The sequence below is a fragment of the Deltaproteobacteria bacterium genome (assembly GCA_016875225.1).
GTDB lineage: Bacteria > Myxococcota_A > UBA9160 > SZUA-336 > SZUA-336 > VGRW01.
On sequence record VGRW01000002.1, the window covers coordinates 57,672 to 113,117 of the forward strand.

Consider the following 55,446-nt stretch of genomic DNA (forward strand, 5'->3'; position numbering starts at 1 on the left):
CGCGATCGAGCAGGACGCGGACATCGTCATGTTCGTGTATCGCGACGAGGTCTACGATTCCGAGAGCCCCGACGCCGGCAAGGCCGAGCTGATCATCTCGAAGCAGCGCAACGGTCCGACCGGAATGGTGAAGCTGCACTTCGACAAGGAGCACGGGCGTTTCCGTTCGCTCTCGCACCGAACCGATTCGCCGCCGCCGTCGGCGGGCTTCGACTCCGGATCGGCCGACGTCTGGGGGCCGTCCGCGGGCCGCGGAGAAGTGGAGCCGCCGTTCTGACGCGCGGCCGCGCTCCGCTCCGGCTGGTGAAACCTCGGGCGCTGCGGCCCGGCGCCGCGATCGGCGTCTGCGCGCCGGCCGGACCCGTGAATCCCGAAGTCCTCGACGCCTGTCTCGCCTGGCTCTCCGAGCAGGGGCATCCGATCGTGCTCGGCAAGCACCTGCGCGCGCGCGCCGGCTATCTCGCCGGGGGCGATGCCGAGCGCCTGGAGGATCTGCTCGCGCTGGTCCGGGACCCGAACGTCGCGGTGATCCTCTGCGCGCGCGGCGGGTACGGCGTCGGCCGCATCCTGCGCGGCGTTCCGCCGCTCGAGCTTCGCGAGGCGCGCAAGCTCGTGGTCGGCTACAGCGACGCGACGCTTCTGCTCTCGTTCCTGCACCGCTGCGCCGGGCTCGCCTCTCTGCACGGCCCCATGCTCGAGCGCGAAGACGTCACGCCTGCGGCGCGCGCGCGCGAGCTCGCGCTGATGCGAGGCGAGCCCGCGGGCCTGGCCGCGCTCACCGGCCGACCCGTTCGCGAGGGCGTGGTCGAGGCCCCGCTCGTCGGTGGGAACCTGAAGCTCCTGCAGGCGAGCATCGGCACGGAGTGGCAGGTCGACCTTCGCGGCGCGGTGCTCTTCCTCGAAGAGGTCTCCGAGGCGCCGTACTCGCTCGACCGCGCGCTGGTTCACCTGCGCGAGGCGGGCGTGCTCGACGGCGTGCGCGGCGTCGCGCTGGGTCAGCTCGTGCGCTGCGAATCGGAGCGTTACCCTGGCGCGTCGGCGGGCGAGACCGTGCGCGAGATCCTGTCGAGCAGCATCGACGGCCCGATCGTCGAGGATCTTCCGTTCGGCCACGTCGCGGACAACCACGCGCTCGGCGTGGGAGTGCGCTGTCGCCTGGACGGAGCTCGCGGCGAGCTCGCGCTCCTGGAACCCGTGGTGGAGGTCGATTCTTGAAGCTCGCCGAGGTGAAGCGGCGGCTCGGCAGGGTCGAGCGCGCGATCGAGAAGGCGATCGAGGCCGGCGAGCTGCCGGGCGCGGTCGTGATGGCACAGATGGGCGAGGAGCTCTCGTTCCACCACGCCACGGGCGCGGCAACGCTCGCGCCGGAGCGCATCGAGGCGCGCCTCGCCACCATCTACGACCTGGCGTCGCTCACCAAGGTCATGGCGACGACGGCGGCCATGATGCTGCACGTCGCGGAGCGCAAGGTCGACCTGGACGCCCCCGTCGCGAGCTACCTGCCGTCGTTCGCCGAGCGCGACAAGGAGAAGATCAGCGTCCGCCACCTGCTCACGCACAGCTCCGGTCTGCGGCCCTGGCGCGCGTACCACGCGGACCTGCGCGAGCGCGACCTGCGGCGCGGCGAGCACGTGGTCGGCACGCAGGCCGGCAAGGCCGAGATCACCAATCGCGTCCTGCGCAGCGCACCCGTGCACGAGCCGGGCGAGGCGTCGGTCTACGGTGATCTCGACTTCATTGCGCTCGGCGCGCTCGTCGAAGCGCTCGCGGGCGAGGCGCTCGACGCCTTCTGCCAGCGCCGCATCTACGGCCCGCTGGGGCTTTCCGACACGCACTTCAACCGGCTTCCCTTCACGGGCGAGCGCGCGCGCTACGCCGCCACCGAGCAGTGTAGCTTCCGCGAGCGCGTGCTCTGGGGGGAGGTGCACGATCCGAACGCCTGGGCGATGGGCGGCGTGGCTGGCCACGCGGGGCTCTTCTCCAGCGCCGGCGAGGTGCTGCGCTTCGGCCAGGAGATGCTCGCGGCCGACCGCGGCGAGAGCGCGATCTTCCCCGCCGAGGTCGCGCGCGAGTTCTTCCGCCGCCAGGAGATCGCGCCGGGTAGCGACTGGGCGCTCGGCTGGGATACCCCGACGCGCGGTCACTCGACCTCGGGCGAGCACTTCTCCTCTCGCTCGATCGGGCACACCGGATTCACCGGCACGAGCCTGTGGATCGACCTCGAGCGCGGGATGGTGATCGTGTTCCTGTCCAACCGCATCCACCTGGTCGCCAAGCGCAGCCGCTTCGAGCTGCGCCCGCAGGTGCACGACCTGATCTGGGAGGCGTTCCTTGCGGCCTGAGATCCCCTCGATCGAGAGCATCCGGCACGTGCATCTGGTCGCGATCTGCGGCACGGCGATGGGGTCGCTCGCCTGCATGCTGGTCGACCGGGGCTTTCGCGTCACCGGAAGCGACACCGACGCGTACCCGCCGATGAGCGATCAGCTGCGCGCGGCCGGGATCGAAGTGCAGAAGGGCTTCGCGCCCGAGCACGTGCTCTCGGACCGCCCGGACCTGGTGGTGATCGGCAACGCCGTGCGGCGCGAGAACCCCGAGGCGCGCGCCGCGATCGACTCTGGCCTTCCGTACGTCTCGTTCTGCGACGCGATCCACCACTTCTTCCTGCGCGGCAAGCACAGCGTGGTGATCACGGGCACGCACGGGAAGACCACGACCACGAGCATCGTGGCCTGGATGCTGACCCACGCGGGGCGCGACCCCTCGGCGCTGATCGGCGGCGTGTTCGCGAATTTCGGCGGCAGCTTCCGGCTCGGCGAGGGGCGCGAGTTCGTGATCGAGGGCGACGAGTACGACACGGCGTTCTTCGACAAGACGCCGAAGTTCCTGCACTACGACGCGCGCACGTTGCTCGTGACATCGGTCGAGTTCGACCACGCCGACATCTACGCGTCGCTCGAGCAGATCCAGGACGCCTTCCGCGCGCTGGTCGCGCAGGTTCCCTCCGACGGCGTGATCATCGCCGCGAGCGACGCCGACTCCGTCCGCGAGGTGCTCGCCGGCGCAAGAGCGAGAGTCGAGAGCTACGGATTCCGCGACGGCGCCGTCTGGCGCGTCTCGGACGTCGCGTTCGATCCCGAGGGCACGCAGTTCACCGTCTGGCGCCGCGACGAGCGCGTCGCGCGCGTGCGAATGCCGATGCACGGCCGCCACAACGTCGAGAACGTGCTCGGCGCGATCGCGGTCTGCGCGAATCTGGGCCTCGAGCCGGAGCTCGCCGCGCGCGCGATGACCGAGTTCCGCGGCGTGAAGCGCCGGCAGGAGCTCCGCGGCGAGGCCGCCGGAATGGCCGTGATCGACGACTTCGCGCACCACCCGACGGCGGTTCGCGAGACGATCGCGGCGATCCGCTCGCGCTATCCCGACCGCAAGCTCTGGGCGATCCTCGAGCCGCGCACGAACACGAGCCGCCGCCGCTTCTTCGAGAGCGACTTCGCCGACGCGCTCGCGACCGCCGACGAGGTGATCCTCGCCGGCGTGTTCCGCTCCGACGCGCTCGCCGAGGACGAGCGCATGCGCCCCGAGAAGGTGATCGAGCGCATCCGCGCCGCCGGCAAGCCCGCCAGCTACCAGGCCGAGGTCGACGAGATCATCGAGCACCTGGTCCGGAAGCGGACCGGCCGTGACGTCGCGCTCGTGATGTCCAACGGCGGCTTCGGCGGAATCTGGGAGCGACTGCTCGCGCGGCTGCGGCAGGGCTAGCGCGAGCGCGCGGCTACTCGGCGACGGTCTCGCCCGAGCCGCCGAAGTCCTTCGGGAAGTCCCGGAATTTTGGCAGGCCGTCGCGGACCGCGAGCACCTTCTCGCCGTAGTGGACGTGCAGCGTTGGCTTGAACGCGAATCCGCCGATCGTGCCGGCGGGGACGTCCACCATGCCGATCGCGGGGTGCCGGACCAGGACCGGGCTGCCGCAGCTCTTGCAGAACTGGCGGTGACTCGCCTCGGTGCGCTTGATCAGGCCCAGGTCGTCCGCGCCCTTCACGACGCGGACGCTCGCCGCGGGCCAGAGCGTCGCGGCGTGGATCGGCGCGCCGAGCCAGCCCCGACACGAGCTGCAGTGGCAGAACGCCTGGACCGCGGGCTCGCCGTCGAGCTCGAGCTGAACCGCGCCGCAGAAGCAGACGGTCTTGCGTGCCTGATTCGCCATCGATGCTCCTCCTCGGGTCGATGGCCCGGATTCTCCGTCGCGGCCCCTCGCGGGCGCAAGCCCGCCGGCTATCCTCCCGCCCCACGACGGGGGACGAGCCGGAGATGCAAGCCAACGAGCTGCGCCGCGGGATGAACGTGATGATCGACGGCCGGCCGTTCCGCGTGCTGGAGAGCGAGATACGCTCGCCGGGAAAGGGCCGCGCGTTCATCCAGGTGAAGCTGCGCAGCATCCTCGACGGCACCCAGCGCGAGATCAAGTTCTCGACCGCGGACCAGGTCGACGAGGCCGCGATCGAGTCGCGAGAGATGGACTATCTGTACTCCGACGCCGACGGCGCGATCTTCATGGACACCGAGAGCTACGAGCAGACGAGCCTGTCGGACGAGGTGCTCGGCGAAGCGAAGCCGTGGCTCGCCGAGGGAATGAAGTGCTGGGTCGAGACGCTCGACGGGCGCCCGATCGGAATCACGCTGCCGAAATCGATCGAGATCACCGTGCGCGAGGCCGAGGCCACCGTGAAGGGGCAGACCGCGGCGAAGTCGAGCAAGCCGGCGGTGCTCGAGAACGGCGTCGCGATCCAGGTCCCGTCGTTCGTCGAGTCCGGCCAGCGCATCCGCGTCGACCCGGCCGAGAAGCGCTACATCGAGCGGGTGAAGTAGCCCTCCGCGACGGCCAGACGCAGGATCGGCGCGCCCTTGCCGAGCGGCTGCGCGCCCGCGATCGCGCGCGCGACGAAGGCCTTCGCTCCGCGCACGGCGTCGAGAAGCGGCTCGCCGTGCGCGAGACGCGCCGCGATCGCGGCGGAGAGCGCGCAGCCGGTGCCGTGCACCGGGGCGCCCGCGATGCGCTCGCCGCGAAGCCAGGTGACTCCCTCGCGGGTCGCGAGCAGGTCGTCGGCCGGGCCCTCACCGTGGCCGGCCTTCACCAGCACCGCCTGCGCGCCTGCGTCCAGGAACGCCTGCGCCGCGCGGAGAGGATCGCTCTCTCCAGTCAGTGTCTCGGCCTCCGGAAGGTTCGGAGTCACCAGCCGCGCGCCGGCGATCAGCCGCTCGACCAGGCTCCTCCACGCGCGTCGCTCGAGCAGGTACGAGCCGTCGCTCGCGCGAAGCACCGGATCGACCACGCGCGGGATGTCGTCGTGGCCGTCGAGCACGTTCGCCACGCGCAGCAGCACGTCGTCCGACGCCAGCATTCCGAGCTTGATCGCCGCGGGCCGGATGTCGCCGAGCAGCGCTGTCAGCTGCTCGCCCACGATGTTCGGAAACACCGGCAGCGTGCGCTGCACCCCGCGCGTGGTCTGCACCGTGAGCGCAGTCGGGACCGCCATTCCGTGCACGCCGTGGAGCGCGAAGACCTGCAGATCCATCTGCAGCCCGGCGCCACCCGTCGGGTCGGAGCCCGCGATCGCTAGCGCGGTCGCCGCCGCGAGCTGCGTCGTCAGAACGCCTCCGACCCGGTCGGGAAGACCGGGATCTGTGCCGACCGCGCGAGCTCGAAGGAGTCGATCGAGCTGCCGGAAAGATCGTAGGCGTTCCAGACCAGCCTGCCGGGCGAGACGTCCATGATCGCGAAGTGGTGAACGGGTCGCGCGACCTCGATGAAGCTCCAGCCTGGAGGGATGAAGACGGTGTCGAGCGCGCCGCCCGCACCGCCCACGACGGTGTAGGTCACTCCGTTTCGCGCGCCGCGCTGGTAGCAGTGGGCATGTCCGCTGATCACCAGGTCGACGCCGAACTCCTCGAAGATCGGGACCCAGACGTCGCGGACGTAAGGCTCGCCGTCCCATCCGGGCTGGTCCCACAGATTCGTGTAGGGCGGGTGATGAGAGACCACTACGAGGAACTCGGCGTTCTGGGCGGCGGGCGAAGCGAGCTCGGCGCGCAGGTACTCGTCCTGCGCGGGAAGAACGACGTTCGACTCCATGAAGACGAACCGCACTCGGCCGATCGTCTCGGCGTACCAGTGCCCGTTCTCGGGCAGCCAGTGGTAGGCGAGCGCAGGGGGCGAGCCGCCGTCGTGGTTCCCGCGCGCGACCAGGACCGGGGTGCGCTGCCCCAGAGCCGACGCCGAAGCGAGCGGGTCGAAGTACTGCGTCTGCCACTCGGAGAGCACCGGACCGTTCTGAACGGTGTCGTCCGCGTGGCCGATCACGTCGGGCGCGAAGGGGACGATCTGCTCGAGCACCGAGAGGAAGGACGTGCCGGCCTGGTTCTGGTTGTCGGCGATCCACGCCATGCGGAAGCTCGAGTCGGCGAGCGGCGCCGTGCGCACCGGGTAGGTCGCGCTCGATGTCGCGCCGCTGCGCACGCGGTACACGTACGATGTCTCGGGGGCGAGCCCGGTCGCGACCGCGCGGTGGACGAAGCGATCGGCCGCGAGCGCGATCGTCTGCTGCGCGAGCACCGAGCGTTCCGCCGGGCTCGAGAGCCCGAGGTCCAGCGCGTTCACCGTCCCGACCGGGTTCGCGTCCGTCTCCCACTGCACGCGCAGCTCGTTCGCGCGGAAGCTCTGCGGCATCGGCAGCTTGGTCAGCGTCTGTGCGAGGGCCGAACCCGCGAGCGGCAGCAGGACGACGAGCGGCAACAGTCTGGAGACGACCGCGGGCACGCCCCGATCTTACGCGCTCTTTCCCGGCGGCGGGGCCATCAGCACCAGCAGGACCGCGCGCTCGCCGGAGTCGTTCGCGACCCCGTGCGACTCGCCCGACGGAGCGATCGCCGCCTCGCCGGCGGAGAGCGTTCGCTCCTCTTCGCCCACGCGCACTCGCGCCCGGCCCTCGGTCACGAGATAGACCTTGTCGCTGCCGGCGTGCGCGTGCGGGGTCTGGGACTGGCCGGGCTCCAGGCAGTACAGGTCGAGGAAGAACCGCTCCGACGCGAACAGCCCGACCTTCTTCAGCTTCTCGCTCGAGAAGGACCAGGCCGGCGCGTCCCAGCGCAAAACCTTCATCGGGGCGTGTTCACCCACTCGAGGTTCCCGCCGAGCACCGGCGGCGCCTCTGCGGCGAGCATCGCGAGCTTGCGCGCGACGATCCCGGCGATCGAGTGGAACTCGAGCGCGGCCGGCGAGTCGGGCGAGGAGATCACCGTCGGCCTGCCCGCGTCGCCCGCAGCGACCACGTCGGGCTGGAGCGGCAGCCGGCCGATCACCTCGGTGTCGAGCTCGTTTGCGGCGCGGTCCGCGCCGCCTTCACCGAAGAGTGTATGGCGCTTCGAGCAGCCGTCGCAGACGAAGAAGCTCATGTTCTCGACGATCCCGAGCACCGGCACGTTCACGCGCCGGAACATCTGCAGACCCTTGCGCGCGTCGATCAGCGACATCTCCTGCGGCGTGGTCACGATCACCGCGCCCGCGAGCGGCGCCGTCTGGCAGATCGTGAGCGCCGCGTCGCCCGTGCCCGGCGGAAGGTCGAGGATCAGGTAGTCGAGCTCGCCCCACTTCACGTCCGCGAGGAACTGCCGGATCACGCCGTGCACCATCGGCCCGCGCCAGATCACCGGCGCGTCCTCGCCAGCCAGGAATCCGATCGACATCAGCCGCAGGCCCTGGCTCTGCAGCGGCACGATCTTCTTGTCCGGCGTCACCTGCGGGCGCCCGCTGATCCCGAGCATGAGCGGGATCGACGGCCCGTAGATGTCGCAGTCGAGCAGGCCCACCGTCGCCCCGGTCCGGGCGAGCGCCGCGGCGAGATTCACGGAGACCGTCGACTTGCCGACGCCGCCCTTTCCGCTCGCCACCGCGACCACGTTCTTCACCTTGTCGAGGCCCTCGGGCCGCGCGGTGTTCGCCGATCCGCGCGTCTGCGCGGTCATCTTCACCTCGACCTCGCGCACGCCGGGGAGCCGGGCGACCGCCTCGCGCGCGTCCTTCTGGAAGCGCTCCTTCACCGGGCACGCGGGGGTGGTGAGCTCGATGTCGAACGAGACGCGCCCGTCGACGACGCGCACGTTCTTCACGAAGCCCAGGTCGACGATCGAACGTTTGAAATCCGGATCCAGGATCGGGCGAAGCGCGTCGAGGATCTCGCTCTCGGAGGGGCTGGCCATGTCTGTTCTCCCTGACGGGCTGCAGGGGTACCAAAGCATACTCCTACGTCAAGATTCCCGACGACGGCCCGATACGGCTAGAATCGCGCGCGGGGGAAACGGCTTGGGCGACGGCTCGTACCAGCGGATCTGGTCGGTGGTGCGACGCATCCCGCGCGGCCGGGTGGCGACCTACGGGCAGGTCGCGCGCGTCGCGGGGCTGCCCCGGCAGGCGCGAATGGTCGGCTACGCGCTACACGCGCTGCCCGAGCAGGTCGCGGGCTCGGTCCCCTGGCAGCGCGTGATCAACGCGCAGGGGCGAATCTCGGCGCGCGCGTTCCCGGGCAGCGAGGCGGTTCAGCGCCGCCTGCTCGAACGCGAGGGCGTCGCCTTCGATCGACGCGACCGCGTCGATCTCGACCGCTTCGGCTGGCGCGTCCGCACGCGCTCGCGGAGGGCCTAGACGTGGCCGAGCTCGCGGAGAGCGAGAGTCGTCTGCTCGGACGCCTCTTGCGCAGCCAGCGGCCGATGGCGATCGCCGGCGCGCTTCTCGCGCTGCTCGGGGCCGCGTATCTGGTCTGGGGCGTGGCGCGCTTCGACCCGATGGCAGATCCGCGCGAGAGCCCGGGCTTCGATTGGCCGGTCGCGCGGCTCGCGTTCCTGTTCGAGAGGGGGATGTCCAGCATCGAGGTCGCGGTGCCCGAGACGAAGGCCGAGGCGCGGCTGCTGCGGGCGCTCGCGCGGAACATGAACTTCTCTTCCGGCGTGATGGTGCTGCTGCTGCGCATCTTCTTCGGCACCATCGCGCTGGTGATGGGCTTCGCGATGGTCACCGTCGTGGTCGAGCGCGCGCGGCTGCTCGCGATGATCCGCCAGCTCAGGGAGTGAGAATGCCGCGACGTCTGCGCTTCGGGCTCTGGTACGACTTCCGCAACCCGCCGCGCTGGCATCAGGACCCGACGCGGCTCTACCGAGGGATCGTCGAGCAGTGCGTGCGCGCCGAGGCGCTGGGCTGGGACGACGTCTGGCTGAGCGAGCACCACTTCATCGACGACGGCTACACCCCGTCGATGCTTCCGCTCGCCTGCGCGATCGCCGCTCGCACGCGCACGATCCAGATCGGCACGAGCGTCCTGCTGCTGCCGCTCCACGATCCGCTGCGCGTCGCCGAGGACGCCGCCACCGTCGACGTGATGAGCGGCGGGCGCTTCCAGCTCGGCGTCGCGGGCGGGTACCGGAAGGGCGAGTTCACCGGCTTCGGGATCCCGTCGAGCGAGCGCGCCGCGCGAATGAACGAGGCGCTGCCGATCCTGCGCCAGCTCCTCGCGGGAGAGCGCGTCACCACCTCCGACGCGCGCTTCTACCGCTACACCGACGCGGATCTGCGCCCGCTTCCGGTGCAGAAGCCGATGAAGCTCTGGGTCGGCGGGTTCTCGGAGCCGGCGGTGCGACGCGCGGCGCGGCTCGGCGACGCGTACATCTCCACCGGCCCGATCGCGCCGCTCGCTGCGATCTACCGCGACGAGCTGCGCCGGCTCGGCAAGGACCCCGACGCGCACGAGATCGCATCGGGCATCACGTGGCTGCTGGTCTCGCGCGATCCCGAGCGGCGCTGGCGCGAGGCCGAGGCGCACTTCCTGTACCAGATCAATCTGTACGCGCAGTGGTTCGGAGAGGCCGGAATGCAGATCGCCGCGGTCGCGAAGAGCCGCGCGGACCTCGCCAGCCGCGGCGCGATGATCGTCTCGCCCGAGCAGGCGATCGAGGCGATCCGAAGCTATGCGGCCGCGCAGCCGATCACGCGCTTCTACGGCTGGACGCTCCCGCCCGGGCTGCCGCCCGAGTGGGTGGACGAGCATCTCGAGCTCTTCGCGCGCGAGGTGATCCCGCAGGTCCGCACGGTTTCCTGAGCCGGGCTACGGCACCTCGGAGCGGAAGAATGCGGAGAGGTCCTGCCCCGACACCTGCTGCGCCAGCTCCTGGACGCGCGCGGTGCTGACCGTGCCGCCCTCGCGGACCAGGAGCCGCGCGACGTCGTCCAGGCTCCGGGTCCGGTCGGTGGCCTCGCGGATGCGCTGGTCGAGCGCGCGCAGCACCGTCACCGCGCGCGCCGTGCCCGCGCCCGAGACGGTGCCGCTGCGCAGGTGAGCGGCCTCGGAACCGCGCTTCGCGAGCGACTGGTAGGCCTCTTCCATCCGCTCGGGTGACACCGTTCCGGATCGGCCGAGCGCCTGCAGCGAGTAGTACTCGGCCAATCCCTCGATCGCCCAGTCGCCGTCGGTGCCCGGCTGCAGGCGAAGCGCGGCGTGCACGACCTCGTGCAGGATCGGGCTGGTGCCGTCCTCGCTGATCAGCGGCCGGTGCGCGTGCAGGAAGAGCGAGCCGGGGCCCGAGAGCCCGCCGCGCCACATCGGGTCGCCGGCCGAGACGATCAGCACCCGGTCCGGAAGCGAGCCGAGCGCCTCGCGCAGCGTCGGAAGCGTCCAGCGCAGAAGCGCGAGCATGTCCTGGCGCCGGACCGACGCTCCGCGCGGACCGGCGATCGACATCTTCACGCCGGCGACCTCCTCGCGCACCACGCCGAGCAGCCCGGCGATCATCCAGCCGGTCGGCCGATCGAAGCGGCGCCGCGGGTGCTCGACGCGGTACTCGCCGCCGCGAAGCTTCGGGTACGGCGTCGCGATTCCCCAGCCCTCGGGAAGGCGCACGCGGAGCCGCGTGCGCGAGCGCGCCTCGTCCTCGGTGCTGGGGCGCGCGGGCGGCACCAGATCCTCTCCGCGAAAGATCGCCCAGGTCTTCGCGCAGCGCGCGTCGTAGCGGCGCGCGTCGCGCAGGTGGTCGATCCTGAACACGTAGTGCAGCTTTCCGCCGGCGCGCGGCGGGGTCCAGGTCAGGTGCGCGCCATCGGCGACGATCTGGCCGTCGCCGCGAAACAGCAGATGGCGCTGGGGATCGATGCGGAAGCGGATCCAGTCGACGTGATTCGCGCCGCGACCGAGCTCGAGCGTCACGTGCGCGGCGCGCTCGGTCGGCACGATCCGCGCGCTCACGTCGAAGTCGAAGGTCATCTGCTTCGCCGCTGCGGGCGGAGCGGCCGCCGGCTCTTTCGTCTGGGCGCGCGCGGACGCGACCAGAAGCTGTGCGGCCGCGCAGAAGACCGCGACCCACGGGGCAGGCTTGCTCAAGCTTTCCGTCCCTCGCGCGCCTCGCGCGCGATCTCGGCGCCGAGCGCGATCCGCTCGGGCCAGTTCATGGCCGGACGGACCCGCGCGTCGACCGCCTCGAGCCGCGGCAGGAGTCCCATCCGATTCGCGACCTGGATCGCGAGTCCGGGCCGGGCGTTCAGCTCCAGGATCAGCGGTCCGTGGTTCGCGTCGATCACCACGTCCGCCCCGACGTAGCCAAGCCCGGTCTGATCGCTCGCGCGCACCGCGATCTCGAGCGCCCGCGTCCACTCCGGAATCGCGCGTCCGATCACCGGCTCCTGCGTGTCCGGGTGCACCGGCACGGGCTTACCGCCGAGCACGGCGTGATTGGTGCAACCGGTGTCGATCTCGATCCCCGCGCCGACGGCGCCCTGGTGCAGGTTCGCGCGTCCGCGCGATCGCTGCGTCGGCAGGCGCGTCATCGACATCACCGGCACGCCGCGATAGACGATCACGCGGACGTCGGGAACGCCTTCGCTCGTGATCGCGACCAGCTCCGGGTGGACCTCGAGGCGCTCCTCGGCGAAGGCGACGTCGGGCTGTCCGCCGAGTGCGTACGCTCCCGAGATGATGCTCGCGGAGTGGTAGAAGAGCGCGCGCCGGTCGATCCACTTGCCGCCGGGTCGCCGGTACCACTCGCCGTCGCGCTCGAGCACCACGAGGATTCCGTTTCCCATCGCGCCGTGCGCGGGCTTCAGCACGAACGACGGGTAGGCGTCGAGCTCGGCCAGCATCTTGCGCACCTCGGAGTGCACGCGCGCGACCGCGAGCACGCGCGCCGTCGGAATGCCAGCGTCGCGGAGCAGACGCTTGGTCTCGAGCTTGTCGTCCACGCGCGGGTAGAAGCGCCGCGGGTTCCAGCGCATCGTGAACACGGAGTTGCGGCGGTTCATGCCGAGCACGCCCGCCTCGCGCAGCTTCGCGGCGATCGTCAAGGCACGCCCTCGTCGAGCTGGCGCGTGAACGAGCGGAAGCGCCAGAGCTCGGCCAGGCGGTAGCCGGTGTAGCCGCCGATCGCGACCAGCGCCCCCATCGCCGAGATCACGAGCTCGGGGAAGCCGAACATCAGATGCTCCAGCGCCTGGAGCCGGAAGGCCGGATAGATGCAGATCGCGATCAGCGTCGACGACGCGAGTCTTCGCACCGCCGCTCCGGGGCCCTCCTCGGCTGAGGTGATCGAGAAGCGCTCGATCAGCATCGTCAGGATCACGACCGGGAACAGGATGCTCGCGAACAGGTCCCGCACCTCGTAGCTGCGGCCGACCAGGGACTGCGCGGTGATCGCGAGCACGACGACGCAGAGCAGCACGCCCAGCCGCGGCACGAGCAGGAGCTGCAGCCGATCGAGGAAGAGCCGCGAGACGATGCCGAGCGCGATCACCGAGCCCACCAGCGACAGGCCCAGCGAGAGCGAGAGCTCGCGCAGCGCGAGCGCGATCAGGAGCGGCATGAAGGTTCCGAAGGTGCGAAGCCCGACCAGGTTCCGGAAGAACGAGATGATCAGCGCGCCGATCGGCAGGATCAGCAGGATTCGCAGCGCCTCCTGCGACCGGACCGGCAGCCGGTACAGCGAGACGGCGGCGAGCAGCGGATTGGTCGGCACCATGAACGACGCGACTTCCTTCGCGTCGAGCGACTCGCGCAGCACGCGGTAGCGAGAAGAGATCGCCTCGAGCCCGGTCTCCTCGATCAGCGCAGCGCTTCCCGATCGCAGCAGCAGCATGTTCGCGGGCCGCGCGCCGAAGAATCCCAGCGTCGGTGAGAGCGGAATCCAACGCCCGCCCACCCAGGCCTCGACCCAGACGGTCTCGCGCGCGTCGCGCTGGGCGTGGAGCCGCAGGCCGGCCGCCAGTCTGGCCGGGAATCCGGCTGCGCGAAGCATCGCGACGAGCAGCCGCGACTTTCCCAGCTGGCTGCCCTCGCCCGCCGAGAGCGTGAGCAGAGCGTCGGTGCTGCCAGTCGTGGCGGTCAGGATCTCGTCCGTCACGTAGCCCAGAAGCGTTCGCATCTGGCCGAGCGGGTCGTTCGGCGCCGGCGGCGCGATGTTCGCGACCAGCTCGCGGATCTCCGGGGCGTCGGCCGGAAAGCGCGACGACGAGCGGCTGAAGGCCGCGACGATCTCCTTGGGCGGCTTCTGCGCCAGGTCGGTCGGCAGCGGCGGGGGCACTTCCGCCAGCTGCACGCGAAACGCCTGCGAGATGCTGTGCACGCCGTCGAACGTTCCGCTCCAGACGCCGGTGCGCTGGCCGTCCTCGGTGCGGATCGTGAACACCAGCCGGTCGGAGGTCTGGCGCTCGTCGAAGATCTCCTGCTCGCCGTCCGAGCCCGGCAGCGCGACGCGCACGCTGCCGCGCGCGCCCGAACCGCGCGCCTCGATCTCGAGCTCGACGCGCCACAGGTTCTCGACGTTCGAGGGCAGGATCGGGAGCTGCAGGACCAGCGTCTTCCAAGCGAAGATCGACAGCCCCAGCGCCACGAGCACGCTCCCGGTGATGGCGGCTGCGCGGTTCACGCGCTGCGTTCCGTGCTAATCGGGTCGCTCCTCGAACTCCGTGCGCCCGACGCTCGCGCCCTCGTCCACGGTCGGCAGCATGGCGGCCGGCGGGTTCGCGCTGCCGTCCATCGGCTCGTCCGTCGCGATGTGGAACGCGGCGAAGCCAGGCATCACGAGCTGGTCGAGCGCGATGCCGATCACCCGTCCCTGGTGCGACGCGCGGATCGTGGACTTCTCGTTCGAGATCGGATCGAAGACGGTGCCCAGCACCTGATTCGCCTTCACCACGTCGCCGAGCTTGGCGCGCGACGCGAGAATCCCACCATCGTCCACGCGAATCCAGCGCGCGCGGTAGTACAGCGCGGGCTCCGGCGCCTCGCCGGACTTCGCCACCCGCATCCCGAGCTGCCCGAGCATGCGCTCGACGCCGCGCACGCCGCGCTCGATCTCGTCGGTCTGGAAGCGCATCGGCTCGCCGGCCTCGTAGGTGATCGCGGGAATTCCGGCTTCGCTCGCCGCGCGCCGCAGGGTGCCAAAGCGCCCCTCGTTGTGGATCGCGATCTCGCTGCCGAAGGCGCGCGCGAGCTTCAGGACCTCGGGCCGGCGCAGGTCGCCGCGAACCTGGGGAAGATTCGTGCGGTGGAACGATCCCGAGTGCACGTCGACCAGCGCGTCACAGCTTCGGATCACCCGCTCGAAGACCGAATGGGCGAGCCTCGCGGCGCTGGAGCCGCGGGGTCGTCCGGGGAAGAACCGGTTCAGGTCGCGCCGGTCCGGCATGTAGCGAGTGCTGCGCCGGAACGCGGCGAGGTTCACGATCGGAATCCCGATCAGCGTGCCCTTCAGCTCGTCGGGCTTGGAGCGGTCCAGCGAGCGCCGCACGACCTCGATCCCGTTCAGCTCGTCGCCGTGGATTCCGGCGGTGAGGCAGAGGACCGGACCGGGAAGCGTCCCCGCCACCACGATCACCGGCGTCGAGGCCTCCTCGCCCACGAACGTCTCCGAGACCGGGAGCGGCAGCCGCCGCTGGTCGCCCGGCGCGATCGGCTGACCGAGAAACTCGAGCCCCTGCGCACGAGCGGTCCCCGCCCAGAGGGTCAGGCCCGCGAGCGCGAGAAGCGCGAGGCGTTGGCTCCGATTCGCGTCCATTCGAAGGGCGGATTCCAGCCCACTTTCGCGGCCGCCGCCAGATCCCTCGCGCGCTCCGTCAGGGCTCGAGCAGGCGGAGGATTCCCTCTTTCAGCTCGGCTTCGCCCATGCTGACGCCCGTGTCCGCGAGGGACAGCGCCCCGATTCCGATCGCGATCAGAAGCGAGGCGGTCTGCCCGGGCTCGAGATCCCGCCGCACCCGGCCGTTCGCCACCAGGCCCGCGAGCCGCGAAGCCGCCCCGCGCATCAGCTCGGCGAAGCGTTGCTTCAGCTTGTCGGATCGGGCGATCGACTCGAGAACCCGGTGCGTGGCGACCGGAACGCTGCCGACCAGCGGCAGGTCGCGCTGGACGACGAAAGCGGTGAAGCGGCCGAGGGCCGTCTCGAGATCGCCCCCGACCGCCACTCCGACCATCCGGTCGAGAACTCCCGAGAGGACCCAGTCGGTGACCTCGACCATGAAGTCGTCGCGGTCCTTGAAGTGCACGTAGAACGCGCCGCGGGTGAATCCGGCTCGGGCGCAGATCCTGTCCAGACTCGGGGTGTCGAGGCCGTGCTCGATCAGCTCGAGAAGCCCCGCGTAGAGCAGCGCCTTGCGCGTCGCCTCCTTCGACTCGGCGCGGCTGCGGCGCGGCTCGACAGCCGCGTTCTCCTGCATCTGGTCGTCCCCTCGCAAGAATTCGCGGGATCTCGATCTAACACGCTTCGCCCGGAGCTGGAACGCAAGCGAGCTTGCACCGCGTCGCGAGTCAGCCCGCGAAGTCGCGCGGCTCGCTGAGCCGCAGGGCCACGAGCGCCGCGGCCGCGAGCTTGAACGCGATCGCGGCGAAGAACACCGACGGAAAGTCCAGCGCGGTCGCGAGCACGCCCCCTGCCAGCGGGGCCACCACGCCCATCGCCTCGGTCGCCGCGTTGATCACGGCGATTCGCAGCGGCAGGTCCGCGCGCGTTCCGAACTCCAGCACCAGGTTCTGCTGTCCCATCATGAACCCGCCCGAGCCCGCGCCGAGCGCCACGAAGACGGCGATCAGCGCGCCGAAGCCGTCCGCGCCGAGCAGCACGAACGTGCCCGCGATCCAGATCGCGAGCGACCCCAGGAACACGGCGCGGAAGCCCACGCGATCCGCGATCACCCCCCAGAGCAGGTTCAAGGTGGTGGCCGCGAGCAGGAAGGCGGCCGTGAGCAGGCCGAGCTCCTGCCCGCCGATCGAGAGCGCCTGGTTCGCGTACAGCACGTAGTACGGCATCGCGATCCGCCCGAGCGCGCCGAGCACGCAGGCGAGCAGGAACACGCCGAAGTTCCGATCCGCGCGAAGCAGCCCCGGAAGGTCGGCGAGCCGCGCCGCCACGCCGCTTCGCTCGCGCACGGCGGGCGCGTCGGGCTCGCGGATGAACAGCAGCATGAGCAGCCCCGCCTCGGTCAGCACGAACGCGACCAGGAACGTGGCCGCGTAGCCGTTGCCCAGCGCATTCGTCTCGACCAGCCAGGTCCCGCCGAGATACGCGACGCCCGCCGCGGTCACGCCCGCGAGCGCGTTGCGCAGACCGGAGAGGCGCCCGCGGTACTCGACCGGGATCACCTTCGCGAGCAGAACGTTGAAGATCACGCCCTGCATCCCCATGAAGAAGCCGAACAGGCCCAGGAAGACGCAGACCACGGCCAGGTTCGACTGAACCGGCAGGAAGAACCCCGCCAGCGCGATGCCGAGCACCTGCAGGCGCAGCAGCGATCCGGTCCGCATGCCCATCGGCAGCACCTTGCGGCGGTGCTCGATCAGCGTGGCCGAGAACAGCGGCGACAGGCACTGGCCGAGCGCCTGCGCCGCGCGCGCGAGCCCGACCACGAGCTCCGAGCCCGAGAGCGAGTAGATGTAGGCGGGCACGAAGGTCGGCGCCTGGATCAGCCGGAACCCGGTCTGGCCGAAGATGCCGTGGCCCAGGTGCGCGGCGTAGTTCCGGCGCAGGTTCTGGCGCACGAGCTCGTCGAAGTCGGCTTCGGCGCGCGCCTCGATCTCTTCCGCGGCCGCCACCTATGCCCCCAGCAGCGCCGCGCCGAGCTCGAGCGCGCGCTCCGCGCGGGCGGTCGTCCCCAGGCAGGCGAGCCGTGCCGCGCCGATCGCGCGGCGCAGGATCTCGACGCCCGCGAAGCCCCGGGCGCTTGCGGCGAAGTCGCGGTCGGGGCGATCCCCGCGCGTGTATCCCTCGAGCAGCGCCTGCTCGCACGCGGCGAGCCTCGCCTCGTCCCGCGAATGCGCTCGGTGCAGGTGCACGTGCGCGAAGGCCTGTCCGAGATCGAAGGCCGGGTCGCCGACGTGCGAGATCTCGGCGTCGATCAGCCGCGGGCGCACACCCTGCACCAGCACGTTCGCGGCCTGCGGATCGCCGTGGACCAGCGCCTCCGCCGTGCCGTAGTACCGCTCGCGAAGCTCGGCGATCCGCCCGCGCAGGCCCGGCCGAGCCAGCACGTCGGCGGCGAGAGCGCGAAGCCGCGGCTCGATCGGGAAATCGTTGGGCTCGTAGGGCAGCGTGAAGATGTGCTCGCCGTGGAGCCTGCGCATCTCGTCGTTCGCGAAGCGCGTCGCAAGCCCGGCCGCGTCCGCGCGCGTCGCGCGGTGGACCTCGGCGAGGAACTCGCCGAGAAGCGCGAGCGTCGTCGGCTCGGCGCGGCCCTCGGCGAGGAGCGCGTCGAGGCGCTCGGCGCGGTCGATGTCCTCCATCACGAGCACGCGTTCGGCCTCGTCGAAGAAGACCAGCCTCGGGGGAACGTCCGCGCGCTGCGGAACGCGCTCGCGCACGATCTCGAAGTAGCGCGCCTCGAAGACCATTCGCACCGGGTCGACGCGGTAGTCGGGGAAGCGCTCCAGAGCGCCGCGCGCCTGCTTCACCACGAACGACCGCCCGTCGGGCGCGCGAGCCCGGCGCACCCAGTTGATGTTCCCGTCGCCCGCGGGCTCGACCGACACCCCGCGCGCGTCCGCGAGCACGCCGACGCCCGCCAGGTAGTCCGGCAGCGTCGCGTCGCTCAGAGACAGGTGGACGAGCCCCCGTCGACGGGAACGATCGTCCCGGTCACGTACGCCGAGGCGCGCGACGCCAGGTAGATCGCGGTTCCCGCCACGTCCTCCGGCTCGCCGATGCGCCCGCGCGGATTCGACTTGCGGATCATCTCGCCGAAACGCGCAAGCGTCGCCTTCATCATCTGGCTCTCGAACGGGCCGGGAGCGATCGCGTTCACGTTCACGTTCTCGCCCGCGAGCCGCCGCGCGAGCACGCGCGTCAGGTGGTGCAGCCCCGCCTTCGCCGCGGAGTAGGCGTAGGTGTCGAGGATCGGCACGTGCAGGCCGTCGATCGAGCCGATGTTGATCACGCGCGCGGGGTCCGCCGCGCGTCCCGCCTTGCGCAAGAGCGGCAGCAGGTCGCGGGTCAGGAAGAAGATCGACTTCAAGTTCAGGTCCATGACCTTGTCCCAGCCGGACTCCGGGAACTCGTCGAGCGGCGCGCCCCAGTTCGCGCCCGCGTTGTTCACCAGGATGTGCAGCCCGGGCTCGCGCGACGCGAGCTCGGACACGAGCCCGGCCACCCCCTCCATCGTGCCGAGGTCGGCGGGGATTCCTATGCAGGTCCCGACGCGAGAGAGCTCGGCGGCGGCCCGCTCGCAGGCGTCGGCCTTTCGCGAGCAGACGTAGGTGCGCACGCCGTTCTCGACGAAGCCGCGCGCGATCATCAGGCCGATGCCGCGCGTACCGCCCGTGACCAGCGCCACCTTGCCATCGACGGAGAAGAGCTCGCCCAGCTTCACGCGCCGCATCGTACCCGATGCACCCTGTACAATGCCGTCCCGAAGTAGCGGAGGGGCAAATGGCGGAGTTCTGCAAGGTCGAGCGCGAGGGGCACGTCTGGACCGTGACCATCGACCGCCCGGAGGTCATGAACTCCCTGCACCCGCCGGCAAATCGCGAGCTCGCGGCGGTCTGGGACGAGTTCGAGGCCGACCCCGAGGCCTGGGTGGGCATCATCACCGGCGCGGGCGAGCGCGCATTCTCGGCGGGAAACGATCTGAAGTACCAGGCGATGGGCGGCGACATGCGCGGCCAACCCGCGAGCGGCTTTGCCGGCCTCACCTCGCGCTTCGGCCTGTCGAAGCCGCTGATCGCCGCGGTGAACGGCGTGGCGATGGGCGGCGGCTTCGAGATCGCGCTCGCCTGCGACCTGATCATCGCGTCGGAGAACGCGCTCTTCGCGCTGCCCGAGCCGCGGGTCGGGCTCGCGGCGCTCGCGGGCGGGCTGCAGCGCCTGCCGCGGATGATCCCGCTGAAGCAGGCCATGGGCATGATCCTGACCGGCCGCCGCGTCGGCGCGCAGGAGGGCAAGCAGCTCGGCTTCGTCACCGACGTCGCGAAGCACGACGCGCTGCTCGCGACCGCGCGCGGCTGGGCGGAGCAGATCCTCGAGTGCTCGCCGCTCTCGATCCGGGCTAGCAAGCAGACCGCGCTGCAGAGCTTGTCGATCCCGGACCTGCAGGACGCGATGCGCAACTCGCTCTACCCGGCGATCGCCGACATGGCGCGGAGCCAGGACTTCGTCGAGGGGCCGAAGGCTTTCGCCGAGAAGCGCAAGCCGCGCTGGACGGGTCGCTAGAAGCCAGCGACATGACGAGCCCCGCTGCACGAACCGACCAACGTCGAGAGCGCATCGTCGCCGCGCTGGGCGCGTGCATGCTCGCGCGCGGCTTCGCGGCGACGAGTCTCTCGGACATCGCTCGCGAAGCGGGCATGTCACCGAGTCACCTGCTCTACTACTTCAAGGGCAAGAACGCGATCCTGCACTGCTACTGGGAGGCGGTGGCCGCAGGGCTGCTCGAACGCCTGCGCGAGATCGAGCCCGCGCCGCTGGAGCGGCGCCTCGATCTGCTAGCGGAGGTGTTCTTCTCCGGGGTCGTCGCGACCCAGACCGAGGTCGGCATCGTGCTCGAGATCTTCGGCCTCGCGGTCCACGACAAAGAGCTCTACCGCACGAAGGCCGAATTCGACCGCGAGATCAAGACCTGGATCGTCAGGCTTCTCGAGCAGTGTCCGCGACCGCTGGACTCGGCGATCCACGCCGCGGCCGAGGCGGTGTACTCGCTGCTCATGGGCCTGTGCACCGCGGCCTACTTCGACGAGCGGCTCGGCTTTCCGGAGGCGCGCCGGATCTTCCTGATGTCGCTGCGTCAGGTCGCGGGCTTCGAGGAGCCGCTGCGCGCCCGCTAGCGCGGCCCCGCTCGTTTCCTTACAACGAGGCGGGGTGACGAGTCCGTCCGAGAGCGATCTGTACGTCGGGCGTGCGCCCGTCAGCGTCGAAGATCTGCTCGCGCTCGCGCGTTTCGAGCGAGCGCCACGGCTCTGGGCCGACCCGGCGTACCGCGCCCGGCTCGACGCCGCGCGGCGAGCCGTCGAGCGGCGGCTCGACGACGGGCTGCCCGTGTACGGCGTGACCACCGGCGTGGGCTCCGCGGTCATGACCGCGGTCCCGGCGCACGAGCGATCGGGGATTTCGCGCTTTCTCGTCGAGTCCCTGGGTGTGGGAACCGGTCGGATCCTCGATGAACGCGAGGCCGCGGCGGTCGTCGCGGCGCGGCTGATCTCGCTCGCGTCGGGCCACTCGGGCGTGCGTCCGCTCGTGCTGGAACGGCTGTGCGACTTCCTGAACGCGAGGCTGCTGCCGCGGATTCCGGAGCAGGGCTCCGTCGGCGCGAGCGGCGACCTCGCGCCGCTCTCGTATCTTGCCGCCGCGCTCGCGGGCGAGCGCGAGGTCACGCTCGCGGGACGCGTGAGATCCGCCGCCGAGGCGCATGCGGAGCTCGCGCTCGCGCCGCTCGAACTCTCGCCGCGGGAGGCGCTCTCGCTCGTGAACGGGACCAGCGTGATGACGGCGCTCGGCTGCCTCGCGCTCGACGACGCGCTCCGCCTGGCGCGCCTCGCCTGCGCGCTCACCGCGGTCGCGAGCCGCTGCGTGCACGGCAACGCTTCCCACTTCGACGCGCGCCTGGCCGCCTGGAAGCCGCACGCCGGTCAGGTGCGCGCGGCGGCCTGGATCGCGGAGGACCTCGAGTACGATCCGGCGCGGCCCATGCCCGAGCCGGCCCGGCTGCAGGACCGCTACTCGATCCGCTGCGCGCCGCACGTGATCGGCGTGCTGCTCGACGCGGCCACGCTCACCCGCGGAGTTCTCGAGGTCGAGCTGAACTCGGCCAACGACAATCCTCTCGTCGATCCGGACACGGGCGACGTGCTCCACGGCGGGAACTTCTACGGCGGCCACGTCTGCTTCGCGCTCGACGCGCTGAAAGGGGCGCTGGCGAGCGTCGCGGATCTGCTCGACCGCCAGCTCTCGCTGCTCTGCACGCCCGAGGCCACCGACGGGCTGCCCGCGAATCTGATCGCGCCCGAAGGCCCGGCGCGCGCGGTCCAGAGCGGCTTCAAGGCGATGCAGGTCGCCGCGTCCGCGCTCACCGCCGAGGCGCAGAAGCTCTGCGCGCCGGCCGCGGCGTTCAGCCGCAGCACCGAGTCGCACAACCAGGACAAGGTGAGCCTTGGCACGATCGCCGCGCGCGACACGCGCCGCGTGGTCGAGCTCGTGGAGACCGTCGCCGCGATCGCGCTCCTCGCCTGCTGCCAGGCGATCGAGCTGCGCCGGGACGATTCTCCGACGCGGCGTGGCCGTGCCCTGCTCGAGGCCGTCCGCAAGGAGGTCCCGATGCTGCGCGAGGACCGGCGACAGGACCGCGACATCGCGCGCGCGCTCGCCCTGCTGCGCGCCGACCTCCTGCCGCTCGGGCCGCTTCCCTAGCCCGGCGCCGCTCGGCGCGCTGCGGCTCCCCCGTGTCAGAATCCCGCCGAGCGCAGGCTCGCGGAGGAGTCGCCCATGCTCTCGAAGTTCGACGACTACCCGATCCACCAGACCTCGGAGCCGATCGCGGTGCCGGCCGCGACCGACCGGAATGCCTACGACCGCTACTGGTTCAACGGCTACACCGACGACGGGGAGTTCTACTTCGGCGTGGCCGCGGCGCTGTACCCGAACCTCGGCATCATGGACTGCGCCTTCAGCATCGTCCGCGACGGCGAGCAGCACGCGTTCCACGCCTCGCGGCGCGCGCCGCGCGAGCCGAGCGCGGTCGAGGTCGGGCCGTTCCGGATCGAGATCATCGAGCCGCTCCGGGCGCTGCGCGTGGTGCTCGCGCCCAACGAGACCGGGATCTCCGCCGACCTGCTCTGGATCCCGCGCACCTCGAGCTTCTCCGAGGGGCAGCAGCGCCAGCGCCGTCGCCGCGGCACGATGGACGCGACGCGCTTCAACCAGTTCGGCAAGTGGAAGGGCGAGATCCGCTACGCTGGACGGCGGCTCGCGATCGAGCCTTCGCGCGTGTACGGAACCAAGGATCGCTCGTGGGGCGTGCGCCCGGTCGGCTCGCCCGATCCGGGCGGTGCGCCGCCGTCGCCGGGCGAGCCGGGCGGGATCTTCTTCCTCTGGGCGCCGCTGCACTGGAAGCACCGCTGCACGCACGCGGGAATCTTCGAGACCAACCAGGGCGTGCGCTGGCACTGGAACGGCTCGACCGTGCCGGTCTACGACGATCCCGCGCAGATCCCGCTCGTGGACGACCCGGGCCACGCGCCGCTTCTCGCGGTCGACCACCAGATCGAGTACGCCCCGGGCACGCGCCGCGCGAGCCGGGCGTTGATCACGAAGGTCGAGCTCGACGGCACGCGAAACGAGATCGAGCTCCTGCCGCTCACCTGCTTCCGCATGAAGGGCATCGGCTACCAGCATCCGGTCTGGGGCCACGGCATGTGGCGCGGCGAGCTCGCGATCGGCGGCGAGTCGTGGAAGTGCTCCGACCTCGACGAGAACGCGCTCGAGAATCAGCACATCCAGCAGGTCATGCGCGCGCGCTGCGGAAGCGACGTCGGCGTCGGCGTGCTGGAGCAGATCTGCATCGGTCCGTTTCCGAAGTACGGACTCACCGGCTTTCTAGACCCGGCCTGAGCTAGCGCACCGGGCTGCTCTGCCACATCAGGTCGGCGATCGCGCGCTGCCCTGCGATGTTCGGGTGGAAGCAGTCGCTGCCATTGATCTGGTCCGGCCCGAACTCGAGCGTTCCGACCGAGGGCAGGGCGAGGCCCGCGTACTCCGCGACCACGCGCAGCCCGCGCGGGTTCTGGCCGTTCGAGTTGGAAGTGTAGGCCGCGGCGGTCTCGACCAGGATCTCGTTGTAGCGCAGCTGCCGCTCGGCAATCGCGGCGAGCCGCAAGGCTTGCGTCTCGGAGTTCAGCGTCCCGGAATCGGTGGCGATGCGGCAGACGTCGGCGACCGCCCAGACCAGCTCGCAGTCGACATCGGACTCCTGGCTCTGCTTCGCCACGCCAGCGGCGTACAGGTCCTGCACGCGCGGTACGCTGCCGAGGTAGATCGTAGCTCCGGAGGGCAAGCCGGCCGTGAGCGCGGAGAGGCCGAGCTCGACCGCATCACGCCACTCCTGGTCGGTGAAGAGCGGGCTCGCGCAGTGGCCGGGCTGCGCGCAGTCCCGGCTGCAGATGTCGTTGCCGCCCAGCAGCACCAGCGCGAAGTCGGGGAGCGGGCTCTGCGAGAGGATCCGGCCCGCCTGGATCGCGAAGCTGTCGCTGCCGCCGCGCATGCGCGCGCCGCTCGCGGCGGCGGAGCCGACGGCCACGATCGCAGGGTCGAAGAAGCGGTAGCGGGTGCGCAGATCGAAGACGCTCGACGAGCTGCCGTTGAACCAGGAGTACTGCGGCTGCTCGACGCCGCCGAACGCGCACTCGAGCAGACAGGCGAAGCCGACGTTGCACGTGCAGCTCGCTGCGAAGCCGCGCGTAATGCTGTCGCCGGCCACGGCCATCCGCCGCGGCAGCTCCCCGGCTCCGACCTCCGCGCGGCAGACCGGCTCGAGCGAGGCGGTCCCCGCCAGCGCCGCGCGAATTCGCGCCGAGTCGAGCCCGTCGCAGTCCATCGATCCGCCGACGACGCTGCACTTCGCGGGCTCGTCGACGCCGGGGCCGAGCGCCGCGAGCGCGCGGCGAAGCACGACGCTGTCGACCAGGTCGACGCGGCCGTCGCCCTGCGTGTCGCCGCACTCGCATGCGTCGCCCGTGCCGTTGGCGGGGGCGCTCGAGTCGAGCTGGTCGGCATTGGCGACGAACGGGCAGTTGTCGAACAGGTTGGCCAGGCCGTCCCCGTCGAAGTCGCTGCTCGACTGCGCGCTCGCCGAGGCGGTCGCGACGAGCGCCAGGATCGGGCCGAGGAGAGCTGCGAGAAGGGCGTGCCGGAGCGATCGCATCAGAGCCTCTTGGTGACGAAGAACGTCGGCGCTTCCCAGCCGCCGAAGCCGAACTCGCGGTACAGCTTCTGCGCGCCGGTGTTCGTCTGGTGCACCTCGAGCGTCATCTTGCAGCAGCCGCGCGCTCGGGCGCGGCGCTCGGCGTCCTCGAGCAGCGCGCGCCCGATGCCGCGACCGCGCTGCGCGGGAAGCACCGCCAGATCGTGGACGTTCAGGAAGTCCCGGCCGGCGAAGGTCGAAAAGCCGAAGAAGCAGACCGCGGCACCCACCGGCCGCTCGTCGAGACACGCGAGCAGCACGAAGATCTGCGGGTGCGCGCGCAGCCCGGGCACCAGCGCCTCGCGGGCGCCGGCCGCGAGCGGCGCGTTCTGTCCGCCCGGCTCGCGCGCGTACGCGTCGAGGATCTCGTAGAGCGCGTCCGCGTCGCCCGCGCGATCGAGATCCGCCGGGCGGATCGTGACGCGACTCGCACTCGTCTCCATCTCGGGGCCCCTTCCTGCCGCGCCAGCACTGCCGCGCCAGCATACGACTAGCGATAGGCCGCCGCTTGGATCCCGTACAGCTCGGAGTACGGGCCGCCTCTCGCCATCAGCGCCTCGTGCGTGCCGGTCTCGACCACGCGGGCGCCGTCGAGCACGACGATCAGGTCGGCCATGCGCACGGTGCTGAATCGATGCGAGACGAGCAGGGTGATCTGCTCGCCGCGCGCGGCCCGCGCGTAGCGCTCGAAGAGCGCGTGCTCGGTCTCGGCGTCGAGCGCCGCGGTCGGCTCGTCGAGCACGAGCAGGAGCGGCGCCTCGCGCATGAAGCCGCGCGCGAGCGCGAGCTTCTGCCACTGGCCGAAGGACAGGTCCGCGCCTTCGGGCCAACTGGGGCCGAGCTGCGCGTCGAGCCCGAGCGGGAGCGCCGCGACGACGTCGTCCGCGCCGGCGCGGTCCAGCGCCGATCGGACCGCGGGCTCGTCGTCGAGCCGCGGCAGATCGCCCAGGCCGACGCTGTGGCGAGCGCGGAGCTCGAAGCGGAAGAAGTCCTGGAACGCGCCCGCGAGCCGATCGCGCCAGCCGTCGGCCGGGATCCGCGCCAGCTCCACTCCGTCGACGAGAATGCGGCCGCTGGTCGGCCCGTAGAGACGGCAGAGCAGCTTCACGAGCGTGCTCTTGCCCGCGCCGTTCTCGCCCACGATCGCGACCACCGAGCCCGCCGGGAGCTCGAGATTCACGTCGTCGAGGACGCAGCGATCCGTGCCCGGGTAGGCGAACGAGACGTTCTCGAAGCGGATTGCGCGCTCGATCCGCGCGGGCACGGGTGCGTCCGTCTCGCGCACGAGCGACGCCGCGTAGTCCTCGAGCCACGCCATTCGCACCGAGCCGTCGAGCCAGATTCCGCGCAGGAAGCCGATCTCGCCCACCGTCGCGCCGAGATACGCCGAGAGCCGGGCGCCGGCGGCGAGCACGAGCAGCACGTTTCCCGGCGAGAGGGGCTCGAGCCGCGCGACGAACACGACCGCGCCGACGTACGCCCCGCCGAAGATCGCCCAGGCGAGCGCGTGCCACGCGGCGCTCGCGAAGCGCGCGCGCGCGACCGGCGCGTACCAGCGCTCCCAGGCCTCGCGGCGCTGTCGCACCAGGCGCTCGCCGATCCGCGTCACGCGCAGCTCCTTGCCCGGAGCCGCGCTGGTCGCCGTGTCGAACAGGTGCCGCGCGAGCCGGTTCGCGGCGGCGCCGCGCTCCTCCATCAGGCGCTCGACGCCGGGACGCCAGCTCGCGGTGAGCACGGTCGGGAGCGCGAGCGCCGCGAGCAGGATCAGCGCGGGATGGACCGAGACGAGCAGCGCGAGCGTCACGCCCAGGCGCAGCACCCAGCCGCAGGTCGAGAAGAGCGAGGCGTACATGTGGTCGAGCACGAAGACCTGGTTGCGCAGCACGGCGAGCCGATCGAGGTATTCTGGCCGCTCGTGGTGCGCGATCGTGGCCAGGCCGGCCTGCAGTCCGGCCACGTGCGACTCGAGCGCGATCGAGACCTGGTCGCGGAACCGCCGCTGCGTGCGATCGCTGACCACGCGCAGGAACCAGGTCGCTGCGGCCGAGGCGCCGAGCCCGAAGCAGGCGCCGAGCACGAGCGCGCGGTCGCCCGCGAGCACGGCGTCGGCGAGAAGCTTGAACAGGAACGCGAGAAGCGCGTCGGGCAGCGCCGCGAGAAGCGACGATCCGAACGCGACCGAGAGCAGCAGCGGCTCGGCCTGGTAGCCGCGCGCGAGCGCCCGCCACATCGACGGCAGGCCGGCGGGAAGCGGAACCTCAGTCGAGGACATCGAGCCCCGCCTCGGCCTCGGCCGCGTCTTCGAAGCGCGACGCCTGCAGCTCGAACATGGTCCGGTAGCGGCCGCCGCGCGCCAGAAGCTCGTCGTGCGTGCCGAGCTCGACGACCGCGCCGCGCTCGAGCACGCAGATGCGATCGGCCTTGCGCACGGTCGAGAAGCGGTGCGAGATCAGGATCGTGGTGACGTGTCTCGTCCGCGCGAGGATCCGCTCGAAGATCTCGGCCTCGCCGCGCACGTCGAGCTGCGCCGTCGGCTCGTCGAGCAGAACCACGCCGGCTCCGAGCCGCACCGCGCAGAGGGCGCGCGCGAGCGCGATCCGCTGCCACTGGCCGCCGGAGAGATCCGTGCCGCCCGGATAGCCGCGCGCGAGCACCGCGTCGAGATCGGCGAGCTGCGAGGCGCCCGCGTCCTCGAGCGCCGCGCGGATCACGCCGTCGGGCGCGCCGGCGGGAGCGACGTTGTCCCGAAGCGACAGCTCCAGGCGGACGAAGTCCTGGAACACCGCCGCCAGTCGCGAACGCCAGCCGTCGATCTCGAGCGAGCGCAGGTCGATGCCGTCGATCTCGATCGACCCGCGCTGCGGGTCGTAGAGCCGGCAGAGCAGCTTCGCGAGCGTCGTCTTTCCCGCGCCGTTCTGTCCCACGATCGCAAGCGACGAGCCCGCCGGGATCGCGAGGTCGAAGTCCTGGAGCACCGGCTCGCCCGCCGTCGGGTAGGCGAAGCCGACACCGCGAAGGCGGATCTCGCGCGCCGGCATTCCCGCGGCCGACCGCTCGCCGTCGCGCAGGTCGCCCGCGCGGCTCATCGCGGGGCCGAGCCTGAGCGCCGCCGCCGCGGGCGCCGACGCGGTGTCGAGCGCCCAGGAGAGCCCTCCGAACGCGATCATGCTCGCTCCGACCGCCGCGCTCGCGAACGTGACCAGCGCGCCGAGCGGCAGCGCGCCACTGGCCGCATCTGCACCCATCGCGCCGAGCACGGCCAGGTTCGCGCCGAGCACGAGCAGCAGGCTCCACACAACTGGCCTCTCGCGGAGCCGCGTCGCCTGCCAGCGCAGCTCGAAGAGCAGGCGCCGGCGCGAGCGGAAGCGCTCGACCGTCCAGCTCGCGAGCCCGAAGAGCCGCAGCTCCTTCGCGGCGGGCGGATCGACCGCCAGGCGATAGGCGTAGTCCGCATGCCGCTGCGCCTCGCGCACCTCGTCGGTGTTGCGGTCGCGCCAGACTCCGCTCTCGCGCAGCAGCCAGTGCGTGGCGAGCCAGGCCCCGCCGAGCACGAGCGGGGCCCACCACGCGTAGCCGAACAGCAGCACTGCCGAGGCGAGTCCGCCCAGAAGCTCGACCAGGCCGCTCGCGATGAAGTCCATCGAGATCGAGAGCGGCGGCCCGCTGATTCCCAGGTCGAAATCGCGCGCCATGGCCAGGTCGTTGGCCAGCTCCGGGTCCTCCAGGTGCCCCATTCCCGGCGGCCGCACGCAGGCGATCGCGAGCCGGTCGTAGAGCCAGGCGGCGGTGCGGCTGCCGAGATTCGCGCCGAGCGCCAGGTGGATCGGCGAGAGCACCTGGAGCAGGACGAAGACGACACCGACGAGTGTCAGCGGGCCGGCAAGCGATCGCGATTCCTGCAGCGCGCCGACCAGCTCGCCCATCGCCACGGCGAAGAGCGCGGGCAGCGGCCCGCGAAGCACCAGCACGAGCCACCAGCCTGCCGCGAGCGCGCGGTCGGCCCGCGGCAGGACGCCGAAGAACTTCCACTCGTTGCGGTCGCGCAGGCTCGCGATCACGGCGTGAGCTCCGATTCCCCTAGCTCGGCACGGCCATGCCCCTCGCTACGGCCGGGCGAGCGGCGATCCGCTCCAGCCACGCGACCACGCTCGGCAGCTTCATCAGCTCGGGCATTTTGAGCGCCAGCGGAAACGAGAGCCAGGGGTAATGCATGATGTCGCCGATCGAGTAGTCACCCGCGAGATACTCGCGCCCGTCGGCGAGGATCCGGTCGAGCACTCCGTAGAGTCGCGCCATCTCGGCCGAGAAGATCTGGATCATCTCGGCGTTCTTCTCGCCCTCCTTCCGCAGCGCCGCCCCGAGCCGGCCCAGGTTAGGCCCGACGCCGCCGGTCTGGAAGAACGCGAGCTGGATCGCTTCACCGCGCTTGCGCGCGTCCTTGGGCAGGATCAGCCCCTTCGGGTCGTGGCGCTCGCCCAGGTGCAGCAGGATCGCGCCCGACTCCCAGATCACGAGCCCGTCGTCCTCGAGCACGGGGATCTTGTGGTTGGGGTTCAGCGCCAGGAAGTCCGGCTTCATCTGCTCGTTCGCGCCGAGGTCGACCAAGCGCAGCTCGTAGGGCAAGCCGAGCTCCTCGAGCGCGATCGAGACCTTGCGTCCGTTCGGGGTGGCCCAGGTGTGAAGGCGCAGCATCGGATTCTCCTTCGGGTGTTGGCTTATACTGCCGCGCGTGTTGCTTGCGACGTTCACGCACGGGGGAATCACGAGGATCGGCGTCGCCGTCGGAGACGAGCTGGTCGACCTCTCCGCGGCCGCGCCCGAGCTTCCGCGCGAGATGGAGGCGTTCCTGGCCGCCGGTCCCGACGCTCTCGAGCTCGCGCGCGGCGCGACCCGACGCGGGCCGCGAGTCCCCATCGCGCAGGTCAAGCTCGAGGCGCCCTGCCTGCGACCGCGGAAGTTCCTGGCGATCGGGCTCAACTACGCGGACCACATTGCTGAGACCGGCCGACCGGCGCCGGAGTTTCCGGTCTTCTTCAACAAGCAGACCAGCTGCGTGAACGGGCCCTACGACCCGATCTGGATGCCGAGGGTCTCCGACAAGCTCGACTACGAGGGCGAGCTCGCGCTCGTGATCGGCCGCCGTTGCCGGCACGTGCCGAAGGCGCGCGCAATCGAGGTGATCGCGGGCTACCTGATCTGCAACGACGTCTCGGTGCGCGATTGGCAGCAGCGCGCGCCGACGATGACGCTCGGCAAGTCCTTCGACACGCACGGCCCGCTCGGCCCGTTCCTGGTCACGCCCGACGAGCTCGGCGACCCGCACGACCTCGACCTCGAGACGACCGTCGACGGCGAGCGGCGCCAGAAGTCGAACACGAAGAACCTGGTCTTCGACTGCTTCGACCAGATCGAGACGCTCTCCACCGCGTTCACGCTCGAGCCCGGCGACGTGATCAGCACGGGAACCTGCGGGGGCGTCGGCGTCGCGATGAATCCGCGCGGATACTTGAAGCTGGGTCAGCGCGTGCGCGTTTCGATCTCGGGCCTCGGGCAGATCGAGAACCTCGTCGTGCCGGAGCCTTCGGACAGCGCGCGGATATGAACGGCGCCGAGGCGCTGATCCGCACCGCCGTCGCGTCGGGCGTCGAGGTCTGCTTCGCGAATCCCGGTACCACCGAGCTGCACCTCGTGGCCGCGCTCGACGCGGTGCCGGGAATTCGCGCGGTGCTCGGCCTCTTCGAAGGCGTGGTCACCGGCGCGGCCGACGGCTACGCGCGAATGGCGGGCAAGCCCGCGCTCACGCTCACGCACCTCGGGCCCGGCTTCGCCAACGGCATCGCGAACCTGCACAACGCGCGGCGCGCGGGCTCGCCGGTCGTGAACCTGATCGGCGACCAGGCCACCTGGCACCTCGACGCGGACGCGCCGCTCACCAGCGACATCGAGTCGCTCGCGCGGCCCGTCTCGCTCTGGCTGCGCAAGGCGAAGACGGCTGCGGAGCTCGGGCGCGATGTCGCCGAGGCGATCGCCGCAGCCCAGCGCGCGCCGGGCGGAGTCGCGACGCTGATCGTCCCGGCGGACTGCGCCTGGGGCGAGGCGCCCGGCCCGTCGCGACCGGTCGCGGTCGAAGCGGCGAAAAAGGTCGGCTCGGATCGGATCGACGCCGCCGCGCGCGCGCTGCGAAGCGGCGAGCCCGCAACGATCCTGCTCGGCGGGAGCGCGCTCTCGAGATCCGGGTCGCTCGCGGCGGCGCGAATCGCGGCGAAGACCGGCGCTCGGGTGCTGTTCGGCACCTTCCCCGCGCGCGTCGAGCGCGGCGCGGGTCTGCCGGCGTTCGCGAAGTTTCCGTACTTCCCGGAGCAGGGCATCGAGCTGCTCGGCAAGGTCGGCCAGCTCCTGCTCGCGGGCGCGACCGAGCCGGTCGCGTTCTTCGGCTACCCGAACCTGCCGAGCCGGCTCGCGCCGCCGACGTGTCGCATCTCTGTGTTGGCCCGGCCCGAGGACGACGCGGCGGGCGCGCTCGAAGCGCTCGCCGACGCCCTCGGCGCGGGCGAGAGCGAGTACGAGCTCGCCGCCAGCGTCCGGCTCGAGCCCGCGACCGGAAAGCTCACGCCCGACTCGCTCGGCCGCACGCTCGCCGCGCTCCAGCCCGAGAATGCGATCGTCGTCGACGAGGCGGCGACCTCGGGCGCGCCCTGGTTCGGCTACGCGAGCGGCGCGCTTTCGCATTCGTCGCTCGGCCTCACTGGCGGCGCGATCGGGCAGGGGCTGCCCAACGCGGTGGGCGCCGCGATCGCCTGCCCGGACCGACGCGTGATCGCGCTGCAGGCCGACGGCAGCGGCATGTACACGCTGCAGGCGCTCTGGACCGCGGCGCGCGAGTCGCTCGACGTCACGGCGATCGTCTGCGCCAATCGCATGTACCGGATCCTGAAGGTCGAGCTCGCCCGCGCCGACGTCCGCGATCCGGGCCCGGCCGCGCGCGGTCTCACGGATCTGGGCCCTCCGAACCTCGACTGGGTCTCGCTCGCGCGCGGAATGGGCGTTCCCGGCGAGCGCGTCGAGACCGCCGAGGAGCTCGCAGCCGCGCTCGGCCGCTCGTTCGGCGAGCGCGGGCCCCATCTCGTCGAAGCGGTGCTCTAGGTCGACGCGATGGCAGGCATCAAGCTCGACCACGTCGCGATCGGCCTGCCTCGCTTGGAGCTCGCAAAGCCCCTCTTCGAGGGCGTGCTGCGCGGGGCGGTCGCGGGCGGACATCCGGGTGTGCCGTTCGGGTTCCTGCAGTGGGAGTTCGCCGGCGGCGGGAGGATCGAGGTGATCTACCCGATGGGCCCGCCCGACGGCTTCCTGCACCGCTTCCTCGAGCGCGGCGGGCCGCGCATCCACCACGTCACGTTCAAGGTGCCGAGCCTGGACGAGGTCTGTGCGCGCGCGGCGGAGCTCGGCTACACCATCGTGGGTAGCGACCGCTCCGATCCGCACTGGCAGGAGGCGTTCCTGCACCCGAAGCAGGCGCAGGGAATCGTGGTGCAGATGGTGGAATCCCAGCCGCGCCCCGGTGGCGAGATGATCCTCTCGCCGCGGCTCTCCGCAGACGCCGCGCGCGTTCTCGGTGTGCGGCTCTCGGCCGCTTCCGCGGACGCCGCGCGGCGACAGTGGAGCGAGCTGCTCGGCGCGGAGTGCGAGAGCTCGGGCGCGACGCTCCGCTTCCGCTGGCCCGAGTCGCCGCTCGCGATCCTGGTCGAGGTCGAGCCCAAGCGAGCCGAGGGCCCCGTGCAGATCGAGGTCGAGGCCGCGCGGGATCTAGCGCTGCCCGAAACGAACTACCCGGAGCTCGGCACCCGCTTCGCGCAGGTGCCAGGGTGACGAAGTCGGCCATCGTCCTGCACCAGTTCCCCTTTTCGCACTACAACGAGAAGGTGCGCTGGGCGCTCGACTGGAAGGGGATCGCGCACGAGCGCGTCGACTATCTGCCGGGCCCGCACGCGCCGCAGATGCAGCGTCTCTCGGGGCAGATGCAGGTGCCGGTGCTTCAGATCGGAGACCGCACGATCGCCGGATCGGCGGCGATCATCGACGCGCTCGAGCAGCTCCAGCCCGACCCGTCGCTCTACCCGGCCGACCCGGCGCGACGAGAGCGCGCGCTCGCGCTGCAGCGGCACTTCGACGACGAGGTCGGCCCGCGCGTACGCTGCGCGCTCTTCTCCGTGCTGATCCGGGAGCCGGCGTACCTGTGCCGGATCTTCGCTGGAAGGCGGAGCGCGCCCGTGCGCGCGGGCTACCGCGCGCTCTTTCCGGTCACGAAGCAGGTCGTGGGCCGGAGCATGAAGCTCTTCGACGCGCGCGCCGTCGACGACGCGTTCGCGGGCACGCGCGCAGCGCTCGACCTCGTCGCGCGAGAGGTCGGCCCGAGCGGCCAGCTCGCAGGAGACAGCTTCAGCGTCGCGGATCTCACCGCCGCCGCGAACCTCGCGCTGCTGGTGCGGCCGGATCATCCCGACATGGCGCGTCCGGAGCCGGTGCCGGACTCCGTGCGCGAGTTCATGGCGGCCTTCGCATCGCATCCGGCGCTCGGCTGGACGCTCGAGCAGTATCGCCGCCATCGGCCCGATCGGCGGGCGCTCTAGAACTTCGGCTCGCGCTTCTGCAGGAAGGCCGAGGTGCCCTCGACCATCTCGGGCGTGCCGCAGAGCTCGCCGAAGATCCGCGCCTCGCGCTCGATGCCATCGGCCAGCGGCAGGTCGAGGCCCTCGCGGATCGCGCGCAGCGACGCCGCGAGCGCGCGCGGGCCGTTCTTCAGGCACTCGGCGAGGAACTGCCTCGCGCGCGGAAGCAGCGCGTCCGGCTCGACGACCTCGTTCACCAGGCCGATCGACAGCGCCCGCTCGGCCGAGATGTGGCCTCCGTGCAGGATCAGCTCGGTCGCGACTCCGCGGCCGACGAGTCGCGGCAGGCGCTGCGTGCCGGCGAAGCCCGGCAGGATGCCGAGCTTCACCTCGGGCTGGCCGAACTTCGCCTTCGTCGACGCGATCCGCACGTGGCAGGCGAGCGCGAGCTCCGTGCCCCCGCCGAGCGCGAAGCCGTTCACCGCCGCGACGACCGGCTTGTCGAGGTTCTCGATGCGCGCGAAGACGGCCTGCCCGCGGCGCGCGAACTCGAGGCCCGTGCGCGCGTCGAGACGCGCGATCTCGTCGATCGCCGCGCCCGCGACGAACGCCCGGCCGGCGCCGGTCACGATCGCGGCGCGGATGCCGGGCTCGCGCTCGACGCGCGCGATCGCCAGGTCGAGCTCGCCGAGCAGCCCGACCGAGAGCGAATTCAGCGACTCGGGCCGGTTGATCAGCAGCGTCGCGACCCCGTCCTCGCTCGAGAGCTCGACTTGCGCCATCGAAGCTAGACCTCGACGCCGACGAGCGCGCGAAGCCGCTCGGGCGCGGTGCGGTGCAGGAATTCCCCGGCCGGCAGGCGCTCCGGATTCTCGTGCTTGATCGCGCGCAGCAGGCCGATCAGCACCGGCACCATCTGCTCCGACGAGATCTTCTCGTAGAGCACGTGCGCGATCCGCGTGCCCTCGCGCGAGCCGCCGACCGCGATCATGTGCGCGTTCTTGCCGAAGCCCGTGACGCCGATCTCGGCCGAAGGCGGGCGCGAGCAGTGATTCGGACAGCCGGCCATGCGCACCACCACGTCGACGTCGCCGAGCCCGGCGGCCTCGACCGCATCGCACAGACCGGGAACCGCGCGCTCCGCCTCGGTCATCGCGAGCCCGCAGGTCGGAAGCGCCGGGCAGCCGAACGCCTGCCTGCGGAAGAGCGAGATCGCGCCGGCGGGCCGGACGCCGTGCGCCGCCAGCGTGGCGTCGACGAACGCGCGCCTCGTGGCGGGCACGTGCGTGAGCAGCAGGTCCTGGTTGCAGGACACGCGCACGCAGACCTCGGGAAGCTCCGCCAGCACCGCGCCGACCGCCGAGCGCATCCGACACGAGTCCGTGTCGCGCACGCGGCCGCTCTCGACCGGAATGCCGAGGAAGAAGCGCTCGTCGCCGACCTCGCGGTGCCAGCCGTGCCAGAAGCGGTTGGGCGGGATCGGCTGCGGGGCCGCGTCCTTCAGATCGAGCCCGAAGCGCTCGCGCAGCTCGGCTTTCACGCGCTCGACGCCCAGGCGCCGGATCGTGAACTTCCAGCGCGCCATGCGCCGATCGCCGCGATCGCCGTGGTCGCGCTGCAGCATGGCGATCGCGCGTGTCGCGGCCACGACCTGCTCTCTCGGCACCCGGCCGAGGTAGAGCGCGAGCAGCGCGCGGGTCTGCGGGTTTCCGTGCGTCGTGCCCAGACCCCCGCCACCGTACAGGTCGTACTCCTGCGCGATCGCGCCGCCGTCGACGACCGGCAGGAAGGCCACGTCGTTGGTCAGTGCGTCGACGGAGTTGTCGTGCGCGTGCGCGAACGCGACCTTGAACTTGCGGGGCAGGTACTGGCGGCCGTAGATCGGCTCGTCGCTCGTGATCGGCGTCTCGATCTTGCCCGCCTCGTCGGTGAGGAAGATCTGGTAGTAGGCCGAGGAGCGCGGGGCCAGCTCCATCGCGACCGCGTAGGCGAGCTCGCGCGAGCGGAGCGGCAGCTCGGGGATCAGGTCGTCGACCGGCGAGCAGAGCGTGTTGCGGTTCACGTCGCCGCACGCCGCGATCGTCGACATCTGGTAGCCGTTGTTCGGGTAGTCCTGGCCGAGGAAGCGCACCAGCGCCCCGAGATACGGCGCCTTCACGTGGTGGAACTGGATCGCCTGACGCGTGGTCAGCCGCAGCGTTCCGTCGCCGAAGCGATCCGCCGCCTCGCAGAGCGCGCGGAACTGCGCGCCGGTGAGCTCGCCGCCCGCGGGCACGCGCATTCGCACCATGAAGATGTAGTCGTGCGTCTTGCGGCCATCGACGCGCTCCTGCTGCTTGTAGATCCCGAAGTGCTTCGAGATCTCCTTGGCCTCACCGGAGAGCGTCGCGGCGCGCCCCGCCGCCATGTCGTCGAGCTCGGAGCGAAAGCTGTGCTTCGTCTTGCCGGCGACCCAGAACAGCCCCTCGCTCTCGAGCTTCAGCCGCTCGTTCTTCGACATCTCGTCGAGCGGCGAGTCGGCGAGCGTGACGGCCTTGGGGGGGGAGGCGTCCTTGGACATGGGCAGGCGACCTTACCCTGTTGAGGCTGGCCGGGCAAAGGTCGTTTCAGATCACTCGCGCGGGTCGCTGTCCCACTCGCCGGAGTCGATCACGCGCACCAGCTTCATCCAGGGCACGCGGCGCTGGTCGCCGGCGATGTGGCCGACCAGGAGCAGGAAGTCCGTGCCGTCCAGCCGGCCGATCTCCCGCTCGAGCTGCTCCAGGCTCATCTTGCCGCGCGGGCAGAGCACCGGGCGCACGCCGTAGGGCAGGGCGAGCCGGCGCCAGGTCTCCTCGTAGCGGGTGGGGGCGACGGTCGGCACGCCCGGGCGTTGGCGCGAGAGCAGCCGCGCCGCGATCCCCCCGCGCGACCAGGTGACGATCGCTCGCGCGCCGCACTCGCGCGCGGTGCGCACGGCGGCCTGCGAGAAGACCACGAGCTCGCGCAGCTCGCCCGAGATCCCGTCGATCGGAACCTCGGCGTGGCTCGGGTAGGCGTCCTCGGTGGCGTCGATGATCCGGCTCATCGCGCGGCACGCGCGCACCGGGTCGGCGCCGATCGCGGTCTCGTCGGAGAGCATCACGGCGTCGGTTCCGTCGAGCACGGCGTTCGCGACGTCGGTGATCTCGGCGCGCGTCGGCCGCGGCGCGGTCACCATCGACTGCAGCATCTGCGTTGCGGTGATCGCGGGCCGCCCCGCGCGGATCGCCGCCTGCACGATCCGCTTCTGCTCGATCGGCACGCGCTCGAACGGGATCTCGAGCGAGAGGTCGCCGCGGGCGATCATCACCGCGTCCGCGCGCGCGAGGATCGCCTCCAGGTTCTCCAGCGCGAGCTTCGTCTCGATCTTCGCGACCAGCGGCGTCGGTCGACCCAGGCTCTTCAGCACCCGGCGCACCGTCGAGATGTCGTCCTCGGTGCGCACGTACGAGACGCCCACCAGGTCGACGCCGAGCTCGACGCCGAGCTCCAGATCGCGCAGGTCCTTCTCCGCCAGGATCGGCCGCGCCGAGAGCCCGCCGGGCGCGTTCACGCCCTTGCCGCTGGTGATCGTGCCGCCCACCACGACGCGGCAGTGGATCTCGCTCGCGTCGACGTCCAGAACCTCGAGCTCGACCGCGCCGTCGCCGAGCAGGATCGGGCCGCCCGGCCGCGCCTCCTGCGCCAGGTACTCGTCGGGGACCGGCAGCGTGCGCGCATCACCCTTGGCAAGCCCGCAGCCCAGCGTGACCAGCGCCCCGGTCTCGAGCGCGAGCGTCGCCGGCTCGAGCTCTCCGAGGCGGATTTTGGGGCCCGAGAGATCCTGCAGCACCGCCACCGGCCGCCCGCTGGCCAGCGACGCCTCCCGCACGCGTGCCACGGTCTCGCGGTGCTCCGCCTCGGTGCCGTGGGCGAAGTTGATCCGAGCCACGCTCATGCCCGCGTCGATCAGACCCCGCAGGGTCGCGTTCGAGCGCGTGGCGGGCCCGAGAGTGCAGACGATCCGTACCGCACGAGTGCGCATCCATCTCCCGCTACGGCGCGGCATGGGCTTTGCTTGATCCCGAACGGGACAGCGGCCGCGCCGGATTCGATGGGATAACATGCCCGCGATTCTTCCGGGCGCGAGCCTTGGAAACCTGGAGGCCACAGCGTGACGACCAAACGTGTGAAGGAAATTCTCTCCTGGTACAGCGCCGACAACGCGGGCACGAAGGCCAATCTGGCGCGGATGCTGAACCACGGACGGCTCGCCGGGACCGGCAAGATGGTGATCCTGCCGGTCGACCAGGGCTTCGAGCACGGGCCCGCGCGAAGCTTCGCGCCCAATCCCGCGGGCTACGACCCGCGCTACCACTTCGAGCTTGCGATCGACGCGGGCTGCAACGCCTATGCGGCGCCGCTGGGCTTTCTCGAGGCCGGCGCGGCCGAGTTCGCGGGCGACGTGCCGATGATCCTGAAGCTGAACAACAGCGAGTCGCTCGCGAAGGGCGGCGAGCCGCTTCCCGCGATCACCGGCTCGGTGGACGAGGCGCTCCGGCTGGGCTGCGCGGCGATCGGCTTCACGATCTACCCCGGCTCGGGCGAGGCCAAGACCATGTACCGGCAGATCGCCGAGCTCACCGAGGAGGCCAAGCGCAAGGGGCTGGCCGTGGTGGTCTGGTCGTACCCGCGCGGCTCGAGCCTGTCCAAGGAGGGCGAGACCGCGATCGACGTCGCCGCCTACGCCGCGCAGATCGCCTGCCAGCTCGGCGCCCACGTCGTGAAGGTGAAGCCGCCCTCCGCGCACATCGAGCAGGCCGAGGCGAAGAAGGTCTACGAGAAGGAGAAGATCCCCGTCGCCACGCTCGCCGAGCGGGTGCGCCACGTGGTGCAGAGCGCGTTCGGCGGCCGGCGCATCGTGATCTTCTCGGGCGGCCCGGCGAAGGGGAAGCAGGAGATCCTGGACGAGATCCGCGGGCTGGCCGACGGCGGAGCGTTCGGCTCGATCATGGGCCGCAACTCCTTCCAGCGCCCGAAGACCGAGGCGATCGAGCTGCTGCACGAGGTGATGGACATCTACGCGAACGCCTGAGGCGATCCGGCCGTATACTGCGCGGATGGACGATCCGCTCCGCCTCTCCCTGGTCGAGCTCACCAGCGCCCTCTCGGCTCGCAAGCTCTCGCCCGTCGAGCTGCTCTCGGCGGTGTTCCGCCGCTTGGACCAGCGCAACGCGGAGCTGAACGCGGTGGTCGCCATGTACGACCGCGACGCGCTCTTCGCGCAGGCGCGCGACGCAGAGGCGCGGATCGCGCGCGGCGAGGCGCGACCGCTCGAGGGCGTGCCGCTCGGGGTGAAGGACCTGGAGGACTGCGCGGGGCTGGTCACCTCGCACGGCTCGATCCCGTACCGCGAGAACCTGGCCACGCAGGACTCGGTGCAGGTCGCGCGGTTGCGAGGCGCGGGCGCGATCCCGATTGGCAAGACCAACGCGCCCGAGTTCGGCTACACGGCGATCACCAAGAACCTGATCTTCGGCGTGACCCGGAACCCCTGGAACACGGCGCTCACGCCCGGCGGCTCGAGCGGCGGCTCGTCGGCCGCGCTCTCCGCCTGCCTTCTGCCGCTGGTCACCGCGAGCGACGGCGGTGGCTCGACGCGGATTCCCGGTAGCTTCGTCGGCGCGTTCGGATTGAAGCCCACGTTCGGCCGGATTCCCAACGAGTCGAAGAGTCTCTGGTCCTACGGCGACACGGCGGTGCAGGGGCCGCTCACCAAGACGGTCGCGGACAACGCGTTGTATCTCGACGTCACTTCGGGTTACTCGCCCGAGGATCCGAGCTCACTGCCGCACCCGGGCTTCTCCTACCGGGCGAAGCTCGCCGACGGCGTGCCGCGAAAGCTTCGGATCGCCTACTCACCCGACCTGGGCTACGCCGTCGTGCAGTCCGACATCGCGCAGGCGGTGTACGACGCGGCGAAGCTCTTCGAGCGGCTCGGCCACGAGCTGGTCGAGATCAAGGGCGGCCCGCCGAAGATGGGGCAGGCCTGGGGAATGTGGGGCGCGTTCGAGCTCGCGGCCGCGAACCTGCAGCATCTTCCCGCGCGCGAGGCGGACTTCGGCCGCGCGGTGCTGGCCTCGATGAAGCTCGCCTGGCAGATGACACCGGAATGGTTCAGGGAGCAGGCGATGCGCCGGCTCGAGCTCTCGCGCTGGTGCAACGCGGTCTTCGCCGAGCACGATCTGCTGATCACGCCGACGGTTCCGTTCGACCCGCCGCCCGCGAAGGGGCCGTTCCCGCTCGAGACCGAGGGCCGAGCGCAGCTCGACTGGGGCGTCGCGTCGTTCACGATCCCGTTCAACCTGTCGCTGCACCCGGCGGCGTCGCTTCGCGTCGGGCTGTCGCGAGCCGGGCTTCCGATCGGGATGCAGCTCGTGGCCGAGCGACACCGCGACGAGCTGGTGCTGCAGGCCGCGCACGCCTTCGAGCGCGAGCGTCCGTGGCACCCGCACTGGCCCGTGGCATAGTCCGGCGATCATGAGGATCGCGCTCGCCGCAGATCACGCGGGCTTCGAGTTCAAGGCGCGTCTCGCGCGGGAGCTCGGCCGGCTCGGCCACGACGTGACCGACTTCGGCACCGGCTCGACCGAGTCCTGCGACTACCCGGACCACGCGATCCCGGCCGCGCGAGCGGTCGCGGAGGGCAAGGCCGACCGCGCGATCCTGATCTGCACCAACGGGATCGGCATGGCGATGACCGCGAACCGGATTCCCGGCGTACGCGCCGCGCTGATCTACAACGCGCGCACGGCCGTCATGACGCGCAAGCACCACGACTCGAACGCGCTCTGCCTGGGCGCGGGCGAGTTTCCGGCCGAAGAGCTGCTCGCCTGGGTCCGGCTCTGGCTCGACACCGAGTTCGAGGGCGGCCGGCACGCGCGGCGCGTCGGCAAGTTCGAAGCGCTGGACGAGCCTTGATCGCGCGCGTCGCTCTCGCGGCTCTGGCTCTGCCGCTGGCTCTGCTCGGCGCGAGCGCGGCGCGCGCCGGCGACGTCGCTGCCGATGCCTCGTTTCGCGCCGGACGCGAGGCGCTATCGGCCGCGCGCGCCGAGGTCGGAGCAACCCGGCCCGCGCGGAACGTGATCCTGTTCGTCGGCGACGGAATGGGAATCGCGACCGTGACGGCCGCGCGCATCCGCGAAGGCCAGCTGCGCGGCGGGTCGGGCGAGGAGAATCTGCTCGAGTTCGAGCGACTGCCTTTCACCGCGCTCTCGAAGACCTACAACACCGACTTCCAGGTTCCCGACTCGGCCGGCACGATGACGGCGATGGTCTCGGGCGTGAAGACGCGCGCGGGCGTGCTCGGCGTCGCCGAGAGCGTCGCGCGCGGCGACTTCGCGGCCAGCGCGGCCGGGAGCGTGCCGACGCTTCTCGAGCAGGCCGAGGACCGCGGACTCTGGACGGGGGTCGTGACGACCACGACGATCACGCACGCGACGCCCGGCGCCTGTTACGCGCACACGCCCGATCGCAACTGGGAGGGCGACGCGAATCTGCCCGCCGCTGCGCGCGAGGCGGGCTTTCCGGACATCGCGCGGCAGCTCGTCGAGTTCGCGCACGGCGACGGGATCGAGGTCGCGCTCGGCGGCGGGCGCGCGTTCTTCCTGCCCGCGACGCAGGCCGACCCGGAGTACCCGCAGCAGAAGGGCGCGCGCGTGGATGGACGCGACCTGGTCGCAGAGTGGCGATCGCGAAACCCCGGCGGTGTCTACGCCTGGAACGCGGATCAGCTTCTGGCGGTGGACGCGGCCAAGACGCCGAAGCTCTTCGGGCTCTTCGAGCCGAGCCACATGAAGTTCGAAGAGGATCGCGCGACCGACGCTGCCGGCGAGCCGTCGCTCGCGCAGATGACCCGGAAGGCGATCGAGCTGCTCGAACGCGCGCCGAAAGGCTACTTCCTGATGGTCGAGGGCGGGCGGATCGATCACGCGCATCACGCGGGCAACGCCCGCCGCGCGCTCGGCGAGACGATCGAGCTCTCGAACGCGGTGCGGGTCGCTCGCGAGCTCACCGACCCCGCGACGACGCTGATCGTGGTCACGGCCGACCACAGTCACACGTTCACGATCTCGGGCTACCCGAAGCGCGGCAATCCGATCCTCGGCCTCGTCGTGGGCTCGTCCGGCGAGAGCCCGCTCGGCACGACGCCGGCGCCGGATCTCACCGGCCTGCCATACACGACGCTCGGCTACGCGAACGGCCCCGGCTACGTCGGCGCGAGCGACGCGCAGCCCGAGGGCCCCAAGCGCCTGCCGCACTTCGCCAAGAGATCGAGCGCGCCCAAGCTCGGCCGACCCGATCTCTCCGACGTGGACACGGAGTCGTCGCTGTATCTGCAGGAGGCGACGCTGCCGCTCGCCTCGGAGACGCACGGCGGCGAGGACGTTCCCGTCTACGCGGGCGGACCGAGCGCGGCGCTCTTCCACGGCTCTCGCGAGCAGAGCTTCATCTATCACGCGCTGGCGGCGGCGCTCGGCATCGCGTCGCCCTGACGCGCCGGATTCGCAGCGTATGAGCGAGCGTTTCGACGCGATCGTGATCGGCGGCGGGGTCGTCGGTGCGGCGAGCGCACATCACCTGGCCGAGCGCGGCGCGAGCGTGGTCCTGCTCGAGCGCGGCGAGATCTGCTCCGGCGCGTCGTACGGAAACGCGGGCTGGATCTTCCCGAGTCACGGCACACCGCTTCCCGCGCCGGGCGTGATCGGACAGGCGCTGCGCTGGCTCTTCGATCCCGAGAGCCCGTTCTACGTGAAGCCGCGACTCGACCTCGAGCTCGTTCGCTGGCTCGCAGGCTTTCTTCGCGCCGCAACGGCGACGCGAGCGCGGGAGACGCTGCGGCTGAATCGCGAGCTCTCGCTCGCGAACCTGGCGCTCTGCGCGGAGCTCGCGTCCCGGCCGGGCGTCGAGATCGGCTTCGCCCGACGCGGGCTGATCGTGCTCTGCGAAAGCGAGGCGGGTCTCGCGGCCGCGCACCACGAAGACGGAGTCCTGCGCGAGCTCGGCGGCGACGGCCGGGCCCTCTCGCCGGCCGACGTTCGCGAGCTCGCGCCGCGCGTCGCGGGCGCGATCACCGGCGGCGTGCTCTTCCCCGTCGACGCGCACGTCCAGCCGGCGCGGCTGGTCGCGGAGCTGGCGAGGCTCGCGGTCGCGCGCGGCGCGCGGATCCGGACCGGCCACGAGGTGCTCGCGATCGCGCGCGACGGGCGCCGCATCACGCACGTGCGCACCACGCGCGGGGACTTCGAAGCCGGAGAGGTCGTGATCGCGGGCGGAGCCTGGTCGCCGCAGATCTCGCGAGATCTCGGTCTCCGGCTCCCGGTGCAGGGCGCGAAGGGCTACAGCATCACCGTTCGGTGTCCCTCCGATTTCGGCGAGACACCGATCATGCTCTCCGAGTCGAAGGTCTTCGTCACGCCCATGGGCGAGGTCCTGCGCTTCGGCGGCACGCTCGAGCTCGCGGGGCTGGATCTCTCGGTGAACCTGCGCCGCGTGCGCGCCGTGGAGCGCGCCGTCGCGCGCGTGCTGCCGGGCGTGGAGACCGAGCCGCACGTCGAGACCTGGCGGGGTTTGCGGCCGCTCACGCCGGACGATCGCCCCATCCTCGGCCGCACCCGGAAGTTCGACAATCTCGTGATCGCCACCGGCCACGGAATGAGCGGGATATCGCAGGGCGTGATCAGCGGTAGGCTCGTGGCCGAGATCGTCGCCGGCGAGCGCACCGGTCTCGACCTCGCGCCGTTCTCGCCGGATCGATTCGGATAGCCCGTGGAGATTTCGAGCGTCGGCCACTCGTCGCTCACACGCGCGGAGCTCGTGAGCCTGCTCGGGGAGAGCCGGATCGCGCTGGTCGCCGACGTGCGACGCTTTCCGGTGTCGAAGCGCCACCCGCAGCACGCCCGGCCCTCGCTCGAAGCCGGGCTTCGCGCCGCGGGGATCGACTACGTCTTTCTCGGCAGCGAGCTCGGCGGGCGCCTTTCGCCTGCGATCCCGATCGAGCGCTCGGCGAACCGCGCGCTCCGCGAGCCTGCCCTCCGGGCCTACGCCGACGCGCTCGGATCGCAGCCGTTCGAGGCCGGGCTCGCTCGGCTCGAGTCGCTCGCGCACGAGCGGAGCTGCGCCTTCCTGTGCGCGGAGCGCGACTGGCGGCAGTGTCACCGGCGCATCCTCTCCGACGCCCTGGTCGCGCGCGGCTGGCGCGTCGTCCACCTCGCGCATCCGAGCTCCCGCGAGCTGCACGTTCTCGATCCGCTGGCGCGGGTCCAGGGCGGCCGGCTCTGCTACCCGTCGCTGCTCTAGGGCCGGGCTCGCGGGGGGATCTAAAGCCGGCCCGTGCGTCGCGTCGAAGAGGCATGAGACATGCGCGCCCTGCTCGCCTCGCTCGCGCTGCTGCTCGCGGGTCCGCCCACGCCATCGATCGGCGAGCCGGCGCGTGACGTGGATCGGGCGTCGTTCCCCGGCGTCCTGGTCACGGTGCGCACGATCGCGATCGACGGGCTCGAGGGGCTCGGCGTCGACGAGAACGCGCTGCTCGAGCAGAGCGTGCATCTCGCCTGGGACGAGGGTCAGATTCCGCCGGGCTGGGTGGCGCCGCGCGCGCGGAGCTTCGGACGCCCGGTTCCGCTCTGGCAGCTCGGTGGCACCGACCGCAGGGGACGGGTCCTTCACGGCTCCGCGCTCGGCGCGCTGCTCGGCGAGCTCGAACGGGCGCTGCGCGAGCGCGGCGTGTCGAACGTGCGCATCGCGCTGGACGGGAACGCGCTCTCGCGCCTGTCTACACCGGGAAGCGACGGCCTGCTGCTCCTGCGCGTCCGCCGCTAGCACGGGCTCGGCCGGCGGGGTACGCTCGGTCTCTCCCACGGAGGCAAGCATGCGGCGGATCCTCGGCTCCCTGATGGTACTGGCGCTGGTCCTGGTCGGCGGTTGCAAGGATTCCGCCGAGAAGGCGGACGGTCCTTCTGCCGAAGGCGCGCCGATCCGCGCGCGAAGCTTCCCCGAGATCTGGATCGACCTGCTGGCCGAGCGCGATCGCGTCCAGGCGGTGGTCTCGAAGGGCACCGACATGTGGCACCCGGAGTGCAAAGAGGTCGCCGACTCCGCGACCCGGATCGACGCCCTCGCCGCGGAGCTCGGCCAGCGCGTGGCGGAGCAGCTCAGCGAAGGCGCTCGTCAGCGTGGCATCTCGGAGCTGATCGTATACCTGCAGGTCACCGCGTCGACGTTGCGCGAGAACGGGATCGCGGAGGTCGTGGGCGCCATGCCGGGGCTCATGATCGCGCTCGACGACATCCTCCAGAATCTGGAGAAGCGCTTCACTCCCGAGGAGATCGGCAGCGAGAGCGTGGTCACTCGGCCCGGCTTCAACCCGGTCCGTCCGCCTCCGCCGCCCTCGCCGATCTGAGCGCGAGTCCGCGCGGCAGGGTCGTGCGGCCGATCTCGAGCAGGCGATCGAACTGCGGCTTCGAGAGCGGCATCACCGAGAGCCTCGGTTGCGTCACGAGCGCGAGTCTCCCGAGCGCGCGATCGGCGCGGATCTCGGCGAGCGGTACGGGCCGGGCGAAGGGTCTCACGGCCTCGATCCCGACGGCGATCCAGCGCGGGTCGTCGCTGGTCGGGTCAGGGCGCGCGGCCTGGCAGACTCGTGCGATCCCGACGACATCGGCGTCGTGTGAGTGGTAGAAGAGCACGAGGTCGGAGATCGCCATCGCCGCCAGGTTGTTCCGCGCCTGGTGGTTGCGCACGCCCTCCCAGAGCGTGGTCCGTTCCGCCACCAGCTGCGAGAACGGATAGACCTCGGGTTCGGACTTCAGCAGCCAGAAGGCGGGCGCCGTCAGACGAGCGATCGCAGCGATTCCGGCATCGTCTTCGCGACGCGAATGATCGGAATTCCGGTCTGGCGCGCGTCGTACATCTCGCGCATCGCGCGCGGGAGATCCTCGAAGGCGTAGATCTCCTTGTGCACGGTCGGCTTGAAGACGACGCCGTAGAGCTCGGTGGCCGCGGCGCAGCCCTCGACGGTCTCGTAGTGAGTGTGGTCGATCGTGACCTGCTTCACGGACTGCAGCGTCGAGTTGTAGCTGACCTGCTGCGAGAGCTGCCATCCCGCGGAGACGTTCACGCCGCAGCGCGCGGCGACCGCGAGACCCGCGTCGAAGACCGGTCCGCGCAGCATGTCGCAGACGATGTGCATGTTGACCCCGTTGGTGAGCTTCTTGACCTCGCCGTGGAACGCCTTCACGTCGTCGCGCGAGGCGAAGCGGTTGTACGCCTTCTGGTCGATTCCGCGGATTCCCTGGCGCGACAGCGCCTCGCGGCGGTCGGGGGAGCCGGAGCAGAAGAAGGCATGGTGGCCTTCGGCCTTGGCGAGCATGAGGAAGCACTCGCCGACTCCGCCTCCGAACGAGAGCACGTTCAGGCGTCGCAGCTTGGTGTCGGGCACCTTGAGCCGGAAGATCCCCAGCGCCCGTCGCCACATGTGATAGGCGGTCGGCGCTCGCAGCGGCAGCGCCGCCATCTCCCACAGGCTCAGGCCGCAGTCGAGCGGGGCGGGCACGAGCTGCCACTCGCCGACGACCGCCTCCTCCGCGTACCAGCCGATCGAGTCCGGCTGGTCGTAGGCCCAGATCCGCATCGGGTAGCCGTAGCCGTCGGGCTGACCATTGCAGTGCGTGAGCGCGACGTCGCCGGGCTTGAAGCGTTTGACGTCGCTTCCGACCGCGAGCACCTCGCCGACGGCCGAGTTCCCGGGATAGATCTTCCCGCCGCGAGAGGCCGCGATGCTGTCGGTGTCCGCGAGCACGGCGTGATCGACGTTGTGCTCGCCCGACGCGGCCAGGATGCGCAGATGGACGTCGGCGGGACCGAGCTTGCGAAGCGCGAGCTGATCGAGCTTTATCACGTTCGCGAACTCGAAGCTGGAGACGTCGCCGCCGACGCGCTCCTTCTCGGCGACGATGTCCGCGGCGCTGATCGAGTAGGCTTTGACCATGCCAGCGATGATGAACGCGACGCCCACCGAGATCAAGTCGCCGCTCCTGCTCGACGAGGTCGTGGCGCGGATCCGGCAGAAGATCCTCGACGGGTCGTTCGCGCCAGGGGAGCGCCTGCCGGCCGAGCGCGAGCTCGCCTCGAGCCTGCGCGTGAATCGCAGCTCGATCCGCGAGGCGCTGAAGAAGCTCGAGCAGCTGCGCCTGGTCGAGATCCAGCCCGGCTCGGGAGCGCGCGTGCGGGACGCGGAGCACGCGAGCTTCGAGATCGTCTCGTCGCTGATCTCGGACGGCGGCGAGTCCGACGCGGCGGGCGTCCGGGAGCTGCTCGAGCTGCGCGAGATCGTGCTCGCGGGCACGCTGCAGCTCGCGCTCCTGCGCGCGAGCGACGCCGAGCTCGAAACCTGCGCGGCGGATCTGCGCCGCGCGGCCAGCCTGGAGCGCTCCGACGCCGAGTTTCTCGAGTCGCTCCGCGAGCTGCAGGTCGTGTTCGCGCGAATGACTCACAACCGGGTGCTCCGGATCCTCGCGAACTCTCTCTCGCGCTTTCTCGCGGAGCAGGGCCCGCTTCGCGCGCCGGGCGATCTGGTCGCGGAGCGGAAGAAGCTGCGACCGCTGCTGCAGCGTCTCGGAGTCTCGATCTCGGCCCGCGATTCCGAGACGGCCGATCGGGCGGGACGCGAGCTGCTGCGCCGTTCCACCAAGCTCTTCGCGGACGGAATCCGGACCTGACGGTTGACCCTGTGCACGCGGCGCGATAAAACCCGTCGGGCCCGGTGCATTGCCGCCTAGGAGCAGGTTTCGATGAAGTCCCCCGCGCGTCCACGAGCCTCGACCGCCCGCCAGTCGCTCGAGTTCTTCAAGGGCTTCCTGAAGAACCCGCGCGAGGTCGGATCGGTGATTCCGAGCTCGCGGTTCCTCACGCGGCGGACTCTCGAGTGCGGCGGCATCGCGCAGGCGCGCGTCATCGTCGAGCTCGGTCCCGGAACCGGCGTGCTGACTCGCCACGCGCTCGAGCGGATGCGACCGGACGCCAAGCTCGTGGCGATCGAGATCAGCTCCGACTTCGTCGAGGTGCTGCGCAAGGAGCTTCCCGACCCGCGGCTCTACATCCACCACGGCAGCGCGACCGAGATCGAGGCGGCGCTGGCGAAGGTGGGCGAGTCGAAGGCCGACCTGGTGATGAGCGGAATCCCGTTCTCGACGCTCGAGCACGGGGTCGGCTTCGCGACGCTGCAGGCGGCCAAGCGGGTACTCGGCCCCGACGGCCGCTTCGTCGCCTACCAGTTCCGCAGCAAGGTGAAGGATCTCGGCGAGCCCGTCTTCGGCGCGCGGCCCGAGACCCACAGCGGCTTCTGGAACGTTCCGCCGATGAAGATCTACGTGTGGAGGCAGCGCGAGGCGCTCGCGTGAACGTCGAGTTCGCGAGCGGCCCCGAGCGGCTCCGCGGCGCGCTCTACCTGCCCGAGCAGATTCCGGGCGATACTCGAACGCGGCTGCCGCGGCCGGGCGTGATCGTGATCCACGACGTCTGGGGTCTGTACGATCCGTACCACCGCGCCGCGGAGCGCCTGGCCCGCGCCGGATTCGTCGCCCTGGCGCTCGATCTGTACTCGCGCGGCGAGAAGCCCGGCACGCCGGCGGACATGCCCGCCGTGATGCGGTTCCTGCATCGCCTGCCGGATCGGCGCGTGCTCTCCGACATCGCGGCGGCGGTCGCCTGGCTCGGTTCGCGGCCCGAGGTCGCGGGGCGAAAAGTCGGGCTCACCGGCTTCTGCATGGGCGGGAAGTACGCGTGTCTCGCCGCCGCGCGCTGCGCCGGACTGTCGGCGGTGGTCTCCTGGTACGGACTGCTGCGCGCGGACGCGATCGACGAGGCGAATCCGGAGCACGCGTCGGACGCGCTCGCAGATCTCGCCATCCCGCTGCTCGCGCTGTTCGGCTCCGAGGACGTGTTCATTCCCCTGGCCGAGGTCGAGGAGCTGCGCGCGAAGGCTGCCTCGCGCGGGTTGCCGCTCGAGACCGTGGTCTACACCGGAGCGGGTCACGCGTTCGCCAACGAGTCCCGCGCCGAGAGCTACCGGTCCGAGGCCGCGGCCGACGCGTGGCAGCGGGCGATCGCATTCCTGTCGCGAGAGCTGGAGGGCTAGCCGTGGATCGGCCGACGAAGCAGGAGCTCCTGGCTGCCGTGCGGAGCTTCCTCGAGAAGGACCTGCTGCCCGAGCTCGAGGGCGTGCGGCGCTTCCACGCCCGCGTCTCGATCAACGCGCTCGGCATCGTGCTGCGCGAGCTCGAGCTCGAGGGCGTGCACAGAGCCGCGCAGCATGCGCGCCTCTGCGAGCTGCTCGGCAGGGTCGATGCGAAGCCGACCGATCCGCGCGAGCTGGAGCGCTCGGTCGAGGCGCTGGAACGCGAGCTCTGCGCGCGGATCCGCGGCGGATTCGGAGCCGAGGGCGAGGCGCGATCGCGCCTGCTCGCGCACCTCCGCGCGACGACCGCCGAGCGTCTGGAAGTCTCGAACCCGAGCTATTCCTGAGCTAAGCTCGCGCCCGCCGGCACGGAGGGGTGGTGAGCGAGTTCGGTGGATCGGTGGCGCAGCTTCGCGCCGTCGCGACGAGCGTCGACGACGTCGAGTTCTCCGATCTCCACACCCGCGAGGAGCTCGCTGTCCGCACCGAGGACGGCTGGACCCTCGCGCTCACGCGCTACCGCCCGCGCGCGCAGTCCTTCCCGCAGCCGCTTCTGGGCGTGCCGCTGCTGCTCGTGCACGGCTACACGCAGAACCGTCGCGCCTGGAGCTCGGGCGAGTTCGTGAAGAGCATGCTCTACTTCGGCGCCGATCTGTTCCTGCTCGAGCTACGCGGTCACGGCAAGAGCGGAGTCGAGCAACAGAGGCGCGAGGCGCGGGCGAACGGCGGCGAGCTGCCCGCGGATCTCGACTATCTCTGGGATCTCGACTCACATCTGCTTCTCGATCTTCCTGCCGCCGTCGCCGAAGTGAAACGCATTTCCGGACGTGAGCGGATCTTCTACTGCGGTCACAGCCTAGGAGGCATCCTCGGCTACGCCTACGCGACGCTCTTCGACGATCTTCAGGGCCTGATCACGATCGGCTCCCCGTCCGACTTCGCGCGCCTGCCGGTGTGGCTGCGTCTGCTCGCGTGGGGGCCGGTGCTGGGATTCCCCGCGATCGACGTTCTGCTCGCCGGTGCGAACCTGCTGCGCGTGGGCGCTCGCACGGTGCAGCGCCTTCCCGGGCTCACGGCTCCGACGCGCGAGTTCTCGCCCTGGCGCTTCCGGCGCCTGCCGTTCCGAGCCGCGTTCCGCTGGTTCGAGGAGAATCTGCGCAGCGCCGTTCAGGCGCCGCTCACCGGGCGTCTGCCGTTCAGTCGACCGCTGCTGTATCAGCCGCGGAACGTGGCGCTCGGCGCGCTCCGGCCGCTGCTTCGCGAGGGCGGCAACGACGAGCCGCGCGCCACGCTCGAGCAGCTGGCTCGCTGGGCGAGGCGCGGCGAGCTCACCAGCCCGCAGCTTCGACACGACATCGCGGCGGCGTTCCCGCGCATCCGCATACCGCTCGCGATCTTCTTCGGCGACGAGGATCCGCTCGCTTCGGTCCGGACCACGAGAAACGTCTACCGGGCCGCGTCGAGCGAGTATCTGCTCTGGCGCCCGGTGAGAGGGAACAGTCACCTCGATCTGACCATGGGCTACGACATCCGGCAGATCTGCTACGACGTGAAGAACCTGATGAGCTACGCGCTAGACCACGAGAACGGCGGAACGTCACTGCCGCGCCGCCGCCGGGCGCGCGCGGGCTGAAGTCGCGCTTTGGAGCTTCTGCTCGTCCGGCACGGCGCGACCGAGGAGCTGCACGCGCGACGCTACGGCGACCACGGCCTGTCGGAGGAGGGCCGGGCGCAAGCAGCCGCGCTCGCCCATTCGCTTCGCGAGAGGCCCTTCGACGTCTGTCTGGTGTCGCCGCTGCGCCGCGCCAAGGAGACGGCCGGGATTCTCGTTCGCGGTCGAGGGATCGCTCTCCGCACGCACGACTGCCTCGCCGAGGGCGCGCTCGGGCGGCTCGACGGCGTCGATCACGGGGAAGCCCTGCGCCGCTGGCCCGACGACTTCCGTCTGGGCCGCACGGTGCTGGCGCGGCTCTCGGCTTCCGGCTTCACCGCGCCCGGGGGCGAAAGCCGCGCGGCCTTCCTCGCGCGGGCGCGCGAAGCTCAGGCGTTGTGCCAGGCGCTTCTCTTCGACGAAAGTGCGCGCGCGCTGGTCGTCTCGCACGGAGGGCTGCTCGCGTACCTGGTCCAGCTTCTTCTGGGGCGCGAACCCCGCGACGACGCGGCGCTCGGCTTCGATTTCTGCGGCGTCGCGCGCGTGATCTCCTATCGCGAGGATCCCGCGTTCGGCCCGTTCGCGATGCTTCGATTCGCCCCGGTCTGAGGACCGATTCCAGCCTCGCAGCGATTTGATGCATGGACGATTCCGGCCTGTGCGCAGGCTTGACCCGCCTGTGCGGCGCGGGTAACTATGCGCCCGCAACATGGAACCGCGGAAGCGAACCCTCATCGGGCTCTGTCTCGTCGGAATTTGTGCGTCCGTGCTCACCGCGACCGCGGCGGGCCTCTACGAATACACGCCTGAGGAGCAGACCGGCCCCGAACAGCCGATCGCGTTCAACCACGAGATCCACGCCGGCTCGGTCGAGGCGGGAAATCTCGGCATGCAGTGTCTCTACTGCCACGGCCCCGCAGCGCGCGGCCAGCACGCGACCGTGCCTCCGGTCTCCACCTGCCTCGGCTGTCACAACCACGTGAAGGTCGGACGAACCGAGGGATCGGCGGAAGAGATCGCCAAGATCCAGGAGTTCGCCGCGAAGGGCGAGTCGATCCCCTGGATCCGGATCCACGATCTTCCGGACCACGTGCAGTTCAAGCACATGCGTCACGTGAACGCGGGCGTCGCGTGCCAGGAGTGTCATGGCGAGGTCCAGAACATGAAGCGCGTCTATCTCGTGCCGCAGATGCAGTTCACCAGGCGCAGTCTGTGGACTCCCTCGCAGAAGCTCGAGATGGGCTGGTGCATGGAGTGCCACCTCGAGCGCGGCGGGTCCGACGACTGCGCGGCCTGCCACTACTAGAAGAACCGGGGACCGAGACACACCATGCCGGAGATCGATCGCCGAGACTTCCTGAAGATCGTGGGCATGACCGCGGGCGCTGCGGCGACCGTCGCGTGCAACGAGCCGATCCAGAAGATCATCCCGTACCTGAATCAGCCCACGGAAGTGATTCCGGGGCTCGCGACCTGGTACAACAGCACTTGCAGAGCGTGCCCGGCGGCCTGCTCGGTGCGCGTGAAGACGCGCGAAGGCCGGCCGATCAAGATCGAGGGAAATCCGGAAGATCCGCTCTCGCGCGGCCGCGTCTGCGTGCGCGGCGAGCTCGGCCTGATGCAGACCTACGACCACGGCCGCTTCAAGGGCCCGATGAAGCGCGTGGTCGACCCCGACGGCTCGAGCTCCCACGTCGCCGTGACCTGGGAGGAGGGCGCGACGCTGCTGGTCGATGCGCTGCGCGCGAATCCCGGCAAGGCCTTCTTCCTCGGTGGACACGAGACGGGGACGCGCGATGCGCTGATCGATCAGGCACTCGCGGCGATCGGCTCCGCCGGCCAGCGGCTGCGCTTCGAGCCGTACGCCCACGAGGCGCTGCGCCGCGCCAACGAGCTGGTCTTCGGAACTCGCGCGGTGCCGCAGTTCCGGATCGGCGAAGCCGACGTTCTGATCGCCTTCGGCACCGACTTCCTCGAGACCTGGCTCTCGCCGCTCGCCAACCAGATCGCCTACTCGGAGGCCCGCGCCGAAGGCAAGGGCTTCGCGAGCTTCGTCGGCCCGCGACTCGGTCTCACCGGCGGCAACACCGATCAGTGGCTGGCGCCGACGCCGGGCACCGAGGTGCTCGTCGCGATCGCGCTCGCGAGCGAGGTGGCGAAGATCCGCGGCTCAGCGCCCGACGCGCTGCGCGGCGTGTTCTCCAAGTACTCCGCCGCCTCCGTCGCGGACCGCACGGGGATCGCCGCGCCCGTCCTCTCGAAGCTCGCCGAGCGCATCGCCGCCGCGTCGGCGCCGCTCGCGCTCCCGCCGGGCGTGGAGCTGCAGGGGACCAACGCGGCGCGCTTCGCCGCGGCGGTGCAGATCCTGAACGCGGTCTCCGGAGCCGTGGGCAAGACGCTGGTCTTCGGCGCGGACCACAACGTCGGCCGGCTCGCGCGCTTCCAGGATCTCTCCGAGCTCGCCGGACGGATGCGCGGCGGCGAGATCGGCGTCCTGCTGGTGCACGACACGAACCCGGCGCTCACCGCGCCGCAAGTCGGGCTCGCCGACGCGATCGCGTCGGGAAAGGTCTTCACGGTCAGCTTCGCCAGCGCCCCCGACGAGACCTCGGCGCTCGCCGACCTGATCCTGCCCGACCACACCGCGTACGAAGCATGGGGCGATGCCGAGCCGGTGCGCGGCATCCGGCAGCTGCAGCAGCCCGCCGTGCGTCCGCTCTTCGACACGCGCGCGACCGTCGAGGTTCTGCTCGACGCGGCACGCGCGCTCGGCGCGACGGTTCCCGAGGGCGGCCTGCGCGATCAGCTCAGCGCCGCCTGGGGCGGGCGAGCCAGCTTCGAGGCGGCGCTGGCCGTCGGCGGAGAGCGGCAGAGCGTCGCAGCGACGCCGATCGGTGTCGCGTCCGGCGCGGGCTCGATCGACTTCGAGCCGGCCGCGCTCATTGGCAACGGCGCGGACCCGGTGCTCGTGGTCTACCCGTCGCACCATCTCTTCGACGGCCGACTCACGCGCGTGCAGGCGCTGCACGAGATTCCCGACCCGGTCACCAAGACGATGTGGGGCAGCTACGCGGAGCTGCACCCCGAGACCGCAAGCGCGCTCGGCATCGAGCTCGGCGACGTGCTCTCCGTCACCACCGAAGGCGGAGAGGTCGAGATCACCGCGTTCCCGCACACGGCGATCCGCCCCGGCGTGGTCGCGATCCAGGTCGGACGCGGCACGCTCCCGCGCGATCCCGAGGCCCCGCTCTCAGGACAGGGCACCTGGGGTCGCGACGTGATCGGCGTGAACGCGTTCGAGCTGATTCCGGGCCGCCTCGATTCCGAGAGCGGCGCGCTCGCCTGGCTCTCGACGCGTGCCTCGATCAAGAACACGAAGGTCCGCGCCAACGTCACGCGCGCGCAGATCACGTTCGATCAAGAAGACCGCGGCTTCGGCAAGGCGGTCGGGCTCGCGGCGCTTCCGGAGCTCGAGCCCTGGGGCCGGAAGAGCCACGGCGGCGGGCACGCGAAGAAGGCCGAGGCCGGCCACGAGGCGGCGATGCCGTGGCAGGGCGACGCCGAGCACCTGATGATCCGCGAGTACGACGTGGCAGCGGACGCGCACGAGACGAGTCCGTACCGCTGGGGCATGTCGATCGACCAGGACGCGTGCACCGGCTGCAACGCCTGCATGGCCGCGTGCATCACCGAGAACAACACGCCCGTGGTCGGCCCCACGAACGTGCGAGTCGGGCGCGAGATGCACTGGATCCGCATCGAGCGGTACGTCGAGCAAGTCGGCGAGGGCGAGGTCGACGTCCGGCACACGCCAATGCTCTGCCAGCACTGCGGCGCGGCTCCGTGCGAGAGCGTCTGTCCGGCGCTGGCGACCTACCACAGCGCGGAAGGTCTGAACGTGATGGTGCCCAACCGCTGCATCGGCACGCGGTTCTGTAGCAACAACTGCCCGTACAAGGCGCGTCGCTTCAACCTCTGGTCCTACGACTGGTACCAGCCGGAGCCCGAGAACCTGGCGTTGAACCCGGACGTGATGGTTCGCGCCAAGGGCGTGATGGAGAAGTGCACCTTCTGCGTGCAGCGCATCAACGGCGCGAAGGACGTCGCGCGGCGCGAGGGTCGCGACGTCCACGAGGGCGAGTTCACCGTGGCCTGCGCCCAGGTCTGTCCATCGAACGCGATCACCTTCGGCAACCTGCGCGAACCCGAATCGGCCGTGGCGAAGCTGCGCACCATCCCGCGCGCCTACCGGATCCTGGAACACCTGTATACGCGACCCGCGGTCTCCTATCTGATGTCGATCCGGCGCGTGGAAGAGGCGTAAGCACCCATGGCGGCGATCACCGAACCCGTTCCGCAGACCCCGGACCAGATCAACGACGACATCCTGCGCGTTCTGGAGCCACCCACTCCGCTCTACGTCCTGGGCGTGCTCTTCTGCGCGACCCTCGTCGGAGTGGGCGTGGTCGCGTTCCTGTACCAGACCTACTGGGGACTGGGGCCGACCGGCCTGACCCACCCGGTCATGTGGGGCGTGTACATCACGACCTTCGTGTTCTGGGTCGGCATCGCGCACGCGGGAACGCTGATCTCGGCGATCCTGTTCCTGTTCCGCGCCAAGTGGCGAAACGCGGTGAACCGCGGCGCGGAGTCGATGACCGTCTTCGCGGTTCTGATCGCGGCGATGTTCCCGCTGATCCACATCGGCCGCGTCTACAAGTTCTATTTCATGGTGCCGTACCCGAATCAGCGCGGGCTCTGGGTGAACTTCAAGTCCCCGCTCGTCTGGGATCTGTTCGCGATCAACACGTACATGATCACGTCGATCATGTTCTTCCTGGTCGGGCTGGTGCCGGACCTGGCCGCGGCCCGCGACCGCGTGCGCGACTGGCGGCGGCACCTGTACCGCGTGGCCGCGCTCGGCTGGCGCGGATCGTCGGAGCAGTGGCGGCACTGGTCGCGCGCGGTGCTGCACCTGTCGGGTCTGGCGACGCCGCTGGTCCTCTCGGTGCACAGCGTCGTGTCCTGGGATTTCGCCACGTCGCTGGTGCCGGGCTGGCACACGACGATCTTCGCGCCGTACTTCGTCGCCGGCGCGATCTTCTCCGGCGTCGCCATGGTCATCACCGTGCTCGTGCCGGTGCGCAAGGCCTTCGGGCTCGAGGCCTACCTGCGCAAGGACCACTTCGACAACATGGGCAAGCTGATCCTGCTCACGTCGTCGATCGTCGGGTACGCCTACGGCATGGAGTACTTCATGGCGTGGTACAGCGCGAACCCGTACGAGCAGATGTCGTTCTGGTTCCGCGGCTTCGGTTACCACTGGACCTCGACCTGGATCATGATCAGCTGCAACGTGCTCTCTCCGCTGCCGCTCTGGTTCAAGTGGTGCCGCACGAACGTCGCCTGGATGTGGGTCACCTCGATCTTCATCAACATCGGAATGTGGTTCGAGCGCTACGTCATCATCATGACCGGGCTCTCGCACGAGTAC

Annotated in this window: 56 protein-coding genes (2 of these 56 running past the window's edge); 33 read left to right on the plus strand and 23 right to left on the minus strand. The window is 70.9% G+C overall.

The window, feature by feature from the left end; genetic code table 11:
• The 4 genes in view from dnaB to mpl are tightly spaced (each overlapping or abutting the next) and all read left to right on the plus strand, a layout consistent with a single transcriptional unit that may run on beyond the window.
• Positions 1–277: the end of a replicative DNA helicase gene (gene dnaB / locus FJ108_00920; protein MBM4334460.1), read on the plus strand. It extends 1,124 nt beyond the left edge of the window; only the last 277 of its 1,401 coding nucleotides appear in the window; its start codon lies beyond the left edge, outside the window; the stop codon is at positions 275–277.
• Positions 220–1,215 carry an LD-carboxypeptidase gene (locus FJ108_00925; GenBank protein ID MBM4334461.1) on the plus strand — a complete coding sequence of 332 codons (996 nt, stop codon included), beginning with the start codon at positions 220–222 and terminating at the stop codon, positions 1,213–1,215. The genes dnaB and FJ108_00925 overlap by 58 nt, the downstream gene beginning before the upstream one ends.
• Positions 864–2,342 (plus strand): serine hydrolase, encoded by a 1,479-nt coding sequence (locus tag FJ108_00930; protein ID MBM4334462.1) that lies wholly within the window; start codon positions 864–866, stop codon positions 2,340–2,342. The genes FJ108_00925 and FJ108_00930 overlap by 352 nt, the downstream gene beginning before the upstream one ends.
• The gene (gene mpl / locus FJ108_00935) at positions 2,332–3,762 is read left to right on the plus strand and encodes a UDP-N-acetylmuramate:L-alanyl-gamma-D-glutamyl-meso-diaminopimelate ligase (protein ID MBM4334463.1); all 1,431 of its coding nucleotides are present in this window, start codon (positions 2,332–2,334) and stop codon (positions 3,760–3,762) included. The genes FJ108_00930 and mpl overlap by 11 nt, the downstream gene beginning before the upstream one ends.
• A gap of 13 nt (positions 3,763–3,775) precedes the next feature.
• Here mpl and FJ108_00940 read toward each other — a convergent pair whose 3' ends face one another.
• On the minus strand, positions 3,776–4,207 hold the full coding sequence (locus FJ108_00940; GenBank protein MBM4334464.1) for a GFA family protein: 432 nt from the start codon (positions 4,205–4,207) through the stop codon (positions 3,776–3,778).
• A 2-nt stretch (positions 4,208–4,209) separates the two neighbouring features.
• On the opposite strand from FJ108_00940, the gene efp reads away from it, so the two are divergent.
• Positions 4,210–4,869: an elongation factor P gene (gene efp, locus FJ108_00945; protein ID MBM4334465.1), complete on the plus strand. Its 660-nt coding sequence runs from the start codon at positions 4,210–4,212 to the stop codon at positions 4,867–4,869.
• On the opposite strand, the gene thiD is transcribed toward efp, so the two are convergent.
• Genes thiD through FJ108_00965 form a run of 4 tightly spaced genes read right to left on the minus strand, consistent with a single transcriptional unit; the run spans position 4,848 to position 8,256 of the window.
• Entirely contained in the window at positions 4,848–5,996 is a 1,149-nt protein-coding gene (thiD, locus tag FJ108_00950) for a bifunctional hydroxymethylpyrimidine kinase/phosphomethylpyrimidine kinase (protein MBM4334466.1), read from the minus strand. The two genes, efp and thiD, sit on opposite strands and share 22 nt — an antisense overlap.
• Entirely contained in the window at positions 5,648–6,817 is a 1,170-nt protein-coding gene (locus FJ108_00955) for a metallophosphoesterase family protein (protein MBM4334467.1), read from the minus strand. The genes thiD and FJ108_00955 overlap by 349 nt, the downstream gene beginning before the upstream one ends.
• Before the next feature lie 9 nt (positions 6,818–6,826).
• Complete coding sequence (locus FJ108_00960; GenBank protein ID MBM4334468.1) at positions 6,827–7,159, minus strand: cupin domain-containing protein; 333 nt, start codon at positions 7,157–7,159, stop codon at positions 6,827–6,829.
• Positions 7,156–8,256: an Mrp/NBP35 family ATP-binding protein gene (locus tag FJ108_00965; GenBank protein ID MBM4334469.1), complete on the minus strand. Its 1,101-nt coding sequence runs from the start codon at positions 8,254–8,256 to the stop codon at positions 7,156–7,158. The genes FJ108_00960 and FJ108_00965 overlap by 4 nt, the downstream gene beginning before the upstream one ends.
• On the opposite strand from FJ108_00965, the gene FJ108_00970 reads away from it, so the two are divergent.
• The 3 genes from FJ108_00970 to FJ108_00980 are packed head-to-tail and all read left to right on the plus strand — an operon-like array spanning position 8,255 to position 10,145.
• A complete protein-coding gene (locus tag FJ108_00970; GenBank protein ID MBM4334470.1) occupies positions 8,255–8,698 on the plus strand; it encodes an MGMT family protein in 444 nt (147 codons plus the stop codon). The two genes, FJ108_00965 and FJ108_00970, sit on opposite strands and share 2 nt — an antisense overlap.
• Before the next feature lie 2 nt (positions 8,699–8,700).
• Complete coding sequence (locus FJ108_00975; protein MBM4334471.1) at positions 8,701–9,123, plus strand: hypothetical protein; 423 nt, start codon at positions 8,701–8,703, stop codon at positions 9,121–9,123.
• A gap of 2 nt (positions 9,124–9,125) precedes the next feature.
• Positions 9,126–10,145 (plus strand): LLM class flavin-dependent oxidoreductase, encoded by a 1,020-nt coding sequence (locus FJ108_00980; GenBank protein ID MBM4334472.1) that lies wholly within the window; start codon positions 9,126–9,128, stop codon positions 10,143–10,145.
• A gap of 6 nt (positions 10,146–10,151) precedes the next feature.
• Here the strand turns inward: FJ108_00980 and FJ108_00985 are convergent, their stop codons facing one another.
• The 8 genes from FJ108_00985 to FJ108_01020 all read right to left on the minus strand — a co-directional run bounded on the left by FJ108_00985 (position 10,152) and on the right by FJ108_01020 (position 18,892).
• Positions 10,152–11,420, minus strand: a complete 1,269-nt coding sequence (locus tag FJ108_00985) for a hypothetical protein (protein MBM4334473.1) — start codon at positions 11,418–11,420, stop codon at positions 10,152–10,154.
• Positions 11,417–12,376 carry an alpha-L-glutamate ligase-like protein gene (locus FJ108_00990; protein ID MBM4334474.1) on the minus strand — a complete coding sequence of 320 codons (960 nt, stop codon included), beginning with the start codon at positions 12,374–12,376 and terminating at the stop codon, positions 11,417–11,419. Before FJ108_00990 ends, FJ108_00985 begins: the two co-directional genes overlap by 4 nt.
• Positions 12,373–13,953, minus strand: a complete 1,581-nt coding sequence (locus FJ108_00995; protein ID MBM4334475.1) for a hypothetical protein — start codon at positions 13,951–13,953, stop codon at positions 12,373–12,375. The genes FJ108_00990 and FJ108_00995 overlap by 4 nt, the downstream gene beginning before the upstream one ends.
• A 15-nt stretch (positions 13,954–13,968) precedes the next feature.
• Positions 13,969–15,084, minus strand: coding sequence for a succinylglutamate desuccinylase/aspartoacylase family protein (locus FJ108_01000; GenBank protein MBM4334476.1), 1,116 nt, complete (start codon positions 15,082–15,084; stop codon positions 13,969–13,971).
• A gap of 58 nt (positions 15,085–15,142) precedes the next feature.
• A complete protein-coding gene (locus FJ108_01005) occupies positions 15,143–15,742 on the minus strand; it encodes a TetR/AcrR family transcriptional regulator (protein ID MBM4334477.1) in 600 nt (199 codons plus the stop codon).
• Between the two features lie 91 nt (positions 15,743–15,833).
• Positions 15,834–17,114 carry an MFS transporter gene (locus FJ108_01010; protein MBM4334478.1) on the minus strand — a complete coding sequence of 427 codons (1,281 nt, stop codon included), beginning with the start codon at positions 17,112–17,114 and terminating at the stop codon, positions 15,834–15,836.
• Positions 17,115–18,068 (minus strand): hypothetical protein, encoded by a 954-nt coding sequence (locus tag FJ108_01015; GenBank protein ID MBM4334479.1) that lies wholly within the window; start codon positions 18,066–18,068, stop codon positions 17,115–17,117. It lies immediately after the preceding gene.
• A gap of 38 nt (positions 18,069–18,106) precedes the next feature.
• Positions 18,107–18,892: an SDR family oxidoreductase gene (locus FJ108_01020; protein MBM4334480.1), complete on the minus strand. Its 786-nt coding sequence runs from the start codon at positions 18,890–18,892 to the stop codon at positions 18,107–18,109.
• Between the two features lie 50 nt (positions 18,893–18,942).
• Here FJ108_01020 and FJ108_01025 point away from each other — a divergent pair, with 50 nt between their 5' ends.
• The 4 genes from FJ108_01025 (at position 18,943) to FJ108_01040 (ending at position 23,112) form a co-directional block, all read left to right on the plus strand.
• Complete coding sequence (locus FJ108_01025; GenBank protein ID MBM4334481.1) at positions 18,943–19,722, plus strand: enoyl-CoA hydratase; 780 nt, start codon at positions 18,943–18,945, stop codon at positions 19,720–19,722.
• Positions 19,723–19,733: 11 nt separating this feature from the next.
• Entirely contained in the window at positions 19,734–20,333 is a 600-nt protein-coding gene (locus tag FJ108_01030) for a TetR/AcrR family transcriptional regulator (GenBank protein MBM4334482.1), read from the plus strand.
• Between the two features lie 34 nt (positions 20,334–20,367).
• The gene (locus tag FJ108_01035) at positions 20,368–21,912 is read left to right on the plus strand and encodes an aromatic amino acid lyase (GenBank protein ID MBM4334483.1); all 1,545 of its coding nucleotides are present in this window, start codon (positions 20,368–20,370) and stop codon (positions 21,910–21,912) included.
• Between the two features lie 75 nt (positions 21,913–21,987).
• Positions 21,988–23,112: a hypothetical protein gene (locus FJ108_01040; GenBank protein MBM4334484.1), complete on the plus strand. Its 1,125-nt coding sequence runs from the start codon at positions 21,988–21,990 to the stop codon at positions 23,110–23,112.
• Position 23,113: 1 nt separating this feature from the next.
• Here FJ108_01040 and FJ108_01045 read toward each other — a convergent pair whose 3' ends face one another.
• Genes FJ108_01045 through FJ108_01065 form a run of 5 tightly spaced genes read right to left on the minus strand, consistent with a single transcriptional unit; the run spans position 23,114 to position 29,152 of the window.
• Entirely contained in the window at positions 23,114–24,421 is a 1,308-nt protein-coding gene (locus FJ108_01045; protein ID MBM4334485.1) for a hypothetical protein, read from the minus strand.
• Entirely contained in the window at positions 24,421–24,903 is a 483-nt protein-coding gene (locus FJ108_01050; protein MBM4334486.1) for a GNAT family N-acetyltransferase, read from the minus strand. Before FJ108_01050 ends, FJ108_01045 begins: the two co-directional genes overlap by 1 nt.
• A 47-nt stretch (positions 24,904–24,950) precedes the next feature.
• Positions 24,951–26,732, minus strand: coding sequence for an ABC transporter ATP-binding protein (locus FJ108_01055; protein ID MBM4334487.1), 1,782 nt, complete (start codon positions 26,730–26,732; stop codon positions 24,951–24,953).
• On the minus strand, positions 26,719–28,518 hold the full coding sequence (locus tag FJ108_01060) for an ABC transporter ATP-binding protein (GenBank protein MBM4334488.1): 1,800 nt from the start codon (positions 28,516–28,518) through the stop codon (positions 26,719–26,721). Before FJ108_01060 ends, FJ108_01055 begins: the two co-directional genes overlap by 14 nt.
• A gap of 19 nt (positions 28,519–28,537) precedes the next feature.
• On the minus strand, positions 28,538–29,152 hold the full coding sequence (locus FJ108_01065) for a glutathione S-transferase family protein (GenBank protein ID MBM4334489.1): 615 nt from the start codon (positions 29,150–29,152) through the stop codon (positions 28,538–28,540).
• Positions 29,153–29,189: 37 nt separating this feature from the next.
• Between FJ108_01065 and FJ108_01070 the strand changes: the two genes are divergently transcribed.
• The 4 genes from FJ108_01070 to FJ108_01085 are packed head-to-tail and all read left to right on the plus strand — an operon-like array spanning position 29,190 to position 33,087.
• Positions 29,190–30,062, plus strand: coding sequence for a fumarylacetoacetate hydrolase family protein (locus FJ108_01070; protein ID MBM4334490.1), 873 nt, complete (start codon positions 29,190–29,192; stop codon positions 30,060–30,062).
• Positions 30,059–31,603 carry an acetolactate synthase large subunit gene (locus FJ108_01075; GenBank protein MBM4334491.1) on the plus strand — a complete coding sequence of 515 codons (1,545 nt, stop codon included), beginning with the start codon at positions 30,059–30,061 and terminating at the stop codon, positions 31,601–31,603. Before FJ108_01070 ends, FJ108_01075 begins: the two co-directional genes overlap by 4 nt.
• 9 nt (positions 31,604–31,612) lie before the next feature.
• Entirely contained in the window at positions 31,613–32,326 is a 714-nt protein-coding gene (locus tag FJ108_01080) for a hypothetical protein (GenBank protein MBM4334492.1), read from the plus strand.
• Complete coding sequence (locus FJ108_01085) at positions 32,116–33,087, plus strand: glutathione S-transferase (GenBank protein MBM4334493.1); 972 nt, start codon at positions 32,116–32,118, stop codon at positions 33,085–33,087. Before FJ108_01080 ends, FJ108_01085 begins: the two co-directional genes overlap by 211 nt.
• Here the strand turns inward: FJ108_01085 and FJ108_01090 are convergent.
• The 3 genes from FJ108_01090 to pyk are packed head-to-tail and all read right to left on the minus strand — an operon-like array spanning position 33,084 to position 37,192.
• Positions 33,084–33,848, minus strand: a complete 765-nt coding sequence (locus FJ108_01090; GenBank protein MBM4334494.1) for a hypothetical protein — start codon at positions 33,846–33,848, stop codon at positions 33,084–33,086. The two genes, FJ108_01085 and FJ108_01090, sit on opposite strands and share 4 nt — an antisense overlap.
• A 5-nt stretch (positions 33,849–33,853) precedes the next feature.
• On the minus strand, positions 33,854–35,626 hold the full coding sequence (locus FJ108_01095; GenBank protein ID MBM4334495.1) for a hypothetical protein: 1,773 nt from the start codon (positions 35,624–35,626) through the stop codon (positions 33,854–33,856).
• A 51-nt stretch (positions 35,627–35,677) separates the two neighbouring features.
• Positions 35,678–37,192, minus strand: a complete 1,515-nt coding sequence (pyk, locus tag FJ108_01100) for a pyruvate kinase (protein MBM4334496.1) — start codon at positions 37,190–37,192, stop codon at positions 35,678–35,680.
• 48 nt (positions 37,193–37,240) lie between these two features.
• Between pyk and FJ108_01105 the strand changes: the two genes are divergently transcribed.
• The 8 genes from FJ108_01105 to FJ108_01140 are packed head-to-tail and all read left to right on the plus strand — an operon-like array spanning position 37,241 to position 44,527.
• Positions 37,241–38,161: a class I fructose-bisphosphate aldolase gene (locus FJ108_01105; protein MBM4334497.1), complete on the plus strand. Its 921-nt coding sequence runs from the start codon at positions 37,241–37,243 to the stop codon at positions 38,159–38,161.
• Positions 38,162–38,186: 25 nt separating this feature from the next.
• Positions 38,187–39,596, plus strand: coding sequence for an amidase (locus tag FJ108_01110; protein ID MBM4334498.1), 1,410 nt, complete (start codon positions 38,187–38,189; stop codon positions 39,594–39,596).
• Between the two features lie 10 nt (positions 39,597–39,606).
• Complete coding sequence (locus tag FJ108_01115) at positions 39,607–40,047, plus strand: RpiB/LacA/LacB family sugar-phosphate isomerase (GenBank protein MBM4334499.1); 441 nt, start codon at positions 39,607–39,609, stop codon at positions 40,045–40,047.
• Entirely contained in the window at positions 40,044–41,621 is a 1,578-nt protein-coding gene (locus FJ108_01120) for an alkaline phosphatase (protein ID MBM4334500.1), read from the plus strand. The genes FJ108_01115 and FJ108_01120 overlap by 4 nt, the downstream gene beginning before the upstream one ends.
• Positions 41,622–41,640: 19 nt before the next feature.
• Positions 41,641–42,891, plus strand: a complete 1,251-nt coding sequence (locus FJ108_01125) for an FAD-dependent oxidoreductase (protein ID MBM4334501.1) — start codon at positions 41,641–41,643, stop codon at positions 42,889–42,891.
• Positions 42,892–42,894: 3 nt separating this feature from the next.
• Positions 42,895–43,425: a DUF488 domain-containing protein gene (locus tag FJ108_01130; protein ID MBM4334502.1), complete on the plus strand. Its 531-nt coding sequence runs from the start codon at positions 42,895–42,897 to the stop codon at positions 43,423–43,425.
• A gap of 60 nt (positions 43,426–43,485) precedes the next feature.
• A complete protein-coding gene (locus tag FJ108_01135) occupies positions 43,486–43,947 on the plus strand; it encodes a hypothetical protein (protein MBM4334503.1) in 462 nt (153 codons plus the stop codon).
• Between the two features lie 49 nt (positions 43,948–43,996).
• On the plus strand, positions 43,997–44,527 hold the full coding sequence (locus tag FJ108_01140; GenBank protein ID MBM4334504.1) for a hypothetical protein: 531 nt from the start codon (positions 43,997–43,999) through the stop codon (positions 44,525–44,527).
• On the opposite strand, the gene FJ108_01145 is transcribed toward FJ108_01140, so the two are convergent.
• Complete coding sequence (locus tag FJ108_01145; protein MBM4334505.1) at positions 44,487–45,227, minus strand: EVE domain-containing protein; 741 nt, start codon at positions 45,225–45,227, stop codon at positions 44,487–44,489. The two genes, FJ108_01140 and FJ108_01145, sit on opposite strands and share 41 nt — an antisense overlap.
• Positions 44,957–46,114 (minus strand): zinc-binding dehydrogenase, encoded by a 1,158-nt coding sequence (locus FJ108_01150; GenBank protein ID MBM4334506.1) that lies wholly within the window; start codon positions 46,112–46,114, stop codon positions 44,957–44,959. The genes FJ108_01145 and FJ108_01150 overlap by 271 nt, the downstream gene beginning before the upstream one ends.
• Between FJ108_01150 and FJ108_01155 the strand changes: the two genes are divergently transcribed.
• The 9 genes from FJ108_01155 to FJ108_01195 form a co-directional block, all read left to right on the plus strand.
• Positions 46,113–46,844 (plus strand): FadR family transcriptional regulator, encoded by a 732-nt coding sequence (locus FJ108_01155; protein MBM4334507.1) that lies wholly within the window; start codon positions 46,113–46,115, stop codon positions 46,842–46,844. The genes FJ108_01150 and FJ108_01155 overlap by 2 nt on opposite strands.
• 72 nt (positions 46,845–46,916) lie before the next feature.
• Positions 46,917–47,525 carry a methyltransferase domain-containing protein gene (locus FJ108_01160; GenBank protein MBM4334508.1) on the plus strand — a complete coding sequence of 203 codons (609 nt, stop codon included), beginning with the start codon at positions 46,917–46,919 and terminating at the stop codon, positions 47,523–47,525.
• Positions 47,468–48,262, plus strand: a complete 795-nt coding sequence (locus tag FJ108_01165) for a dienelactone hydrolase family protein (GenBank protein ID MBM4334509.1) — start codon at positions 47,468–47,470, stop codon at positions 48,260–48,262. The genes FJ108_01160 and FJ108_01165 overlap by 58 nt, the downstream gene beginning before the upstream one ends.
• A gap of 2 nt (positions 48,263–48,264) precedes the next feature.
• On the plus strand, positions 48,265–48,648 hold the full coding sequence (locus tag FJ108_01170; protein ID MBM4334510.1) for a hypothetical protein: 384 nt from the start codon (positions 48,265–48,267) through the stop codon (positions 48,646–48,648).
• A 29-nt stretch (positions 48,649–48,677) separates the two neighbouring features.
• The gene (locus tag FJ108_01175; protein MBM4334511.1) at positions 48,678–49,934 is read left to right on the plus strand and encodes an alpha/beta hydrolase; all 1,257 of its coding nucleotides are present in this window, start codon (positions 48,678–48,680) and stop codon (positions 49,932–49,934) included.
• Positions 49,935–49,943: 9 nt separating this feature from the next.
• Positions 49,944–50,561, plus strand: coding sequence for a histidine phosphatase family protein (locus FJ108_01180; GenBank protein ID MBM4334512.1), 618 nt, complete (start codon positions 49,944–49,946; stop codon positions 50,559–50,561).
• Positions 50,562–50,661: 100 nt separating this feature from the next.
• On the plus strand, positions 50,662–51,258 hold the full coding sequence (locus FJ108_01185) for a cytochrome c3 family protein (protein ID MBM4334513.1): 597 nt from the start codon (positions 50,662–50,664) through the stop codon (positions 51,256–51,258).
• A gap of 24 nt (positions 51,259–51,282) precedes the next feature.
• The gene (locus FJ108_01190) at positions 51,283–54,276 is read left to right on the plus strand and encodes a 4Fe-4S dicluster domain-containing protein (protein MBM4334514.1); all 2,994 of its coding nucleotides are present in this window, start codon (positions 51,283–51,285) and stop codon (positions 54,274–54,276) included.
• Positions 54,277–54,282: 6 nt separating this feature from the next.
• Positions 54,283–55,446, plus strand: partial view of a hydrogenase gene (locus tag FJ108_01195; GenBank protein ID MBM4334515.1) — the 5' portion only. Its footprint extends 177 nt past the window's final position; 1,164 of the gene's 1,341 nt are visible here — the first part of the coding sequence; its start codon is at positions 54,283–54,285; its stop codon lies off the right edge, out of view.

What these genes read in the sequence shown, in the direction of transcription:
- FJ108_01115 (MBM4334499.1), top strand. Translation starts at nt 39,607, where the DNA reads ATGAGGATCGCGCTCGCCGCAGATCACGCGGGCTTCGAGTTCAAGGCG.
- FJ108_01020 (MBM4334480.1), bottom strand. Translation starts at nt 18,892, where the DNA reads ATGCGGCGCGTGAAGCTGGGCGAGCTCTTCTCCGTCGATGGCAAGGTG.
- FJ108_01190 (MBM4334514.1), top strand. Translation starts at nt 51,283, where the DNA reads ATGCCGGAGATCGATCGCCGAGACTTCCTGAAGATCGTGGGCATGACC.
- FJ108_00965 (MBM4334469.1), bottom strand. Translation starts at nt 8,256, where the DNA reads ATGGCCAGCCCCTCCGAGAGCGAGATCCTCGACGCGCTTCGCCCGATC.
- FJ108_01150 (MBM4334506.1), bottom strand. Translation starts at nt 46,114, where the DNA reads ATGGTCAAAGCCTACTCGATCAGCGCCGCGGACATCGTCGCCGAGAAG.
- FJ108_01045 (MBM4334485.1), bottom strand. Translation starts at nt 24,421, where the DNA reads ATGCGATCGCTCCGGCACGCCCTTCTCGCAGCTCTCCTCGGCCCGATC.
- FJ108_01090 (MBM4334494.1), bottom strand. Translation starts at nt 33,848, where the DNA reads ATGGCGCAAGTCGAGCTCTCGAGCGAGGACGGGGTCGCGACGCTGCTG.
- FJ108_01055 (MBM4334487.1), bottom strand. Translation starts at nt 26,732, where the DNA reads ATGTCCTCGACTGAGGTTCCGCTTCCCGCCGGCCTGCCGTCGATGTGG.
- FJ108_01000 (MBM4334476.1), bottom strand. Translation starts at nt 15,084, where the DNA reads ATGGACGCGAATCGGAGCCAACGCCTCGCGCTTCTCGCGCTCGCGGGC.
- FJ108_01030 (MBM4334482.1), top strand. Translation starts at nt 19,734, where the DNA reads ATGACGAGCCCCGCTGCACGAACCGACCAACGTCGAGAGCGCATCGTC.
- FJ108_01155 (MBM4334507.1), top strand. Translation starts at nt 46,113, where the DNA reads ATGCCAGCGATGATGAACGCGACGCCCACCGAGATCAAGTCGCCGCTC.
- FJ108_01135 (MBM4334503.1), top strand. Translation starts at nt 43,486, where the DNA reads ATGCGCGCCCTGCTCGCCTCGCTCGCGCTGCTGCTCGCGGGTCCGCCC.
- FJ108_01005 (MBM4334477.1), bottom strand. Translation starts at nt 15,742, where the DNA reads ATGCAGGAGAACGCGGCTGTCGAGCCGCGCCGCAGCCGCGCCGAGTCG.
- FJ108_00980 (MBM4334472.1), top strand. Translation starts at nt 9,126, where the DNA reads ATGCCGCGACGTCTGCGCTTCGGGCTCTGGTACGACTTCCGCAACCCG.
- FJ108_01040 (MBM4334484.1), top strand. Translation starts at nt 21,988, where the DNA reads ATGCTCTCGAAGTTCGACGACTACCCGATCCACCAGACCTCGGAGCCG.
- FJ108_01185 (MBM4334513.1), top strand. Translation starts at nt 50,662, where the DNA reads ATGGAACCGCGGAAGCGAACCCTCATCGGGCTCTGTCTCGTCGGAATT.
- FJ108_00960 (MBM4334468.1), bottom strand. Translation starts at nt 7,159, where the DNA reads ATGAAGGTTTTGCGCTGGGACGCGCCGGCCTGGTCCTTCTCGAGCGAG.
- FJ108_01065 (MBM4334489.1), bottom strand. Translation starts at nt 29,152, where the DNA reads ATGCTGCGCCTTCACACCTGGGCCACCCCGAACGGACGCAAGGTCTCG.
- FJ108_00940 (MBM4334464.1), bottom strand. Translation starts at nt 4,207, where the DNA reads ATGGCGAATCAGGCACGCAAGACCGTCTGCTTCTGCGGCGCGGTTCAG.
- FJ108_01140 (MBM4334504.1), top strand. Translation starts at nt 43,997, where the DNA reads ATGCGGCGGATCCTCGGCTCCCTGATGGTACTGGCGCTGGTCCTGGTC.
- pyk (MBM4334496.1), bottom strand. Translation starts at nt 37,192, where the DNA reads ATGTTATCCCATCGAATCCGGCGCGGCCGCTGTCCCGTTCGGGATCAA.
- FJ108_01080 (MBM4334492.1), top strand. Translation starts at nt 31,613, where the DNA reads ATGGCAGGCATCAAGCTCGACCACGTCGCGATCGGCCTGCCTCGCTTG.
- thiD (MBM4334466.1), bottom strand. Translation starts at nt 5,996, where the DNA reads ATGGGACGGCGAGCCTTACGTCCGCGACGTCTGGGTCCCGATCTTCGA.
- FJ108_01050 (MBM4334486.1), bottom strand. Translation starts at nt 24,903, where the DNA reads ATGGAGACGAGTGCGAGTCGCGTCACGATCCGCCCGGCGGATCTCGAT.
- FJ108_00970 (MBM4334470.1), top strand. Translation starts at nt 8,255, where the DNA reads ATGTCTGTTCTCCCTGACGGGCTGCAGGGGTACCAAAGCATACTCCTA.
- FJ108_01025 (MBM4334481.1), top strand. Translation starts at nt 18,943, where the DNA reads ATGGCGGAGTTCTGCAAGGTCGAGCGCGAGGGGCACGTCTGGACCGTG.
- FJ108_01160 (MBM4334508.1), top strand. Translation starts at nt 46,917, where the DNA reads ATGAAGTCCCCCGCGCGTCCACGAGCCTCGACCGCCCGCCAGTCGCTC.
- FJ108_01145 (MBM4334505.1), bottom strand. Translation starts at nt 45,227, where the DNA reads ATGGCAGCTCTCGCAGCAGGTCAGCTACAACTCGACGCTGCAGTCCGT.
- efp (MBM4334465.1), top strand. Translation starts at nt 4,210, where the DNA reads ATGCTCCTCCTCGGGTCGATGGCCCGGATTCTCCGTCGCGGCCCCTCG.
- FJ108_01095 (MBM4334495.1), bottom strand. Translation starts at nt 35,626, where the DNA reads ATGTCCAAGGACGCCTCCCCCCCCAAGGCCGTCACGCTCGCCGACTCG.
- FJ108_01075 (MBM4334491.1), top strand. Translation starts at nt 30,059, where the DNA reads ATGAACGGCGCCGAGGCGCTGATCCGCACCGCCGTCGCGTCGGGCGTC.
- FJ108_01110 (MBM4334498.1), top strand. Translation starts at nt 38,187, where the DNA reads ATGGACGATCCGCTCCGCCTCTCCCTGGTCGAGCTCACCAGCGCCCTC.
- FJ108_01125 (MBM4334501.1), top strand. Translation starts at nt 41,641, where the DNA reads ATGAGCGAGCGTTTCGACGCGATCGTGATCGGCGGCGGGGTCGTCGGT.